This is a genomic window from Bradyrhizobium huanghuaihaiense (assembly GCF_007830635.1).
Lineage (GTDB): Bacteria > Pseudomonadota > Alphaproteobacteria > Rhizobiales > Xanthobacteraceae > Bradyrhizobium > Bradyrhizobium huanghuaihaiense.
Window position 1 is genome coordinate 52,900 of the sequence record NZ_VLLA01000022.1, and the last position, 56,082, is coordinate 108,981.

At 65.1% G+C, this 56,082-nt stretch carries 53 protein-coding genes and 1 pseudogene (1 of these 54 only partly in view); 19 read left to right on the top strand and 35 right to left on the bottom strand.

Annotated features, from left to right (window positions below):
- Nucleotides 1-92: 92 nt before the first annotated feature.
- From IQ16_RS33465 to recJ, 3 genes are all read right to left on the bottom strand, one after another.
- Nucleotides 93-890, bottom strand: a complete 798-nt coding sequence (locus IQ16_RS33465) for an aldolase (RefSeq protein ID WP_018641757.1) — start codon at nucleotides 888-890, stop codon at nucleotides 93-95.
- 96 nt (nucleotides 891-986) lie between these two features.
- The gene (locus tag IQ16_RS33470) at nucleotides 987-1,796 is read right to left on the bottom strand and encodes an SDR family NAD(P)-dependent oxidoreductase (protein WP_018641756.1); all 810 of its coding nucleotides are present in this window, start codon (nucleotides 1,794-1,796) and stop codon (nucleotides 987-989) included.
- A gap of 65 nt (nucleotides 1,797-1,861) precedes the next feature.
- On the bottom strand, nucleotides 1,862-3,703 hold the full coding sequence (gene recJ / locus IQ16_RS33475; protein WP_018641755.1) for a single-stranded-DNA-specific exonuclease RecJ: 1,842 nt from the start codon (nucleotides 3,701-3,703) through the stop codon (nucleotides 1,862-1,864).
- A 285-nt stretch (nucleotides 3,704-3,988) separates the two neighbouring features.
- On the opposite strand from recJ, the gene IQ16_RS33480 reads away from it, so the two are divergent.
- Nucleotides 3,989-5,065 carry a methyl-accepting chemotaxis protein gene (locus IQ16_RS33480; RefSeq protein WP_018641754.1) on the top strand — a complete coding sequence of 359 codons (1,077 nt, stop codon included), beginning with the start codon at nucleotides 3,989-3,991 and terminating at the stop codon, nucleotides 5,063-5,065.
- A gap of 214 nt (nucleotides 5,066-5,279) precedes the next feature.
- Nucleotides 5,280-6,647, top strand: coding sequence for a TAXI family TRAP transporter solute-binding subunit (locus tag IQ16_RS33485; RefSeq protein WP_018641753.1), 1,368 nt, complete (start codon nucleotides 5,280-5,282; stop codon nucleotides 6,645-6,647).
- A gap of 29 nt (nucleotides 6,648-6,676) precedes the next feature.
- On the opposite strand, the gene IQ16_RS33490 is transcribed toward IQ16_RS33485, so the two are convergent.
- The 8 genes from IQ16_RS33490 to IQ16_RS33530 form a co-directional block, all read right to left on the bottom strand.
- Nucleotides 6,677-7,675: a L,D-transpeptidase family protein gene (locus IQ16_RS33490; protein ID WP_018641752.1), complete on the bottom strand. Its 999-nt coding sequence runs from the start codon at nucleotides 7,673-7,675 to the stop codon at nucleotides 6,677-6,679.
- 12 nt (nucleotides 7,676-7,687) lie between these two features.
- Complete coding sequence (locus tag IQ16_RS33495; protein WP_018641751.1) at nucleotides 7,688-8,749, bottom strand: glycosyltransferase family 4 protein; 1,062 nt, start codon at nucleotides 8,747-8,749, stop codon at nucleotides 7,688-7,690.
- A 482-nt stretch (nucleotides 8,750-9,231) separates the two neighbouring features.
- The gene (locus IQ16_RS33505) at nucleotides 9,232-10,236 is read right to left on the bottom strand and encodes a 4-hydroxythreonine-4-phosphate dehydrogenase PdxA (RefSeq protein WP_018641749.1); all 1,005 of its coding nucleotides are present in this window, start codon (nucleotides 10,234-10,236) and stop codon (nucleotides 9,232-9,234) included.
- A complete protein-coding gene (locus tag IQ16_RS33510) occupies nucleotides 10,233-11,771 on the bottom strand; it encodes a tripartite tricarboxylate transporter permease (RefSeq protein WP_018641748.1) in 1,539 nt (512 codons plus the stop codon). Before IQ16_RS33510 ends, IQ16_RS33505 begins: the two co-directional genes overlap by 4 nt.
- 11 nt (nucleotides 11,772-11,782) lie before the next feature.
- Nucleotides 11,783-12,265, bottom strand: coding sequence for a tripartite tricarboxylate transporter TctB family protein (locus IQ16_RS33515; protein WP_018641747.1), 483 nt, complete (start codon nucleotides 12,263-12,265; stop codon nucleotides 11,783-11,785).
- 195 nt (nucleotides 12,266-12,460) lie between these two features.
- Nucleotides 12,461-13,453: a Bug family tripartite tricarboxylate transporter substrate binding protein gene (locus tag IQ16_RS33520; protein WP_018641746.1), complete on the bottom strand. Its 993-nt coding sequence runs from the start codon at nucleotides 13,451-13,453 to the stop codon at nucleotides 12,461-12,463.
- A gap of 51 nt (nucleotides 13,454-13,504) precedes the next feature.
- Nucleotides 13,505-14,758, bottom strand: a complete 1,254-nt coding sequence (locus tag IQ16_RS33525) for a CaiB/BaiF CoA transferase family protein (RefSeq protein ID WP_018641745.1) — start codon at nucleotides 14,756-14,758, stop codon at nucleotides 13,505-13,507.
- Between the two features lie 10 nt (nucleotides 14,759-14,768).
- A complete protein-coding gene (locus tag IQ16_RS33530) occupies nucleotides 14,769-15,563 on the bottom strand; it encodes an enoyl-CoA hydratase/isomerase family protein (RefSeq protein WP_018641744.1) in 795 nt (264 codons plus the stop codon).
- A gap of 119 nt (nucleotides 15,564-15,682) precedes the next feature.
- On the opposite strand from IQ16_RS33530, the gene IQ16_RS33535 reads away from it, so the two are divergent.
- The 5 genes from IQ16_RS33535 to IQ16_RS33555 all read left to right on the top strand — a co-directional run bounded on the left by IQ16_RS33535 (nucleotide 15,683) and on the right by IQ16_RS33555 (nucleotide 19,810).
- Nucleotides 15,683-16,348 (top strand): GntR family transcriptional regulator, encoded by a 666-nt coding sequence (locus IQ16_RS33535; protein WP_026311802.1) that lies wholly within the window; start codon nucleotides 15,683-15,685, stop codon nucleotides 16,346-16,348.
- Nucleotides 16,349-16,537: 189 nt separating this feature from the next.
- Complete coding sequence (locus IQ16_RS33540; protein ID WP_026311801.1) at nucleotides 16,538-17,509, top strand: MBL fold metallo-hydrolase; 972 nt, start codon at nucleotides 16,538-16,540, stop codon at nucleotides 17,507-17,509.
- A 249-nt stretch (nucleotides 17,510-17,758) separates the two neighbouring features.
- Nucleotides 17,759-18,502: an SDR family oxidoreductase gene (locus IQ16_RS33545; protein ID WP_018641742.1), complete on the top strand. Its 744-nt coding sequence runs from the start codon at nucleotides 17,759-17,761 to the stop codon at nucleotides 18,500-18,502.
- A 31-nt stretch (nucleotides 18,503-18,533) separates the two neighbouring features.
- Entirely contained in the window at nucleotides 18,534-18,956 is a 423-nt protein-coding gene (locus IQ16_RS33550; RefSeq protein ID WP_018641741.1) for a cupin domain-containing protein, read from the top strand.
- Between the two features lie 167 nt (nucleotides 18,957-19,123).
- On the top strand, nucleotides 19,124-19,810 hold the full coding sequence (locus IQ16_RS33555) for an alpha/beta fold hydrolase (protein WP_145831986.1): 687 nt from the start codon (nucleotides 19,124-19,126) through the stop codon (nucleotides 19,808-19,810).
- Between the two features lie 41 nt (nucleotides 19,811-19,851).
- On the opposite strand, the gene IQ16_RS33560 is transcribed toward IQ16_RS33555, so the two are convergent.
- On the bottom strand, nucleotides 19,852-22,995 hold the full coding sequence (locus tag IQ16_RS33560) for an efflux RND transporter permease subunit (protein ID WP_018641739.1): 3,144 nt from the start codon (nucleotides 22,993-22,995) through the stop codon (nucleotides 19,852-19,854).
- Between the two features lie 5 nt (nucleotides 22,996-23,000).
- The gene (locus IQ16_RS33565) at nucleotides 23,001-24,206 is read right to left on the bottom strand and encodes an efflux RND transporter periplasmic adaptor subunit (RefSeq protein WP_035666081.1); all 1,206 of its coding nucleotides are present in this window, start codon (nucleotides 24,204-24,206) and stop codon (nucleotides 23,001-23,003) included.
- 184 nt (nucleotides 24,207-24,390) lie between these two features.
- Here IQ16_RS33565 and IQ16_RS33570 point away from each other — a divergent pair, with 184 nt between their 5' ends.
- Nucleotides 24,391-25,053 (top strand): TetR/AcrR family transcriptional regulator, encoded by a 663-nt coding sequence (locus IQ16_RS33570; RefSeq protein ID WP_018641737.1) that lies wholly within the window; start codon nucleotides 24,391-24,393, stop codon nucleotides 25,051-25,053.
- On the opposite strand, the pseudogene IQ16_RS33575 reads toward IQ16_RS33570, so the two are convergent.
- The 9 genes and pseudogenes from IQ16_RS33575 to IQ16_RS33610 all read right to left on the bottom strand — a co-directional run.
- Nucleotides 25,041-25,195, bottom strand: a pseudogene (locus IQ16_RS33575) (sulfite exporter TauE/SafE family protein); the annotation flags it as partial. The gene IQ16_RS33570 and the pseudogene IQ16_RS33575 overlap by 13 nt on opposite strands.
- Nucleotides 25,196-25,567: 372 nt before the next feature.
- Nucleotides 25,568-25,750, bottom strand: a complete 183-nt coding sequence (locus IQ16_RS46755) for a hypothetical protein (RefSeq protein ID WP_244635976.1) — start codon at nucleotides 25,748-25,750, stop codon at nucleotides 25,568-25,570.
- A 28-nt stretch (nucleotides 25,751-25,778) separates the two neighbouring features.
- Nucleotides 25,779-26,117, bottom strand: a complete 339-nt coding sequence (locus tag IQ16_RS46760; RefSeq protein ID WP_244635978.1) for a hypothetical protein — start codon at nucleotides 26,115-26,117, stop codon at nucleotides 25,779-25,781.
- Between the two features lie 33 nt (nucleotides 26,118-26,150).
- Nucleotides 26,151-26,870, bottom strand: a complete 720-nt coding sequence (locus IQ16_RS33585) for a haloacid dehalogenase type II (protein WP_026311800.1) — start codon at nucleotides 26,868-26,870, stop codon at nucleotides 26,151-26,153.
- A 139-nt stretch (nucleotides 26,871-27,009) separates the two neighbouring features.
- Entirely contained in the window at nucleotides 27,010-28,011 is a 1,002-nt protein-coding gene (gene glpX, locus IQ16_RS33590) for a class II fructose-bisphosphatase (protein WP_018641734.1), read from the bottom strand.
- A gap of 81 nt (nucleotides 28,012-28,092) precedes the next feature.
- Nucleotides 28,093-29,409: a homoserine dehydrogenase gene (locus IQ16_RS33595; protein ID WP_018641733.1), complete on the bottom strand. Its 1,317-nt coding sequence runs from the start codon at nucleotides 29,407-29,409 to the stop codon at nucleotides 28,093-28,095.
- Between the two features lie 29 nt (nucleotides 29,410-29,438).
- On the bottom strand, nucleotides 29,439-30,659 hold the full coding sequence (locus IQ16_RS33600; protein ID WP_026311799.1) for an LL-diaminopimelate aminotransferase: 1,221 nt from the start codon (nucleotides 30,657-30,659) through the stop codon (nucleotides 29,439-29,441).
- Between the two features lie 214 nt (nucleotides 30,660-30,873).
- Entirely contained in the window at nucleotides 30,874-31,149 is a 276-nt protein-coding gene (locus IQ16_RS33605) for a hypothetical protein (protein WP_026311798.1), read from the bottom strand.
- Nucleotides 31,150-31,214: 65 nt separating this feature from the next.
- The gene (locus IQ16_RS33610) at nucleotides 31,215-31,403 is read right to left on the bottom strand and encodes a hypothetical protein (RefSeq protein ID WP_145831987.1); all 189 of its coding nucleotides are present in this window, start codon (nucleotides 31,401-31,403) and stop codon (nucleotides 31,215-31,217) included.
- Here IQ16_RS33610 and IQ16_RS33615 point away from each other — a divergent pair.
- A complete protein-coding gene (locus tag IQ16_RS33615) occupies nucleotides 31,402-33,225 on the top strand; it encodes a PHA/PHB synthase family protein (RefSeq protein ID WP_018641730.1) in 1,824 nt (607 codons plus the stop codon). The two genes, IQ16_RS33610 and IQ16_RS33615, sit on opposite strands and share 2 nt — an antisense overlap.
- Nucleotides 33,226-33,289: 64 nt before the next feature.
- Entirely contained in the window at nucleotides 33,290-33,688 is a 399-nt protein-coding gene (locus IQ16_RS33620; protein ID WP_018641729.1) for an MAPEG family protein, read from the top strand.
- Nucleotides 33,689-33,801: 113 nt separating this feature from the next.
- On the opposite strand, the gene argC is transcribed toward IQ16_RS33620, so the two are convergent.
- Nucleotides 33,802-34,785: an N-acetyl-gamma-glutamyl-phosphate reductase gene (gene argC / locus IQ16_RS33625; protein WP_018641728.1), complete on the bottom strand. Its 984-nt coding sequence runs from the start codon at nucleotides 34,783-34,785 to the stop codon at nucleotides 33,802-33,804.
- Nucleotides 34,782-35,450, bottom strand: coding sequence for an FMN-binding negative transcriptional regulator (locus tag IQ16_RS33630; protein WP_018641727.1), 669 nt, complete (start codon nucleotides 35,448-35,450; stop codon nucleotides 34,782-34,784). Before IQ16_RS33630 ends, argC begins: the two co-directional genes overlap by 4 nt.
- 378 nt (nucleotides 35,451-35,828) lie before the next feature.
- On the opposite strand from IQ16_RS33630, the gene IQ16_RS33635 reads away from it, so the two are divergent.
- Nucleotides 35,829-36,830 carry an MBL fold metallo-hydrolase gene (locus IQ16_RS33635; protein ID WP_018641726.1) on the top strand — a complete coding sequence of 334 codons (1,002 nt, stop codon included), beginning with the start codon at nucleotides 35,829-35,831 and terminating at the stop codon, nucleotides 36,828-36,830.
- A gap of 37 nt (nucleotides 36,831-36,867) precedes the next feature.
- On the opposite strand, the gene IQ16_RS33640 is transcribed toward IQ16_RS33635, so the two are convergent.
- Nucleotides 36,868-37,398, bottom strand: a complete 531-nt coding sequence (locus tag IQ16_RS33640) for a DedA family protein (protein WP_018641725.1) — start codon at nucleotides 37,396-37,398, stop codon at nucleotides 36,868-36,870.
- A 274-nt stretch (nucleotides 37,399-37,672) separates the two neighbouring features.
- Between IQ16_RS33640 and parE the strand changes: the two genes are divergently transcribed.
- The 4 genes from parE (at nucleotide 37,673) to IQ16_RS33660 (ending at nucleotide 42,096) form a co-directional block, all read left to right on the top strand.
- The gene (gene parE, locus IQ16_RS33645) at nucleotides 37,673-39,718 is read left to right on the top strand and encodes a DNA topoisomerase IV subunit B (protein ID WP_018641724.1); all 2,046 of its coding nucleotides are present in this window, start codon (nucleotides 37,673-37,675) and stop codon (nucleotides 39,716-39,718) included.
- Nucleotides 39,719-40,120: 402 nt separating this feature from the next.
- Complete coding sequence (locus IQ16_RS33650) at nucleotides 40,121-40,903, top strand: outer membrane protein (RefSeq protein WP_018641723.1); 783 nt, start codon at nucleotides 40,121-40,123, stop codon at nucleotides 40,901-40,903.
- Nucleotides 40,904-41,119: 216 nt separating this feature from the next.
- Complete coding sequence (locus IQ16_RS33655; RefSeq protein WP_018641722.1) at nucleotides 41,120-41,305, top strand: hypothetical protein; 186 nt, start codon at nucleotides 41,120-41,122, stop codon at nucleotides 41,303-41,305.
- A gap of 20 nt (nucleotides 41,306-41,325) precedes the next feature.
- Nucleotides 41,326-42,096, top strand: a complete 771-nt coding sequence (locus IQ16_RS33660; protein ID WP_018641721.1) for an SDR family NAD(P)-dependent oxidoreductase — start codon at nucleotides 41,326-41,328, stop codon at nucleotides 42,094-42,096.
- A gap of 102 nt (nucleotides 42,097-42,198) precedes the next feature.
- Here IQ16_RS33660 and IQ16_RS33665 read toward each other — a convergent pair whose 3' ends face one another.
- Both IQ16_RS33665 and IQ16_RS33670 read right to left on the bottom strand, forming a co-directional pair.
- Entirely contained in the window at nucleotides 42,199-42,969 is a 771-nt protein-coding gene (locus IQ16_RS33665) for an outer membrane protein (protein ID WP_018641720.1), read from the bottom strand.
- A 180-nt stretch (nucleotides 42,970-43,149) separates the two neighbouring features.
- Entirely contained in the window at nucleotides 43,150-44,397 is a 1,248-nt protein-coding gene (locus IQ16_RS33670) for an FAD-dependent oxidoreductase (RefSeq protein ID WP_026311797.1), read from the bottom strand.
- Between the two features lie 107 nt (nucleotides 44,398-44,504).
- On the opposite strand from IQ16_RS33670, the gene IQ16_RS33675 reads away from it, so the two are divergent.
- Nucleotides 44,505-44,789, top strand: a complete 285-nt coding sequence (locus IQ16_RS33675; protein ID WP_018641718.1) for a hypothetical protein — start codon at nucleotides 44,505-44,507, stop codon at nucleotides 44,787-44,789.
- A gap of 31 nt (nucleotides 44,790-44,820) precedes the next feature.
- On the opposite strand, the gene IQ16_RS33680 is transcribed toward IQ16_RS33675, so the two are convergent.
- Nucleotides 44,821-46,335: a caspase family protein gene (locus IQ16_RS33680; RefSeq protein WP_145831988.1), complete on the bottom strand. Its 1,515-nt coding sequence runs from the start codon at nucleotides 46,333-46,335 to the stop codon at nucleotides 44,821-44,823.
- A gap of 188 nt (nucleotides 46,336-46,523) precedes the next feature.
- Here IQ16_RS33680 and IQ16_RS33685 point away from each other — a divergent pair, with 188 nt between their 5' ends.
- The 3 genes from IQ16_RS33685 to IQ16_RS33695 all read left to right on the top strand — a co-directional run bounded on the left by IQ16_RS33685 (nucleotide 46,524) and on the right by IQ16_RS33695 (nucleotide 50,559).
- Complete coding sequence (locus IQ16_RS33685) at nucleotides 46,524-47,510, top strand: helix-turn-helix transcriptional regulator (protein WP_018641716.1); 987 nt, start codon at nucleotides 46,524-46,526, stop codon at nucleotides 47,508-47,510.
- A gap of 300 nt (nucleotides 47,511-47,810) precedes the next feature.
- On the top strand, nucleotides 47,811-49,328 hold the full coding sequence (locus IQ16_RS33690) for a DEAD/DEAH box helicase (RefSeq protein ID WP_018641715.1): 1,518 nt from the start codon (nucleotides 47,811-47,813) through the stop codon (nucleotides 49,326-49,328).
- 163 nt (nucleotides 49,329-49,491) lie between these two features.
- Nucleotides 49,492-50,559, top strand: a complete 1,068-nt coding sequence (locus IQ16_RS33695; protein WP_018641714.1) for a GGDEF domain-containing protein — start codon at nucleotides 49,492-49,494, stop codon at nucleotides 50,557-50,559.
- Between the two features lie 136 nt (nucleotides 50,560-50,695).
- On the opposite strand, the gene IQ16_RS33700 is transcribed toward IQ16_RS33695, so the two are convergent.
- From IQ16_RS33700 to sufB, 7 genes are all read right to left on the bottom strand, one after another.
- Complete coding sequence (locus IQ16_RS33700; protein WP_026311795.1) at nucleotides 50,696-51,130, bottom strand: TfoX/Sxy family protein; 435 nt, start codon at nucleotides 51,128-51,130, stop codon at nucleotides 50,696-50,698.
- Nucleotides 51,131-51,331: 201 nt separating this feature from the next.
- On the bottom strand, nucleotides 51,332-51,730 hold the full coding sequence (locus IQ16_RS33705) for a HesB/IscA family protein (protein ID WP_026311794.1): 399 nt from the start codon (nucleotides 51,728-51,730) through the stop codon (nucleotides 51,332-51,334).
- A 49-nt stretch (nucleotides 51,731-51,779) separates the two neighbouring features.
- The gene (locus IQ16_RS33710; RefSeq protein ID WP_018641712.1) at nucleotides 51,780-52,151 is read right to left on the bottom strand and encodes an SUF system Fe-S cluster assembly protein; all 372 of its coding nucleotides are present in this window, start codon (nucleotides 52,149-52,151) and stop codon (nucleotides 51,780-51,782) included.
- Nucleotides 52,148-53,395, bottom strand: coding sequence for a cysteine desulfurase (locus IQ16_RS33715; protein WP_018641711.1), 1,248 nt, complete (start codon nucleotides 53,393-53,395; stop codon nucleotides 52,148-52,150). Before IQ16_RS33715 ends, IQ16_RS33710 begins: the two co-directional genes overlap by 4 nt.
- On the bottom strand, nucleotides 53,392-54,714 hold the full coding sequence (sufD, locus tag IQ16_RS33720) for a Fe-S cluster assembly protein SufD (protein WP_018641710.1): 1,323 nt from the start codon (nucleotides 54,712-54,714) through the stop codon (nucleotides 53,392-53,394). The genes IQ16_RS33715 and sufD overlap by 4 nt, the downstream gene beginning before the upstream one ends.
- An 11-nt stretch (nucleotides 54,715-54,725) precedes the next feature.
- The gene (sufC, locus tag IQ16_RS33725; protein WP_018641709.1) at nucleotides 54,726-55,478 is read right to left on the bottom strand and encodes a Fe-S cluster assembly ATPase SufC; all 753 of its coding nucleotides are present in this window, start codon (nucleotides 55,476-55,478) and stop codon (nucleotides 54,726-54,728) included.
- A 61-nt stretch (nucleotides 55,479-55,539) separates the two neighbouring features.
- Nucleotides 55,540-56,082, bottom strand: partial view of a Fe-S cluster assembly protein SufB gene (sufB, locus tag IQ16_RS33730; RefSeq protein ID WP_018641708.1) — the final stretch only. 954 nt of this gene lie beyond the right edge of the window; 543 of the gene's 1,497 nt are visible here — the last part of the coding sequence; its start codon lies off the right edge, out of view; its stop codon occupies nucleotides 55,540-55,542.

Below are 56,082 nucleotides of genomic sequence, written 5' to 3' on the forward strand. Positions count from 1 at the left end.
GCCCGGATGGAGCGAAGCGTAATCCGGGACTTTGCTTCCGCGGTTGCCGCCCCCGGATTGCGCTTCGCTCCATCCGGGCTACGCCGCCATCACTAATGCCTGTATTGCGGCTCTTCCGCGTCGAGCTGGCGCCGGATCGCGGCGAGATGCAACCGCGCGGATTCGGAATCGCCTTCGCGCATCTGCCTGTAGGTCTCTGCCGCAATGGCGGGATCGACCGGCAGCACTTTCCGCCCCGTCGACATCGCGAGCACCTGCACCTCGGCGGCGCGCTCGAGATAATAGAGATCGTCCCAGGCTTCCGCGATGGTCGGCGCCAGCACCATCACGCCGTGATGCTTCATGAAGACGATGTCGGCATCGCCGACGGCGGAGGCAATGCGCGCGCCTTCCCGGTTGTCGAGCGCGAGGCCGTTATAGTCGCGGTCGACCGCCGTGCGGCCGTAGAATTTCAGCGCGGTCTGGCCGGCCCAGATCAGCGGATCACCCTCGGTCATCGACAGCGCCGTCGCATAGGGCATGTGGGTATGGAAGGCGACCTTGGCGCGCGGCAGCAGCCTGTGCATCTCGGCGTGAATGTAGAACGCGGTCGCCTCGGGCATGCCCTCGCCGTCGAGCACGTTGCCGTGGAAGTCGCAGATCAGGAGCTTCGACGCTGTCAGCTCACGGAAGGCATAGCCGTAGGGATTGACCAGGAAGAGGTCGTCATGGCCCGGCACGACGGCCGAGAAGTGGTTGCAGATGCCCTCCTCAAAACCGTTGCGCGCGGCCATGCGGAAGCAGGCGGCGAGGTCCTCGCGCGCGGCGCGGATCGCGTCGGTGGCAAGGTCCGGCCGGTTGGAGCGGAAGGGCGCAGGTACGGAAGAAGGCGAATGAAGGCTGTGCGCCATGGCGAAGGACACCTTTGTCGGTCGAAAGCTCCCCGCGTTGTACAGGGGCCGCGTCTGCGCGTCAGCCCCTGCGACCGCCGCCCTGCCCTGCGCCGCTCAGGCGCGCCGCGGCACGCCGCCGGCGTTCATGCCCCCGTCGATGACGAGCTCGCTGCCGGTGACGTAGCGCGAGGCATCGGAGGCCAGATACAGCACGCCGGAGGCAATCTCCGCGGCCTGCCCGGCGCGGCCCAATGGCGTGACGACCCGCGCGCGCTCCTCAGGATCGATCGGGGCGTTCTGGCCGGCACCGGTCGCCCCGGTCGGGATCTTGCCCCAGATCGGCGTGTCGATGATGCCGGGATGGACCGAGTTGACGCGGATGCCGTCGCCGGCGGCCGCGCATTCCATCGCGATCGACTTGGCGAACAGCCGCACGCCGCCCTTGGTCAGCGAATAGGCCGAGAGGCCCGGCGAGCCGCGGAGGCCCGCGAGCGAGGACATCATGACGATCGAGCCGCCGCCGGTTTTGCGCATCAAGGGCAGGCAGTGCTTGACCGAGAGAAACACGCCATCGAGGTTGATCGCGTTCTGCTTGCGCCAGTCAGACAACGTCATGTCGACGATGGAAGGCACGGCAATGCCGATGCCGGCATTGGAGACCATGATGTCGAGCCGGCCGTAGCGCGTTGCGATCTCGGCGACGACCTCGATCCAGCGCTCCTCACTGGTGACGTCCTGCTCCAGGAAGATCGCCTTGCCGCCGGCTTTTGTGACGCGCCTGGCGAGCTCGGGGCCGCGCAGCTCGTCGATATCGGTCGCAATGACAGTCGCGCCCTCGCGCGCGAACAGCTCGACGATGGCCTCGCCAATGCCCGAGGCGCCGCCCGTCACTAGCGCGATCTTGCCCTCAACCTGCCCTGCCATGTTCACTCCCTTTTTTGTTGTTTGAGCGATCTAATTCTGACGCATGTTCTTATCGGGATCTTGCGTCATCTAATCACGGATGGCCCCTGGTCCGGTAGCGCGACGTCGACGACACGAAACTGTACGCGCTCGGCGCCCTGGTAGCGATCAACCGAGAGCGAGCCCGCGACATGCATCTGCTGGCCGCGATTGGCGAGCAGCGCATTGCCGAGCTTCTGACCGACCGAGCGGAACGCGATGCCGTTGACGATGGCGCCGTCGCCCGACTTGAAGCGCAGGCGCAGATGCGCCTGGCCGACCTCGTCGGCAAACACGAGCTGGTGCGCCGGCAGTGCCAGCACCGGCTCAGGATTGCCGCTGCCGAAGGGACCTGCGCGATTGAGCGTCGTCGCCAGCTCCGGCGTCACCGCACGCGCGGAGACCGCGCCGTCGATGTAGAGCTCGTTGACGTGGCGCGCCTCGGCGACGTCCTGGGCCAGCGCGTTTTCGAGATAGGCGCGGAATTCGGCGAGCTTCTCTTTCCGCAGCGTCACGCCCGCGGCCATCGCGTGGCCTCCGCCCTTGAGCAAAATACCATCGGCGACCGCCTGCCGCACCGCCTTGCCGAGATCCACGCCGGCGATCGAGCGGCCCGAGCCGGTGCCGATGCCGCCGGGCTCCAGCGCAATGGCGAAAGCGGGCCGCGAAAACTTCTCCTTCAGGCGCGAGGCAACGAGACCGACCACGCCCGGATGCCAGCCTTCGGACGCCGTGACGATGACGCCGAGCTTGTCCTCGAGACCGATCGAAGCCAGCGCCTCGGCTTCTGCCTGCGCTTCCGCCGCCTGTTCGATGACGCGGCGCTCGCTGTTGAGACGGTCGAGCTCGGCCGCGATCCGCGCCGCCTCGACACTGTCGCCCTCGAGCAGCAGCCGCACGCCGAGATCGGCGCGGCCGATGCGGCCGCCGGCATTGACGCGCGGCCCCAGCATGAAGCCGAGATGCCAGGCCTCCGGCGGGCCGTTGAGCCGCGCCACGTCCATCAGCGCAGTATGGCCAATATGATCGCGGCGCCGCATCGCGATCAGACCCTTGGCGACGAAGGCGCGGTTGAGGCCGATCAGCGGCGCCACGTCAGCGACCGTGCCAAGCGCAACATGATGTAGCATGCCGAGCAGGTCGGGCTCGGGCATTTCCGCGCTCCAGAAACCGCGCTGGCGCAGCTCGCGATTGACCGCGACCAGTGTCACCAGCACGAGGCCGACGGCGGCGAGATGGCCGAGGCCCGAGAGATCATCGAGCCGGTTCGGATTGACCAGTGCGTCCACCTCCGGCAGCTCGGCGCCGGCCTGGTGGTGGTCGATCACGACCACGGACATGCCGAGCCGTTTTGCTTCCGCAAGCGGTTCGATGCTGGTGGTGCCGCAATCGACCGTGACGAGCAGCGTCGCGCCCTTTGCCGCCAGCCCACGCACCGCTTCGACATTGGGGCCATAGCCCTCAAAAATCCGGTCGGGAATATGGATCAGCGGGTCGAGCCCGCAGTGGCGCAGGTGCCAGGCCAGCAGCGCCGACGAGGTCGCGCCGTCGACGTCGTAGTCGCCGAAGATCGCGACCTTCTCGCCCTTCACCGCGGCATCCGCGATGCGCTTGGCGGCGGCCTCCATCTCCGTCACCGTGAAGGGGTCCGGCAGCAGCTTGCGGATGGTCGGATCGAGAAAGTCGGCGACGGCGTCGATATCGACGCCGCGTCCCGCCAGCACCCGCGCCAGCAGTTCCGGCAGCTGGTGCCGCTGCACGATGGCGAGCGCCTGCGCCGCCCCGCGGGCGTCGAGCCGGTCGCGCCAGAGCTTGTCGGTGAGCGAACGCGCGACGCCCAGGAACGCCTGGGGCGCTTCGACGGGCAAGGCTGTGGCAGGCGGCGTCATGACGAGGGCTATCGGTTGGGAACTTGGGTCCGGGCGATCACGCTGGCGGCCCGGTACTGGCTTTAGGGGATTGGCCGGGAAACCCCGGCGATTTGCAACGGCCGGGCCGCACAAAGCGGTGGATGGCCGGCAGGCAGGCCGGACTGACTATCATTTAGGCATTCCGCCGAACAGCAAATTAAGCAGGCGTTAGGCGGAATCCTCGAAAAAGAATCGTATTCGATCTGACGTGATTTTGTTCCGGGTTCATTGCAGATCTGGCCTCATTGCCAAGGGAAGTCCCCGATGTCTGCTGCGCTGGGTCTGAAAGCCAAGCCGATCGCTACCGAACTCACTGATGATGATTCCGACATCTCCGCGCTGATCAATCGCCTGACCGCGGAGGTCAACCAGATCGCGGTCGACAAGACCAAGGCGATCCAGCAGATCACCAACCAGATGAAGATGCTGGCGCTGAACGCGCTGATCGAAAGCTCGCGCGCCGGTGCGCAAGGCGCGGGCTTTGCGGTGGTGGCGCAGGAGGTGCGCGGCGTCGGCCAGCAGGTCGAGACCATCGCCCGCGAGCTCGAGACCCAGCTGACCAAACGCACCGGCGACCTCGTCGCCTCGATCGACCGCATGAGCCAGCGCTCGCGCGGCGAGCGCATGGTGGACCTGTCGCTCAACGCGGTCGAGCTGATCGACCGCAACCTCTATGAGCGCACCTGCGACGTGCGCTGGTGGGCGACCGACTCGGCCGTGGTCGATTGCGCGGCCTCGCCGGCGCCGGCCGCGGTCTCCTATGCCTCGCAGCGCCTCGGCGTGATCCTCGGCGCCTACACCGTCTATCTCGACCTCTGGCTCTGCGACCTCGACGGCAACGTCATCGCCAACGGCCGCGCGGATCGTTTTCGTGTGGTCGGCCAGAATGTCGCCCACACTAAATGGTTTCGCGAGGCGCGGACCTTGCGCTCCGGCGACGACTATGTCGCCGGCGACGTCGAGAACCAGGCGCTGCTCGGCAACGCGCAGGTCGCGACCTATTGCGCCAGCGTCCGCGCCGGCGGCCAGGCCAACGGCGCGCCGATCGGCGTGCTCGCCATCCATTTCGACTGGGAGCCGCAGGCTCGCGCCATCGTGCAGGGCGTCCGCGTCGGCGACATCGACAAAGCCCGCGTGCTGCTGGTCGACTCGAACCTCCGCGTCATCGCCGCCTCCGACGGCCAGGGCATCCTCAGCGAGCGCATCTCGCTGTCGCTGAACGGCCAGCGCTCCGGCTTCTATCAGGACCGCTCGGGCATGATGGTCGCCTTCCATGCGACGCCCGGCTACGAGACTTACCGGGGCCTCGGCTGGTACGGCGTGATCGTCTGCGGCGCGTAAGGCGCGCGCCGCGCCACAACAAAACGACGAAAACAACCCCATGCACAGTAGGCGGAGGGTTGTTTTTGCTTGTGTTTTTCGCTCGTCGAAACAGCTTTGACGAGGCCGCCCCCCGCGCCCCGGTCGGCCGGCGTCTTGATGCAAATCAACACGGGACTGCCGTCCGGCAAATGATGCTCGTGCGGACGCGCAATCTTCCCGGACGAGCGGCGCCATGGACGAGCTGTCGAAACTTGGCATTGATGCCGGCAGGCTGCCGATCTGGCTTCGCATCGTCGCGGTCGCGGCGCTCGTCGTGCTCACGACCGGCGCGGGCGTGCTGGCGTATCGCTGGTACGCCCAGCCGGTCACGCTGTCGATTGCGGTGGGCTCGCTGGATGGCGACGCCCCCAAGATCGTGTCTGCGCTTGCCAGCCGCCTTGTCGTGAACAAGGCGCCGGTGCGGCTCAAGGTGGTCGAGACCAGCGGCCCGCTCGAATCGGCGACCGCATTCTCGTCCGGCAAGACTGATCTCGCCGTGGTTCGCGGCGACGTCGGCGACCTGTCGCAGGCGCAGGCCATTGTCGTTCTCGCCGAGGCCGTGGCCATGCTCGTTGCGCCCCCCGGGTCGGCCATCACGGATGTCGCCGGCCTGAAGCGCACGACCGTGGGCGTTGTCGCCGGCGATACCAATCAGAGGATCGTCCATGTCCTCACCAAATCCTATGATCTTGACCGCGCCAACGTCGTGTTCAAAAACCTTGCACTGGACGAGGTCCGCCGCGCCTTCGACAGCAAGGAGGTGCGTGCGGTGCTGTTCGTCATGCCGCTGAGCGAGAAATATCTGTCGCTGGTGCGGGGGCTGTTCCCGCAGAACGCCAAGACCGCGCCGGTGCTGATCCCGATCGAGAACGCCGGAGCGATCGCGGAGAAAGAGCGCGCCTATGAAAGCTTCGACATTCCCAAGGGAACATTGCGCGGATCGCCTCCAATCCCCGGCGATGACGTGACCACCTTGCGCGTGAACTATTATGTGGTCGGCAAGAAAGATCTCGACAACGACACGATCGCCGACCTCACGCAGGCTCTCACGGCTGCGCGCAGGGACATTTTGCCGGACTGGCCGATTCTCGCGCAATTCAAGGCGCCCGATACCGACGCGGGCGCCTATCTCCCGGTTCATGCCGGCGCCGCGGAGTACTACAACGGCAGCCAGCAGTCCTTTCTCGACAAGTGGAGCAACGCGATCTTCCTGGCACCGATGGCCCTGGGCGCACTGGCGTCGGTCGTGGCTGCACTCTGGCACTTTCTCAGGGCCGGCGAAGCCAGGCCGCGTCAGCCGGCACTCGACGCGCTCTATGCGCTCGGCGTCAAAATACGGCGCTCGCAAAACGAGGCGGAACTTTCGGAGATCGAAAACCAGATCGACAACGTGCTCCGCGCGCAGCGCGCGAAGTCCGATGGGGATGAGAACACGCTGGATGCAGCCACGTTGAACGTGGCGGCGCACCGTCTCGAAAATCTCATCCATGACCGTAAGGCTGCGCTGAACGCCGGCCATTTGCAGTCAACGCCTCCCGCCGAGGGCCAATCGCAAGTTTAGGCCTGCGTCTCCCGATGACGGTCACAGCATCACATCGCGCTCGCAACGAACGCGACCGGCGTGCCTTTCGCGACGCTGCCAGCGACGCGTTCGGCGTCCCAATTGGTCAGACGCACGCAGCCGTGGGATTCCGCCTTGGAGATCTTGTCCGGCGAAGGTGTGCCGTGAATGCCGTAGCCTTCGGCAGACAAGTTGATCCACACCGTTCCGACCGGATTGTTCGGACCGGGCTTGATCGTAAAGGGCTTGCGCGAATGGACGCCCTTGAAGTGATAAGCGGGATTGTAGCGATAGAACGGGTTCTTGCTGATCTCGGTGACCTTGAGCGTGCCTGAGGGCGACGGCTTGTCCTCGCTGCCGACGGTCGCCGGATAGAATCCGATCAGCGCATTCGACTTGTCGAACAGCTTGACGGTCTGCCTGACCTTGTCGATCTCGACCCGGTCGGCCTTTGCGGACGCACCCTCGCCTGCGCTCGCGGTGTCGACGACGACGATGGTCTCGCCGGCACGATCGAAACGGCGCCCGGGGTTGAGCGCCGCCAGGAGCTGCTCGCTCATGTGGAATTTCTCGGCGAGAGCCTCCCGCGGACTGATGTAGCCGAGCTTCGGGATGTCCTTCATGTCCTCCATCTTCGAGGGCAGCTTGCTCAGGAAAGGACCCGCCACGTCCTGCTCGGTGATGGCATAGGTCAGCGTGATCGGCCGGTCATCCGCCCGCAGCGCCTTCCAGATCTCCTCTGTCGGGGTGTCCGAACCCGGCAATTGCCGGGCTTCCGCATAGGCGCGCAGCGCCTTCTTGGCGTTCTCGCCGAACCTGCCGTCGATCTCGCCGGGCGAGAAATGCGCTCTGTCCAGCAGCACCTGCAGCCGCACGCCCGCCGGGGTCGGCTTCTCGTTCGAGAGCGTCTTCTTCGATGGCTCGGCGGAATTGATGGCATCCGCGGTCATCTCGGCGGCGAACGCCGGCGACGTCGCCAGGGCGAAGACAAGAAAGATGCAGATCTGCCCCGTTTTCGTCAGCGACATCGCCGGCTCCTTTCAACTTTCCAACCGTTGCATGTCGAATCTTCCGGCTGCAGTGCCGATCAGCTCGCGGTACTGGTCTTCGTATTGTCGCGCCATTCGGCGTGCGGTGAAGCGCTCCTCGAAGCGGGCGCGCACCCTCCTTCGATCCAGCTTGCCCAATTCACCGACCGCCTTGACGGCCTGCTCCTCGTTCTCGACGATGAAGCCGGTCAGGCCGTGCTCGATGACCTCCGGGACCGATCCGGAGCGATAGGCGATCACCGGAGTTCCGCAGGCCATCGCCTCGATCATGACCAAGCCGAAAGGCTCCGGCCAATCGATCGGAAACAGCAGAGCGGCGGCTCCGGCGAGGAAGGGCTGCTTCTTCGCGTCGTCGACTTCGCCGACGAGCTCGATCGTCTCGCCGTCGATCTGAGGCTCGAGGTGTTTCTTGAAGTAGGCGGTCTCGGCGCGCGGAATCTTCGCGGCGATGCGGAGAGGCATGCGGGATGCGCGCGCAATACGAATGGCGTCCTCCGGACCCTTGTCTGCCGTGAGGCGGCCCAGAAACGCCAGATAGGATCCCTTCTCATCAAAGGGACGCAACAGCTCCGACGGCAATCCGTGCTGGATCGTCTCGCTCCATTTCGCATCCGGAAGCGGCAGACGCTGGTGATCGGAAATGGACACGAAGCTTGCATCCGGGAACTGCCGAACGACGTCAGGCAGTCCCGGCAAGTCGAGGCGGCCGTGCAGGGTCGTCAGGAACGGCACCCCGAGGCGACTGAGTAACGGCAGGTGCAGCCAATCGATGTGGGCGTGGATCACGTCAAAATCCCTCGCTCGCTTCGCAATCGCTTCCGTCAGCATCGCGCAGGCAGCACTGGGATCAGCGCCCTTCCGGCCAAGACGCAGCGCACGGGGCCACACCGGGTGAAGCTTGCCGGTCGTTCGGGAGTCGCCGCTCGCAAACAGCGTGACGTCGTGGCCGAGCTTGACAAGCTCATCGACCAGCCACGCGACCACCCGCTCGGTGCCGCCGTAGAACTTCGGAGGGACGCTTTCGGCGAGGGGAGCGAGCTGAGCGATGCGCATGAGAGCCTGCTACACCGCTGAACGGAGGATCAGCACGATGGCTGCGGACAGAAGGTTCGAAATCGCAAGCAATGTCCAATCCGGCCTTGCGCTTCCGCTCGCCAGCCGACACGCGAGGCTCTCAATGATCCCTAGCATTCGTCACCGGAAAGCCGCTCGAGATAGGCTAGCCCGAACCCCGCGAGGTCCTGGGCATCACCATTACTCTCGCGTGCTTCCCGCCTCCCTTGCAGATGACGCTCAAGGAGACAGCGACGGCCATCCGCAGCATCGACATCGCGATGCCGGGCGCGGTACACGCACCATGCGGTATCAACCGCTGTTCGTAGCGGGCCGTCGTCGACCATGTTCCCAGCTCCGAGGTGGAGATGTTCATGGAACGCCAACTCGTTGCGGCGGCGGAAGTTTCCAGTATTTCCCGAAAGTCTAATCCTTCGCGCAAGGCGAGCGCAGTCGGCACGCGCTCCCTTGGTGCGTGCAGATCAGACGGTGCGTCGCGCCGCCATCTCCGCAGCGAGCAGCAAGGCAGCGCGGCTGGCGCCGATCGATGCGATGCCTTGTCCCGCGATGTCGTAAGCGGTGCCGTGCGCGGGCGTGCAGATCGGGAATGGAAAGCCGCCGAGCAAGGTCACGCCGCGATCAAACCCCATCAGCTTCATCGCGATCTGGCCCTGGTCGTGATACATCGTCAGCACCGCATCGAAGGCGCCGCCCTTGGCGCGCAGGAATACGGTGTCGGCCGGGAACGGCCCCTCGGCGGCAATGCCGTCGCGCTGCCCGGCTGCGACCACGGGCGCAATCACATCGATCTCCTCGCGGCCGAAATTGCCGCCATCGCCGGCGTGCGGGTTGAGACCGGCGACCGCGATGCGCGGCCGCGCGAAACCGGCATTGCGCATGCAGGCATGGGTCAGCTTGAGCGCGCGATGAATGCGCTCGCTCGACAGATTCGCAGCGACGTCTTTGAGCGGAATGTGGGAGGTGACCCGTGCGTTCCAGAGCCGGTCGAGCACGTTGAATTCGCTCGCCGGCGTCTTGAGACCGACTACCTCGGCCGAGAATGCGATCTCGTCGTCATACTCGGCGCGGGCAAGTCGCATCGCCTGCTTGTTGAAGGGGGTGAAGCAGACGGCATCGACACGGCCGTCGCGGCCGAGTTCGAGCGCGTGCTTGTAGTTCGCCAGGGCGAATTTGCCGCCGGCAAGCGTCGCGGTCTTCGGCTCCACGTCGTTGGGATCGAGATGGCGGAGATCGACGAACAGCGCATCGCCATGTGCCGCACGAAATTCCGTGCCCTGTCCGACCGTGGTCAGCTCCGGCGTGACGCCCGCCACGCGCGCACCCTGGTCGAAGATGCGGCGGTCACCGATCACCACGAGGCGGCAGCGGGCGCGGATGTCGTCCTGCACGACCAGCTTCGCCGTCAGCTCCGGGCTGATGCCCGCGGGATCTCCCATCGCCAGTGCAACGAGCGGCTTTGCGGTCATATGATCACCTTCTCCTGAACTGTCGTCTCGTTGGCGGATGGCGCGGGCTTGCGCAGCAGGCGCGCGAGCTGCAACGCGAGCGGAAGCAGCAGCAAGGCGATCCCGCCCACGATCAGGCACGTCACCAGCTTGTTCGCGAAGAAGATGCCCAGGGAGCCCTTGGATAGCAGCATGGACTGACGGAACGCATCCTCGGCCTTGTCGCCGATCACGATCGCGAGCACGAGCGGCGCCAGCGGATAGAACAGCTTCTTGAAGAGATAGCCGACGATGCCGAAGCCGAGCATCATGACGACGTCGAGATAGGAGTTCGACACCGAATAGGCGCCGACGACGCAGATGATCACGATCAGCGGCGCGATGACCACGAAGGGAATCCGCATCAGGGCGGCGAAGACCGGGACGGTCAGCAGCACCAGCGCGACGGCGACGATGTTGCCGACATACATCGAGGCGATCAGGCCCCAGACGAAGTCCTTCTGGTCCACGAACAACATCGGCCCGGGATTGAGGCCCCAGATCATCAGCCCGCCCATCATGACGGCGGCGGTCGCGGAGCCGGGAATGCCGAGCGAGAGCATCGGCAAGAGCGCGCTGGTACCGGCGGCATGATCAGCCGTCTCCGGCGAGATGATGCCTTCGACCTCGCCGGTACCGAAATATCGGCCGCGGCGGGAGAAGCGGCGGGCGATGCCGTAGCTCATGAAGGAGGCCGCGGTCGGGCCGCCCGGCGTGATCCCCATCCAGCAGCCGATTGCGGCGCTGCGCAGCAGTGCAACGCTATGCCTGGGCAGGCGGCCGACGGCACGAAACACCTCGCGCCAATCGATCTTCGAGGACACGGCGCGGGCATGAAATTCCTCCTCGACCGCGACCAGGAGCTCGCCGATGCCGAACAGGCCCATGACCGCAACGACGAAGCTCACGCCCTTGACGAGTTCGTCGACCCCCATGGTGAGACGCACGCTGCCGGACACCGTGTCGATGCCGATGGCGGCGATGGCAAAGCCGATCGCAAGCGCCACAACGGTCTTGATCGGGGCCGCACCGCCCATGCCGACGAAGCTGGCGAAGGCCAGGAAATAGACAGCAAAATACTCCGGCGGTCCGAAGGCGAGCGCGACCTGCGCCACCCAGGATGCGAGGAAGGTGATCAGGATGACGCCGATCAGCGCGCCGAACGCCGCAGAGCCGAAGGCGGTGGCGAGTGCCGTGGTCGGCCGGCCGTCGCGCGCCATCGGATAGCCGTCGAAGGTGGTCGCGACCGAGGACGGCTCGCCCGGAATGTTGAAGAGGATCGAGGTGACGGAGCCGCCGAACAGCGCGCCCCAATACATGCTGGAGAGCAGGATGATCGCCGAGACCGGCTGCATGCCGAAGGTCAGCGGGAGAAGCAGAGACACGCCGTTCGGCGCGCCGAGCCCCGGCAGCACGCCGACGAGAATGCCGAGCAGCACACCGACCGCCATCAGCACCAGATGCGGCACCGTCACCGCGATGGTGAAACCGTGGAGGAGCTCCTGGAGATTGTCCATCGGCCTCCCCCTCAGAATCCGAGCGCGGCGGCGAGCGCGCCGTGCGGCAGGCTGACCTGGAACATGCGCTCGAACACGACGTAGAGCGCGAGCGCCGTGGCCGCCGACATGGCCAGCGCACGCGGCACGGACTGGTGCCTCGGGATCGCCAGCACCGCGAAGACATAGCCAGCCGAGGCGAGATACATGCCGAGCAGCGGGATGGCGGCGACGAAGATCGCGGCCGGCACGAACAGGCCCGCGAGCCGGCGCAGCTCGAGCGGCGTGATCGCGATGCGAACGTTGGCGAGCGAGGCAGCCGGCAGCACGCCGCGCACCAGATTATAGAGGCTCCCAAGCACGATGATGATGCCGGTCAGGAACGGAAAGGTGCCGGCGTCCACCCCCGCACTCGACCAGCCGATGCCGTTGTCGAGGCTGGAGACGACGACGGCCGCACCGAAGCTGCCGGTGAGGATGGCGGTCGCAAGCTCAAGCGCGCGGCGTGAGATCATCGAGGGCTCCAGGCGAGCGGCGGACCCAGCATTGGGTGTCGTCCCGGCGAACGCCGGGACCCATAACCCCAGGGAGAAGTTTGACGAGGACTGGAAGCCAAGTCGGTACGACGACCACCCCTCCTCGATAAATCACGCGGTATGGGTCCCGGCGTTCGCCGGGACGACGGTGGAGATTGTGGCGCGAGCCCCGCCTCACTTGACGAGCCAGCCCTGCTCGCCCGCGACCTGCTTGACGTGCTCGAGGTCCTCCTTGATGAACTTGTCGAACTCGGCGCCGGTCAGGAACGTGTCGACCTGGGAGGTCTTCTCGATGTAGTCCTTCCATTCCGGCGTTGCCTGCACCTTCTTCATCAGGTCGACGTAGAACGCGGCCTGGTCCGGCGTGACCTTGCCGGGCAACCACACGGTGCGCGGCTGCTCATATTGCTTGATGTCGAGGCCCTGCTCGACGCAGGTCGGAACATCGCTCCAGCCTTCGCTCGCGGTGACCTTGGGCCCTTGCGGCAACCGCTTGGGGCTGAACACGCACAGCGGCCGCTGCGTGCCGCCGCGCCATTGCCCGATGCTTTCGCTGGGATTGTTGACGTGGGAGTCGAGATGTCCGCCGGCGAGCTGCACGGCGGTCTCGGCGCCGCTCTTGAACGGGATGTAGGTCAGCTTGACCTTACCCGCCTTCTCGATCATGCGGGTCAGCACCTCGTCGGTGTCCTTGGACTGCGCACCGCCCATCCTGAACTCGCCCGCCGCGGCCGCCTTCAGATAGTCGCCCGCGTTCTTGTAGGGCGCGTCCTGCTTGACCCAGAGCAGGAACTCGTCCTGCGCCATCGCCGCGATCGGGGTGAGATCGGTGTAGTTGAAGGCGACCTTGGAGACGAGCGGCTGCTGCCAGGCATTCGACGTGCCGAAGATGACCTTGTAGGGATCGCCCGCCGAGGCCTTGCCGTAGACATAGCCTTCGGCGCCGCTACCACCGCCCTTGTTGACGACGACGATCGGCTGCTCCGTCAGCTTGTGCTTGGTGATGATGTTCTGCACCGCGCGTGCGAGATTGTCGGTGCCGCCGCCGGGGCCGGCGGTGGCGACGAACTCGATCGGCTTTTGCGGTTGCCAGGCGGCGAGCGCCGGCATGGTGCCGGCGAGCACGGTCGCGGCCGCGGAGAGCAGAAATGTTGACGTCCGACCCATGATTTCCTCCAGCTGATTTTTATCTTTTGTTCTTGTCGTATCGACGCCCGGTCAGGCGACGCGTTCCTCGCGTCTTTCCAGGGCCGAAACGATGGCGCCTTCTTTTTCGAGCGCTTCGATTTGTGCCTCGTCGAACCCGTATTCGGCCAGCACTTCGCGCGTATGCTCACCATAGACCGGCGCGCCGGACAGCACTTTGCCTGGGGTCTCCGAAAACTTGACGGGAAGCCCGATCGTCTTCACGGGGCCGAGCATGGAATGATCGACCTCGACCACCATCTCGCGCGCCAGCGTCTGCGGATCGCTGAGCGCCTCCAGCATGTCGTGGACGGGGCCGCACGGCACGCCTCTCTCGTCGAGTGCCGCCAGCCAATGCGCCCGCGATTGGTTGCGGAAGCGCTCGCTCAGGACCGCTTCGAGCTCCTTCAGGTTCGCCATGCGGTCGGAACCGTTGACGAAGCGCGGATCGGCGGCGAGCTCGCTCGCGCCGAGCGCTTCCAGCATCAAGAGCCAGTGCTTCTTGTTGGCGCCGCCGACCACGAGCCAGCCGTCCGAAGCTTCGAAGGCCTGATACGGCGCGTTGAGCGGATGGGCCGAGCCCATCGCGCGCGGCGCGGTACCCGCGGCGAGTGCGATGGTGGATTGCCAATAGGTCTGCACCAGCGCGGCCTCGTAAAGCGAGGTCTCGACCCACTGCCCCTCGCCGGTCTTGAGGCGATGGGTGTAGGCGGCCAAAATGCCCATGCTCGCGAGCAGACCGGCGGTGATGTCGGACAGCGGCGGGCCGCATTTGACGGGCGGGCCATCCGGGCGCTCGCCGGTAAAGCTCATGATGCCGCTCATCGCCTGCGCGACGAGGTCAAATCCCCTGCGGTGCTTGTAGGGGCCGGTGCGGCCGAAGCCCGACAGCGAGCAGTAGATCAGCTTTGGATACTGCTTGTGCAGATCCTCGTAGCCGAAGCCGAGGCGCTCCATGGCGCCGGGCGCGAAATTCTCGACCAGCACGTCCGCATCCGCGATCAGGCGCCGCAGCACCTGTTTGCCGCCGTCGGTCTTGAGGTCCAGCACGATGCCGCGCTTGTTGCGATTCATCATCAGGAAGGAGGCCGCCTCCTCGCCGATCTTCGGCGGCACCGAATGACGGGTGTCATCGCCGTTGGGCGATTTCTCGATCTTGATGACGTCGGCGCCCATGTCGGCGAGCATCAGGGTGCAGGTCGGCCCCGCCATCACATGGGTGAGATCGACGACCTTGAGGCCGGCCAGCGGTCCCGAACGGCGAGAGGTGGATTGCGAACTTTGCATCGGGGGCGTCCTATTGCCCGCGCCATTGCGGCGCGCGCTTGTTGAGGAAAGCATCGAGCCCTTCGCGAAAGTCCTGGCTCGTGTAGCACATCAGGATGAGGTCTTCGCCCTCGTCCGGGGTCAGCCGCCGTTGCAGGCGGGCGACCGCCTGCTTGGTCGCATTCAGCGTCAGCGGCGCATGACTGGCGAGTAGCCGGGCGACCTCCTCAGTGCGCCTGTCGAGCGCTGCGATGTCGTCGACGACCTCGCCGAGCAGTCCGACGCTCGCGGCCTCCGCGGCGTCGACCAGGCGCGCGGTGAAGATGAGATCCTTGACACGGGCGGCACCGACCAGCGCGGTGAGACGGCTGACATTGGACATCGACAGGCAATTGCCGAGCGTCCGGGCGATGGGGAATCCGATTTTTGCTGTTTTGGTGCCGATGCGGAGGTCGCAGGCCGCGGCGATGCCGGCGCCGCCGCCAGTGCAGAAGCCGTTGATCGCGGCGATGGTCGGCACCCGGCATTGCTCGAGCGTCGTGAGCACACGGTCGATCCGGTTCTCGTAGTCGATCGCGTCCTGCGGCGTCCTGAATTCGCGGAACTGGTTGATGTCGGTGCCGGAGGCGAAGGCTTTGTCGCCAGCCCCGCGCAGCACCAGCACCTTGATCGATTGATCGCCGTTGGCCTCCTCGCAGATCGCCGCGAGGCGCTCATACATGGCGAAAGTGAAGGCGTTGCGCGCCTGCGGGCGGTTGAAGGTGATCCGCCCGATGCCGTCGTTGCATTCAAAAACGAGGTCGTCCGCCTCCGCAGCCAGGTCCATTTCCTCATGTCCTCTTGTTTTTTACATTTTTGAATGCAAAATTTGCGATTAGCAAGCCGGAACTTCCAAATTTTCACGCTTTCCGGGATTTTTGAATTCAAACTGGAGCCACACGTCCCATGCTTCACGAGGAGGTCGTCGGCCGCATCCGCGCCATCCTGCTCGACGGTGAGATCCCACCGGGCGCGCGGATTCCCGAGCGCGAGCTGTGCGAGCGGCTCGAGATCTCGCGCACGCCGCTGCGCGAGGCGCTCAAGGTGCTCGCCGCCGAAGGTCTGGTGCAGCTCCTGCCCCATCGCGGCTCGCGCGCGGCAAAGCTGACCGACAAGGACATGCGCGACCTGTTCGAGGTCTGCCAGGGCCTCGAAGCGCTCGCCGGCGAGCTCGCCTGCGAGCGCATCAGCGACGCCGAGATCGGCGCGATCGCCGCCGCGCATGACGAGATGGTACGGCATTATCGCGAGGGCGATCTGATCCAGTACTATCGCGGCAACCGCGCCATTCACGAGGCCATCGTCGCCGCGGCCGACAATCCCGTTCTCGCGGGGCTCTATGCCTCCGTGACCGCGCGCATCCGCCGCGCGCGCTACGTCACGCCGATGACGCCGCAGCGCTGGGCGCTCGCCGTGAAGGAGCACGAGGCGATCCTGAACGCGCTGCAGCGCCGCGACGGCGCCGGCCTCTCCCACATCCTGCGTGCGCATCTGCGCCACAAGCGCGAGGAGGTCTTGCAGGCCGGCTTTGCCGAGACCGAAGCAAACGACCTCGGCTTGCGGATCGCGTAAGCTTTTTGCAGCGTCGATTCAGCGGACACAATCGCGACACAATCATTGATTGTTTCCTGCTCACCTGCGATCACCGCCAATCCGTTTCCTCTTGCGAGCGTGTCTGAACCAGCGCAGCATCGCACTGCTGGCCTAAGGCCGCATCACGCGCGAAAATCGCGCGGATCAAAACAGAAAATGGAGGAACGGATGACACTTGATGTCTCGCGTCGGTCCCTGCTCGCGCTCGGTGCCGGCCTTGGTGCCAGCGCGCTTCTTGGCAGCAGTGCGATCGCACGCGCGCCCAAGCTCGGCACCCAGACGCCCTACTGGCACCGCTTCGTTCTCGGCGATGCCGAAGTGACCGTCGTATCCGACGGACCGCTGCCGCTCGGCGATCCCTCCGGCACCTTCACCGGCGTTCCCAAGGAAGAGGTGAAGAAGATGCTGGCGGACAATTTCCTGTCGCCCGACAACGTCGTGCTCGAGCAGAACTCACCGATCGTGAACACCGGCGACAAGCTGATCCTGTTCGACACCGGCATGGGCTCATCCAAGATGTTCGGCGCCACCACTGGCCGGCAGCAGAAGAGCATGATGGAGGCCGGCATCAAGCCGGAGGACATCGATGCGGTAGTCTGCTCGCACGCGCATATCGACCATATCGGCGGCATCGTGGACGACGGCGGCAAGCCGCTGTTTCCGAACGCGCAGATCTACATCTCCCAGAGCGATTTCGACTTCTGGACCGACGAAGGCAAGATGGGGAGCGCGGCCAAGGACTTCGTCGTGCACGCGCGCAAGAACCTGCTGCCGGTGCGCGACCGCATCGTGTTCTTCAAGGACGGTCAGGAATTCCTGCCCGGCGTGCAGGCGATCGCGGCGCCCGGTCACACCGTCGGTCACACCATCTTCATGGTCTCCTCGGCCGGCAAGTCGTTCGCCTTCCTCGGCGACCTCTCGCACCATTCGGTGCTCTTGTTGGAGCGGCCGCGGATGGAATTCTCCTACGACACCGACCCGAAGCAGGCGGCGGAGTCGCGCGTGAAACTGCTGACCATGCTGGCGGCCAACAAGACGCCGGTGATGTCCTATCACTTCGCCTGGCCCGGCTACGGCCATGTCGCCAAGGCCGGTGAAGGATTCCACTATTATCCCGAACCGATGCAGATGACGCTGTAGCCAGTGACATCGCGCCCGGGTCGCCGTGCGCGGCCGGGGCGCCGTTATCTGATCCGCGCGCGCGACGGAGGGGAATGATCGCTGACCCATTCCCCTCCCCGAACACATCTGGAGCATTTTTCGGCAAGGCAGGCCCGTTCCAGGCAAGAGCCCGCCGTATTGCTCGGCTAAGACTCTGCTCGCATCATTCATCGCCGCGAGGGAACGCCCCTGGCGCACTCGCGGTCGAAAATGCCGAGGAGACATGCCATGAAGATCGTCGTGATCGGCGGTACCGGTTTGATCGGATCCAAGCTCGTAGCGAAGCTGAAGCAGCAGGGCCACGAGGCCGTGGCCGCCTCGCCGAAGTCGGGCGTGAATGCCGTCACCGGAGAAGGTCTCGCGGCCGCGCTGGCCGGCGCTGACGTCGTGGTCGACGTCGCCAACGCACCGTCCTGGGAGCCGGCCGCCGTGCTCGAATTCTTTCAGCAGTCGAGCAAGAACCTCGCGACGACGGAGGCCGCGGCGGGCGTCAAGCATCACGTCGCGCTGTCGATCGTCGGCACCGATCGCTCGCCCGACATCGCTTATTTCCGGGCCAAGCTCGCGCAGGAGAGCATCGTCAAGGCATCGTCAGTGCCCTACTCGATCGTGCGCGCCACGCAATTCTTCGAATTCCTCGGTGCCATCGCCGAGACCGGCGCGGCTGACGGGCGGGTCGTCGTTCCATCGGCGGCGTTTCAGCCGATCGCATCCGACGACGTGGCCGCTTGTCTCGCAGAGGTCGCGACGGGGCAACCGCTCAACGGCACGATCGATATCGCCGGACCTGAAAAGGCGCCCTTCAACGAGTTCGTTGCGCGCCGTTTGAAGGCGGCGGGCGACAGCCGCCCCGTCGTGGGCGACGCCAAGGCCGGATATTACGGCTCCCCCATCGAGGACACTTCGCTGGTCCCGCTCGGCGAGGCCAGGCTTGGGAAGACGCCACTCGCAGCATGGCTGGCGACGGTCTGAGGATTCAGGTCACGGCAACGAAGGACATCCCATGCGCAGACTGTTGATCGCGACGGCCGCGTGCGCCGTCGTCTTCCTGCCGGCACAGGCCGCCGAGACGCAGCCGGCAGCGAAATCGGCCAAGGTGAGCGTGGTGTTCGACCATGCTCTGCCGAATGTTCCGGGCAAGAGCATGAAGGGCGTGCTGGTCGAATATGGTCCCGGAGGCTTCTCACCGGCCCACATCCACGCGCGCTCCGCGTTCATCTATGCGACGGTGCTGGAGGGCGCGATCCGAAGCCAGGTCAATGACGAGCCCGCAAAAGTCTATCAAAAGGGCGAGAACTTTTTCGAGAAGCCCGGCGATCGCCACGCCGTCAGCTCCAACGCCAGCGACACCGAGCCTGCGAAGCTGCTGGCCGTGTTCGTGGTGGACACGGCAGACACCGAGCTCACGACGCCGATCTCGAAGTAGCGCCGGCTGCAGGGCCGCCAAACGGGCTCGATGTGCAATTTCGCATTCGCCCGATTATCCTTGCCGTCCTCTGTCGGCTGAATTGATGGCGCGTTAGACGTAAAGCTCTCCTGCTTCGCGTTCCACGAGCAGATGCGCTCGCCCTCAAGCAGCCAATGGAGACCATCATGACCAAACCCGGCATCGTTTTCGCACACGGCCTCTGGGCTGACGGATCGTGCTTCGGCAAGCTGATTCCGACGTTGCAGGCCGAACGCCATGAGGTCATGGCGAGCCAGCACGGCCTCGATTCACTCGCAACCGACGTTGCCGCCGTGACGGCATGTCTTGGCCGCGTTCCGGGGCCAGTGGTCCTCGTCGGCCACTCCTACGGCGGCACGCTGATCACGCACGCCGGAACCGATCCGCGGGTCGCCGCGCTGGTCTACATCGCCGCGCTCGCGCCCGATGCCGACGAAACCTCCCAGAGCCAGCTTGCCAAGTTTCCGACGACGGAGGTGTTCAGCCATCTCGATGCGCCGCAGGGGCGCATCTGGCTCAAGCCAAGCGGCCTCAAATATTTCGCGGGAGATCTGCCCGAGGCCGAGCAGAAGCTGGTCTATGCGACTCAAGGAGCGCCGGTGGCAGACCTCTTCAACCAGAAGGTCGGTGGCACGGCGTGGAAATCCAAGCCGAGCTGGTATGTCCTCGCGACCCAGGACCAGACCGTTCACCCGGACCTGCAGCGCTCCGTCTCGAAGCGCATGAACGCCACGGTGACCGAAGTCACCTCGTCCCACGTCCCCATGCTGTCGAAGCCGGATGTGGTCCTGGACGTGATCCGCAAGGCCGTGAGCGCGGTCTCCAAGAGCTGACATCGGCAGGCCCGGCGACGCGTGTCACCCGGGCCTGTGATCTATTCCGCTGGCTCCGCGACCGCAGCGGGCGTTGCGGCGGTACCGGTCTGCTTGCCCGGAAATATCCTGCGGACCAGCACGAACAGCGCGGGTACGAAGAAGATGCCGAGCACGGTTGCCGCGATCATGCCGCCGGCAACGCCGATGCCGACCGCGTTCTGGCTGGCGGAGCCGGCCCCCGTCGCCACCGCCAGCGGCAGCACGCCGAGGATGAAGGCGAGCGATGTCATCAGGATCGGGCGCAGGCGCTGGCGCGCGGCGTGCAGCGTCGCCTCGACCAGGCTACGGCCGGCCGCGATCTGCTCCAGCGCGAATTCGACGATCAGGATCGCGTTCTTGGAGGCGAGACCGATCGTGGTCAAAAGGCCGACCTGGAAATAGACGTCGTTGGCTTGGCTAAACAGCGTCGCCCCCACCAGCGCGCCGAGCACGCCGATCGGCACCGTCAGCATCACCGCGAACGGCACCGACCAGCTCTCGTAGAGCGCGGCGAGGCTGAGGAAGACGATCAGCAGCGAGATCGAATAGAGATACAGCGTCTGGCTGCCGGTCAGCCGCTCCTGGAACGACAAGCCGGTCCATTCGTGGCCGTAGCCCTTCGGCAGCCTGGCGATCTGCTCCTCCACCGCCTGCATCGCGACGCCGGAGCTGATGCCCTGCCCGGCCTGGCCCTGCAGCTCGACGGCGGCAACGCCGTTGTAGCGCTCGAGGCGCGGCGAGCCGAAGCTCCAGCGATCGGTGGCGAGCGCCGAGAACGGCACCATGGAGCCTGAGGCATTGCGGACGTACCAGCGGCCGATGTCGCTGGTGTCCATGCGGAACGGCGCATCGCTCTGCACATAGACCTGCTTGACGCGGCCGCGGTCGATGAAGTCGTTGACATAGGCGCCGCCCCACGCCGCCGACAGCGTGGTGTTGAGGTCGCTGAGGCTCACGCCGAGCGCGGTGGCCTTGGCCTGGTCGACGTCGAGGTTGAATTGCGGCGTGTCGTCCTGGCCGTTCGGCCGCGCCTGCGCCACGCGCGGGTCCGCCGCGAGCTGGCCGAGCAGCTGGTTGCGCGCCTTGATCAGCGCCTCGTGACCATTACCGCCGGTGTCCTGGAGGTAGAGGTCGAAGCCGCCGGCATTGCCGAAGCCGGGGATCGACGGCGGCAGCACCGCGAACACCATGGCGTCGCGGATCTTCATGAACGCGCCCATGGCGCGGCCCACCACGGCCTGCGCCGACGTCCCCGGATGCTCGCGCTCGTCGAACGGCTTCAGGCTGACGAAGGCGAGGCCGACATTCTGCCCCTGCCCGGCGAAGCTGAAACCGCTGACCGCGAACACGCCCTCCACCGCATCCTTCTCGTTGTCGAGGTACTGATGCTCGACCTGCTTGATCACGTCGAGCGTGCGCGCCGAAGTCGCGCCGACCGGAAGCTGGATCAGGGTCATGATCGTGCCCTGATCCTCCTCGGGCAGGAACGAGCTCGGCAGCCGCTGAAACAGGACGACCATGGCGGCGACGATCGCGACGAAGGCGATGATCACGCCGGCGATGCGCCTGATCGCGGCGCCTGCAGTGCGCTGATAGCCGTCCGCCATGCGGTCAAAGCCGCGGTTGAACAGGCCGAAGAAGCCGGCTTGCGTGCCGTGATGCTTCGGCGGCTTCAGGATGGTCGCGCACAAGGCCGGCGTCAGCACCAGCGCCACCAGCACCGAGAGCAGCATCGCCGTGACGATGGTCAACGCGAACTGCCGGTAGATGATGCCGACCGAGCCGTTGAAGAACGCCATCGGGATGAACACCGCCGAAAGCACGACGCCGATCCCGACCAGCGCGCCGGTGATCTCGCGCATGGATTTCTCGGTCGCCTCGCGCGGAGAGAGATGCTCCTCGACCATGACGCGCTCGACGTTCTCGACCACGACGATGGCGTCGTCGACCAGAAGGCCGATCGCCAGCACCATCGCGAACATCGTCAGCGTGTTGATGGAATAGCCCGCGAGCGAGAGCACGCCGAACGTGCCGAGCAGCACCACCGGCACCGCGATGGTCGGAATGATGGTGGCGCGCCAGCTTTGCAGGAATACGAACATCACGACGAAGACGAGCGCGATGGCCTCGAACAGCGTGTGGATCACTTTCTCGATCGACAGCTTGACGAACGGCGTGGTGTCGTAGGGATAGACGACGCGGAGCCCCTCCGGCATGGTGGCACCTAGCTGGGCCACGCGCGCCTTCACCGCTTCCGAGGTCGCGACCGCATTGGCGCCGGTCGCAAGGCTGATGCCCATGCCGGCGGCCGGCTTGCCGTTGTAGCGCGCGGCGGAATCGTAGGACTTCGAGCCGAGCTCGACACGCGCGACGTCGCCGATGCGGACCGTCTGGCCCGATGTCGCGGTGCGCAGGATGATGTCCTTGAACTGCTCGACCGTCTGCAGGCGGCTCTGCGAGGTGATGGTAGCATTGAGCTGCTGGCCGCCGACCGACGGCAGTCCGCCGAGCTGGCCGGCCGTGACCTGTGTGTTCTGGGTCTGGATCGCCGCGATCACGTCGCCCGGCATCAGATTGTACTTGGTCAGCTTGTCGGGATCGAGCCAGATGCGCATGGCGTATTCGGCACCGAACAGCGTGACCTGGCCGACGCCGGCGACGCGGCTGATGGGATCATTGACCGACGAGGCCACGTAATCGGCGATGTCGCTGGCGGCGAGCCTTCCGTCCTCGGAGACGAAGCCGAGCACCATCAAAAAGCTCGCCGACGACTTCACCACCTTGATGCCCTGCTGCTGCACGACCTGCGGCAGCAAGGGGGTTGCGAGCTGGAGCTTGTTCTGCACCTGCACCTGGGCGATGTCGGCGTCGGCCTCGTTGGTGAAGGTCAGCGAGATCTGCACGACGCCGGTCGAGGTGCTCGACGACGACATGTATTGGAGATAGTCGAGGCCCGTCATGTTCTGCTCGATGACCTTGGTCACCGAGTTCTCGGCCGTCTCCGCATTGGCGCCGGGATAGGTCGCCGTGATCGTGACCACGGTCGGCGCGATCTGCGGGTATTGCGCGATCGGCAGCCGCATGATCGCAAGAACGCCGCCCAGCATGATCAGGATGGCGATGACCCAGGCGAAGATCGGCCGTTTGATGAAGAAATGCGACATGACGATTACTGCTCGGTTGTGGCGGGTGCGGGCCGCGCACCGGCCTGCCGCGTCGGGTTCACCGTGAGACCGGTTGCCGGATCGACCGCGACCTCCACCGTCTTCACGGGTGCGCCGGGACGGGCCTTCTGCGTTCCGTCGACGACGAGGCGATCACCCGGCTTGGCGCCTGATCGCACCAACCAATTGCCGTCGACGTCCTCGCCGAGATCCAGCGTGCGCTGCTCGATCTTGCCGTCCTTGTCGACGAACATCGCCACCGCCTGCCCCAGCGGATTGCGCGAGACCGCCCGCTGCGGCACCAGGATCGCGTTCGGATCGACGCCGGCGACGACGCGCGCGCGTACATACATGCCCGGCAGCAGCGCCCGCTCCGGGTTGGCGAAGATCGCGCGCGAGGAGACCGAGCCGGTGCTCTCGTTGACGCTCGCATCGGTGAAGCCGTATTTGCCCTTGTGGCCGTAGGTCTTGCCGCTCTCCATCAGCAATTCGACCTGCACGCCGTCGGCCGGGCGCTTGAGCGTTCCGCTCGCGATCTGGTTGCGCAGCCGCTCCATCTCCGAGGTCGACTGGTCGAGGTCGACGTAGACGGGGTCGAGCTGCTGGATCGTCGTCATGGCGGTCGCCTGGCTTGCGGTGACCAGCGCGCCGGGCGTGATCGACGATTTGCCGATCCGGCCCGAGATCGAGGCGGTGACCTTGGTGCGGTCGAGCGAGATCGCGGCGGTCTCGCGGTTGGCTTCGGCCGCCTTCACGTCGGCATCGCCCTGCTTGTAGGCGGAAACGGCATCGTCGACGTCCTGCTGGCTCGCCGCATTGGTCTGCAGAAGCTGGGTCTTGCGCGCAGCCTTCAGCTTGACGCTGACCAGCGTCGCCTCGGCCCGCTGTACCGCGGCCTCGGAGCTCGCCAGCGCGGCCTTGTACTGAACGGGGTCGATCTCATAGAGCAGATCGCCTTCCTTCACCTCGGCGCCCTCCACGAAATCGCGCTTGAGCAGGATGCCGGTGACCTGCGGCCGGACCTCGGAGACCTGGTAGGCGACGACCCGCCCCGGCAGGACCGTCGAGATCTTCGCCTCCTGCGGCTTCAAGGTCAGCACGCCGACCTCCGGCACCATCTGTCGTGGTCCCGCTTGCTGGCTCTGCTCGCCGCAGGCTGCGAGCGACAGCAGAGCGAGTAACGGAACAGCGCGAACGATCGGGGGACGCATGATGACGATCCATGGGCTGAGGTTGCGGGCCTCCCGGGAGGCCATTTACATTGACACATCTGGAAACTATGTAGTTTCCATCAGGAAACTTGGGAGTTTCCTTCTCCGAAGTCAAGTGCTAGGCTGCCCCGATGCGTCCGCTCAAGCAGTCGTGAACCGCCCCCAACTGAACGACAGGTTTTGCATGGCGAGGAAATCCGTCAGCCGCCGACAAGCCGGCGGCAGTCCGCCCCCCGAACGGGACGTCGCCCTTCCCGCGCCCGATGCGCGCCTGGCGCATTTGCTGGCGGCGGCGAAGGACACCTTCACCAGCAAGGGCTTTGCCGCGACGACGATGGACGACATAGCCGGCGCCGCCGGAATGTCGAAGAAGACGCTCTACAAATTGTTCGCGAGCAAGACCGAGCTGTTCCGCGCCATGCTGCTCCGCAGCCTGCCCGAAGCCGATTACGCCGACACCCCTGCGGAAGGATCGCCGGTGACCCGGCTCCGAAACATGCTCCGGGAGGCAGCGGACGTGGCGCTATCGCCGGGCGAGATCGCGCTGCAGCGCCTGATCATCGGCGAACGTCAGGCCTCGCCGGAGCTGGGGCGCATGTTCGCCGAGGTCATCATGGAGAGCGGCACGGAGCATATCGTCGAGTTGCTCAAGACGATCCGCCTCGAGCCCCGTTTCGAGGGCGTGCCGCTGCGCCTCATTTCCGAAATGCTGTTCGGCATGGTGTTCGGTCACGACCATTTCAGGCTGCTGACCGACACCGAATTCCGGATCAACCGCCGCGTCCTGGACCGCCGGATCGACCTTGCCATTGCGACGTTCTGTGCGGCCGAGGATCAGGCGAGATAGCCGGACACACCGTCCCACAACAGCTTCAGCGCGGTAATGACCAGCAGGCCGTAGCAGGCCCGATAGATCTGCTGCTGCCGTGCAGCCGCCAGCCGAGCCAGACGCCTGAGGGAATGGCGAGCAGCCACGCGGCCATGACGATCTTCCAGTAGCGCAGTGCGAACAGGTCCATCGCGATGAACAATGGCGCCAGCAGGCCGCCGGCTGCTTACGACCTCGGGGGCCGACCGTCCGTGTTTCGGAAAAACAGACCGGGCAGCACAGAGGGCAGTCCAAAGGTCAATCCGAGGAATGCCAGAAACAGATCGAGATAACTCAGTGGCAACGTCGTCACTCCGCTGGCACCGGCGACCCGGTGCAATTTGCTCATTGCCCGGAATATGATCCGATCCTGATATCGGTACAATAATAACATTGCTCTCGGTGCAATTTCAGCCGGCAGCACGACGCGCCCTCGCCTCCGGCCGGAGGTGAGTGTTCGTCGCTCGTCGTTCTGAGAGGATTGGTCGCGCGGTCAGTTCCGGCTGCCGAGGAAGCGCGCGATCGGCTGCAACGCGTCGATATCCGGAACAGCCGCACTGGCCTGGACGCCCGCGCACCATGGATATGGTAACGCCGCCAGCCAGCGCATGACCGGCTCGGAGGTCTCGGCGGGAAGCAGGACCATGGCCTCGATCTCGATCACCAGCTTCGCCACGCGGCCATCGCCGGCCCCGAAATGCCAGTCATAATGTCCGCAACCAACGCGAACGGCACCGCCCTGCCTCGCCGACATTCCGACCAGCCAGTCGCAACGGACGTGCGGCAGATGGTCCGCCGGGACGTGACAGGCAAAATGTGCGCACGTTTTCGTACTGCTCGCCGAAGCCAGTAACCAGCACCTGGGTCACCTGCTCGAGTCCCTTCGCCGCGCTTGGAAACGAAATGGCGTCGGTCTTGACGATCATTTCGAGCTCGCAATCGTCAGCGAAAGCGCGCGTCATCATCTGCGGACGGTTACCATCCTTCGCCAGGATATAGGTGCTGATCGCATCGGCGGCGGTGATCGCGGCGGGTCGGCTCATTCGGTCACCTTCTTCAAGACGCCCGGACCGCGCCTAGCACCCCAGCCTGTCGGCGATCCCGCCAAAGTCCTTCGCGACGATGTCCCAGTTGCCGGTCGCCTCGAAATCGACCTTCTGCAGCGGCCCGTACTCCGTCGGACGCGCCACGAACGCTGTCTTCAGACCGTACTTCTGCGCAGCGGCGAGATCGCCGTTGTGGGCGGCGACCATCATCACTTCTTCGGGCTTGAGGCTGAGCAGCCGTGCGGCGCCGAGATAGGTTTCGGGATCGGGCTTGTAGTGCTCGAACAGCTCGGCCGACATGATGAGGTCCCAAGGGAGCCCAGCGAACTTCGCCATGTTGGTGAGGAGCGCGACGTTGCCGTTCGACAGCGGCGAGATCACGAATTTCGTCTTCAACCGGGTCAGACCGGCGACGCTGTCGGGCCACGGATTGAGGCGGTGCCAGCCCCTGGTGAGGTGATCGAGGTCGGCCTCGGTGAGGCCCCTGATCTCGAACTTCTCGACCAGCTTTTCCAGCGAGCGGCGGTGCAGATCGTCGAGCATGACATAGCCGCGCTCGGGATGTTTGCGCACGTCGTCCATCGACGCGACATACATGCCGCGCCAGCCGTCGACCAGAGCGGTCCAGTCGGCGCTGATGCCGCGGCCCTTCGCCCACCACATGAAGTCGGTGATCAGGCTGGTGCGCCAGTCCACGACCGTGCCGAAGACGTCGAAGACGAGGGCTTTGACGGCGGAAAGGTCGGACATGTGCGCTTCCTCCACGCTCGTCATTCCGGGATGCGCCGTGAGGCGCAGGCCCGGAATCCATAACCCCGGCTGGTGGTTATCGATTCCGGGCTCGACGCTACGCGTCGCCCCGGAATGACGGCTGCTGTTATTGCATTGCTTAGTCCAGGTGGAACTTCGCGAGCTCGCGGTGCTCGGCCTTGATGTAGCGCACGGTGCCGGTGACGGAGCGCATCACCACCGTCTCGGTCTCGATCACGCCGTCTTTGCGGAACTTGACGCCCGAGAGCAGCGAGCCCGTGGTGACGCCGGTGGCGGCGAACAGGCAGTCGCCGCGCGCCATGTCCTCGATGCCGTAGATCATCTTAGGATCGTTGACGCCCATCTTGGCGGCACGCTCGCGCTTCTCCTCGGAATCGAGGATCAGGCGGCACTGCATCTGGCCGCCGATGCAGCGCAGCGCCACGGCAGCGAGCACGCCTTCCGGCGCACCGCCGGTGCCGAGATACATGTCAACGCCGGTGTTGTCGGGGTCGGCGCAGTGGATCACGCCGGCGACGTCGCCGTCGGTGATGAGGCGCACGGCAGCGCCGGTCGAGCGCACGCTCTCGATGATGCCGGCATGGCGCGGACGGTCGAGCACGAGAACGGTGATGCCATCAGGCTTGACACCCTTGGCCTTGGCGAGGCGGCGGACGTTGTCGGCGGGCGAGGCATCAATCTCGACAACACCCTTGTCGTAACCGGGACCGATCGCGAGCTTCTCCATGTAGACGTCGGGCGCGTGCAGCAGCGTGCCGCCGTCGGCCATCGCCATGGTGGCGATCGAGCCCGGCATGTTCTTGGCGCACAGCGTGGTGCCTTCGAGCGGGTCGACCGCGATGTCGACTTGCGGGCCGGCCTTGAGGCCGACCTGCTCGCCGATATAGAGCATCGGCGCCTCGTCGCGCTCACCCTCGCCGATCACGATGGTGCCCTGGATCGGCAGCTTGTTCAGCTCGCGCCGCATGGCGTCGACCGCGGCCTGGTCGGCCGCTTTCTCGTTACCGTGCCCGCGCAGTCGCGCCGACGACACCGCCGCCCGCTCCGTCACCCGCACGATCTCCAGCGTGAGAATGCGCTCGAGCAAGGCGTGCGGGGGGACTTCAATATGGGTCGACATCGGCTAACTCCTTCGAAGACGTTTGGGACGGAAATCTCCGTCCGTATCAACTCGTAACACCAACAGTTCGTTCGAACCGTGTCAGTTCTTCTCGATCCTTATGACCTGCGGCCGTCCGCTGATGACCTTGTCCTTCTGCACGGCGGCGAGCGCGCGGCGCACGGCATCCTCATGCGTTGCATAGGTGATCAGGATGACGGGCACGGGGACCGCCTTGCCGTCAGCGGACGCAGCGCCGCCATTGGGATGGCGCTGCACGATCGACTCGATCGAAATCTTCTGTTCTGCAAGCCGGGTCGCGATCGCGGCCGCGGTGCCCGGGAAATCGCGCGCCAGCAGGCGGATGTAGTAGCCACCTTCATGCCGCTCCATCGGCGCCTTCTTGGTGTCGCGCAGATGCGCGATCGGTCGGCCGAACGGATTGGCGCGGATGCCGCGCGCAACATCGGCGATGTCGGCGACAACGGCCGATGCCGTCGCAGCACCACCGGCGCCAGGGCCGACCAGCGTGATCGGCGGAATGCCCTCGCCATCGATCGTGACCGCATTGGTGACACCCATCACCTGCGCGATCGAGGAGGATTTGGGAACCATGGTCGGATGCACGCGCTGCTCGATGCCCTTGGCGGTGCGAACGGCAACGCCGAGCAGCTTGAGCCGGTAACCGAGATCGTCGGCGGCGCGCAGGTCTTCCGGCGCGATGGAGGAGATACCTTCGACATACACCGCGCTTTGAGCAACTTTCGTGCCGAACGCGAGGCTGGCGAGGATCGAGAGTTTTTGCGCAGTATCGTGCCCGTCGACGTCGAAGGACGGATTGGCCTCGGCATAGCCGAGCCGCTGTGCATCCTTCAGACACTCGGCAAAGGAGAGGCCCTCCTGCTCCATCCGGGTCAGGATGTAATTGCAGGTGCCGTTGAGGATGCCGTAGACGCGGTTGATGCCGGTTCCGGCAAGACCCTCGCGTAACGTTTTGATGACGGGAATCGCGGCGCCGACGGCTGCCTCGAAATTCAGCGCGCCGCCGTGCTTTTCGGCGGACTTCGCCAGCTTGATGCCGTGCTTGGCGAGCAGCGCCTTGTTGGCGGTGACGACGGACTTGCCGGCATTGAGCGCAGCCTCGACCGCGGAGAGCGCAGGATCTCCGGCGCCGCCCATCAGCTCGACGAAGCAGTCGACCTCGGGATGGGTGGCGAGCGCAAGCGGATCCTTGGCCCATTCGACGCCGCGCAGGTCGATGGTGCGCTTCTTGGCCTTCGAGCGCGCCGTGACGGCGACGACGCGAATACCGCGGCCGCTGCGCCCCGCGAGCACGCGCGCTTGCGTTTCAATCAAACGGACGACTTCGGCACCCACGGTGCCGAGCCCCGCTATGCCCACTTTCAGGGGTGCGACCATGATGCTTTCAGAAAACCTGTCGAAGAGAATTAGCGCCGGTTGGCGAGCGGAACGACGTTGTGCAACGTTTCGATGCCGCTTTCAAGGAAGCGGCGCACGCCGCGCGCGGCCTGCCTGATCCGTTGCTCGTTTTCCACCATGGCGATGCGGACATATCCTTCGCCGTGCTCGCCGAAGCCGACGCCGGGCGACACCGCGACGCCGGATTTCTCCACCATCAGGGTCGCGAACTGCATGCTGCCGACGCTGCGGAAGGCTTCCGGCAGCGGCACCCAGGCAAACATCGAGGCCTCCGGCGGCGGAATCTCCCAGCCGGCGCGGCCGAACGATTCCACCAGCGCGTCGCGGCGCTTGCGATAGGTGTCGCGCATCTCCTTGATGCAATCGTCGGGGCCGTTCAATGCCGCGGTCGCAGCGACCTGCACCGGCGTGAAGGCGCCGTAGTCGAGATAGGATTTGACGCGGGCAAGCGCTGCGATCACGCGCTCATTGCCGACCGCAAAGCCCATGCGCCAGCCGGCCATCGAGTAGGTCTTCGACATCGAGGTGAACTCGACGGTGACGTCCATCGCGCCCGGCACCTGGAGCACCGAGGGCGGCGGGTTGTTCTCGTCGAAATAGACCTCGGCATAGGCGAGATCGGACAGGATCAGGATCTCGTGCTTCTTCGCGAAGGCGACGAGGTCCTTGTAGAAGTCGAGGCTCGCGACATAGGCGGTCGGGTTGGAGGGATAGCAGACCACCAGCGCCAGCGGCTTCGGGATCGAATGCACGATCGCCCGCTCCACCGCCTCGAAGAATTGCGGCGTCGGCTCCGAGGGCACGGAGCGGATCACTCCGCCCGCCATCAAGAAGCCGAAGGCGTGAATCGGGTAGCTCGGGTTCGGACAGAGGATGACGTCGCCGGGCGCGGTGATCGCCTGCGCCACGTTGGCAAAGCCCTCCTTGGAGCCGAGCGTCGCCACCACCTGGGTGTCGGGATTGAGCTTCACGCCGAAGCGGCGGGCGTAATAGGCGGCCTGGGCCCTGCGCAGGCCGGGGATGCCGCGGGAGGCCGAATAGCGGTCGGTGCGCGGCTTGCCGAGAGTCTCCTTGAGCTTCTCCAGCACATGCGGCGGCGCCGGCAGGTCCGGATTGCCCATGCCGAGGTCGATGATGTCGGCGCCGGCATTCCGCGCGGCCGCCTTGGCCCGGTTGACCTGCTCGAACACGTAAGGCGGAAGGCGGCGGATGCGGTAAAATTCTTCCATGGCTCTCTGGGCTCCGGGCAACCGGTCAGGACAGAATCGACTGGCCACGAGCGCCGATCGCAAAAGCGCCCGGCCCGGCCGTTAAATGGCTCAAAATCAGATACTTAGAGCAATTTTCGACGGCGGAAGCTGAAGTCGTTCGCCCTGACTCTCGGCTGAACTCAGGTCTTTTAGCACGGCAAGGCGGGGGCGCCAGCGATTACCTTGCACTGCCTCATTTGGCGTCTTTGGCGGCAACGGCCTGGCGGTCGCGCGCCGCGGCAAGCTCCGCCTCGATCTTGGCGCGCTGATCCGGCGGGATGATCGCCTGATCGCGATCGGGCGGCAGATCGTGCACCGGCAAATAGCTGCCGGGCTCCTTTGGATGTGCCTGCGCATCCGCAGGCGTGAGATCGGCGAGCTGGCTCGAGCAGCCGCCCAGGGCGAGCGCCACCATCAGCAGCGCGCCGCGGATCGGCAGCGTCTTTTGCAGGTCCCTTAACGCCAACACTTGGGAATCCCCTACTCGTCCCAAAGCACGGCCCCGGATAAGCCTACCCGACACCGCGCCCAAGCTCAAACCATTGCTGCCCAAATGGTGCGAGCGAGAAAACAGCCCGGCACTACCAAGCCGAGCGGTGCGGCCTGATTATGACGGAACCAGGAAAACTTGTCGCAGTGCAGCACATCTTCGCGCGTGTTTAACGCCAAACCTGCGAGCTTCGCGGTGACGAATACGGAATGAATCGTTACTGTTCTGGCCATGAGTACCGCCACGACCGACAAGCCCAGCTCCGGGGCAAACCAGTCCGAGACGAAGTTCGATGCGGAAGCCTTCGCGATGAACGTCGCGCAGGCGATGGAAAGCGGTGGCAAGGCGCTGGCCGCCTACCTCAAGCCGCGCGAGAGCGGCGAGGTGCAGGACCGCCCGCCGCCCGAGCTCACCGAGATGGTCAAGACCTTCACCGCGGTCGCCGAATACTGGCTGTCGGACTCTTCGCGCTCGTCCGATCTGCAGACCAAGCTCGCCAAGGACTATCTCGACCTCTGGGGCTCGGCAGCGCGCCGCATGGCCGGCCAGAACGCCGAGCCGGCGATCGCGCCCTCGCCGCGCGACAAGCGCTTCGCCGATCCGGAATGGAAGTCGAACCAGTTCTTCGATTTCGTGATGCAGCTCTACCTGCTCACGACGAAATGGGCGCAGGAGCTGGTGCGCGACGCCGACGGCCTCGACGCGCACACCCGCCGCAAGGCGGAGTTCTACGTCCAGCAGGTCGCCAACGCGATCTCGCCCTCGAACTTCGTGCTGACCAATCCGGAAGTGCTGCGCGAGACGATGGCGAGCAGCGGCGGCAACCTGGCGCGCGGCCTGAAGATGCTGGCCGAGGACATCTCGGCCGGCAAGGGCATGCTGAAGATCCGCCAGTCCAATCCGGACAATCTCGTCGTGGGCGTCAACATGGCGACGACGCCGGGCAAGGTGATCTACCAGAACGAGATGATGCAGCTGATCCAGTACTCGCCGACCACGGAGACGGTGCTGCGCACCCCGCTCCTGATCGTGCCGCCCTGGATCAACAAGTTCTACATCCTCGATCTCAAGCCGGAGAAATCCTACATCAAGTGGTGCGTCGACCAGGGCATCACCGTGTTCGTGATCTCATGGGTCAATCCCGACAAGCGGCTCGGCAAAAAGAGCTGGGAAGACTACATGAAGGAAGGCCCGCTCACGGCGATGGACGTGATCGAGAAGGTCACCGGCGAGATGAAGGTCCACACCGCCGGCTATTGCGTCGGCGGCACCATGCTCGCGACCACGCTGGCCTGGCTCGCCGAGAAGCGCCGCCAGCGCGTGAGCTCGGCGACGTTCTTCGCGGCGCAGGTCGACTTCACCCATGCGGGCGATCTCCTTGTCTTCGTCGACGAGGAGCAGATCGCCGCGCTCGAGCACGACATGAAGGCGGCCGGCGTGCTCGAAGGCTCGAAGATGGCGATGGCCTTCAACATGCTGCGCTCCAACGACCTGATCTGGTCCTATGTCGTCAGCAACTATCTGAAGGGCCAGCAGCCGAGCGCGTTCGACCTGTTGCATTGGAATTCCGATGCGACGCGGATGACGCAGGCGAACCATTCCTACTACCTGCGCAACTGCTATCTGGAGAACCGGCTCTCGACCGGCACGATGGTGCTCGACAACACCCTGCTCGATCTCTCCAAGGTCAAGGTGCCCGTCTACAACCTCGCCACCCGCGAGGATCATATCGCTCCGGCCGAGTCGGTGCTGTACGGCTCGCAATTCTTCGGCGGGCCTGTGAAGTATGTGCTGTCCGGCTCGGGCCACATCGCGGGCGTGGTCAATCCGCCCGCCTCGAACAAGTACCAGTACTGGACCAACGACAACATCAAGGACGTCACGGTCGCGGACTGGATGAAGGGCGCGGTCGAGCACAAGGGCTCGTGGTGGCCGGACTGGCGCGAATGGCTGGGCAGCCTCGATCCCGAGGAAGTCCCGGCGCGCGTGGTCGGCAGCGAGGCGCTGCCCCCGATCGAGGACGCGCCCGGCAGCTATGTCAGGGTTCGCGCATAGCGGACTCTGCCGCGCTCTTGTATAGACTCGCTCGCAGCATGGCGACGACAGAGGGGACCGGACTATGACGCGCGAATTGTTCTGGCTGACACTGACGGTGATCCTGACCGGGATCCTCTGGGTTCCCTACATCATCAATCGCTGCCAGGTTCGTGGCCTTTCCGGAGCCATGGCCAATCCGTCGCGCGGCGACAAGCCGCAAGCCGAATGGGCGAACCGGCTGATGTTCGCGCATGACAACGCGGTCGAGAACCTCGTGATCTTCGCGCCGCTGGTGCTGATCCTGAATGCGATCGACTATTCCACGACATGGACCGTGCTCGCCTGCGCCGTCTATTTCTGGGCCCGCGTCGCCCATCTGATCGTGTACGCGCTCGGCCTGCCGGTGTTCCGCACCCTCGCCTTCACCGTCGGCTTCCTCGCGCAGGCCGTGCTGGCGCTGGCGATCTTCAAGGTGGTTTGAAGCACTTTCCACGTCATTGCGAGCCCTTGCGACGAAACAATCCAGACTATCTCCACGGTGGAAGTTCTGGATTGCTTCGCTTCGCTCGCAATGACGGAGGATAGAGGCCTTCCCTACTCCTCCGGCAGTCCCAGCATCAGCCGCAAGTTCTGCACGGCCGCGCCCGAGGCGCCCTTGCCGAGATTGTCCAGCCGCGCGACCAGCAGGGCCTGGTGATATTTGTCGCTGGCAAAGACGTAGAGCTCGAGCATGTTGGTCTCGTTGAGCGCCTCCGGCTCGAGCCGGCCGCCCTTGGTCGCCTCGTTCTGCAGCGGCATCACCTTGACGTATTTCGAGCCGGCATACCGCTTGGCCAGCGCGGCCTGAAGGTCGGCACCGCCAGGCTTGCCCGGCAGCGTGTCGAGCTGGAGCGGCACCGAGACCAGCATGCCCTGCCGGTAGTTGCCGACCGAGGGAATGAAGATCGGCCGCCGCGTCAGGTTCGAATAGAGCTGAAGCTCCGGCAGGTGCTTGTGCTCGAAGCCGAGACCGTAGAGCTCGAAGGACGGCGCGCTGCCGTCTTCAAAACTCGCGATCATCGACTTGCCGCCGCCGGAATAGCCGCTCACCGCGTTGACGGTGACGGGATAATCCGGGGGCAACAGGCCGGCATCGACGATCGGCCGCAGCAGTGCAATGCCGCCGGTCGGATAGCAGCCAGGATTGGACACCTTCTTCGCGGCCTTGATCTTGCCGGCCTGGTCCGCCGTCAGCTCCGGAAAGCCATAGGCCCAGTCGGGTGCGACCCGGTAGGCGGTCGAGGCGTCCAGCACCTTCGGCCCCGAAGAACCCATGCTGTCGACCAGCGCCACCGTTTCCCTGGCGGCATCGTCGGGCAGGCAGAGGATGACGAGATCCACCTCCTCCATCAGCGCCTTCTTGGCGGCGGGATCCTTGCGCTTGTCGTCGGCGATGGTCTTCACCGCGACGTCGCTCTGGAGCTTCAGCCGCTCGTTGATACCGAGCCCGGTGGTGCCGGAGCCACCGTCGACAAAGACGGTGGCGGGCTTCTTGGCCGCGCCGGTGGTCGGGGTTTTCGTGGTTTCCGTGAGGCTCATGGAACGCTCCTTTCGAGCTTGTTGGTCTCGGCCGCAAAGGCTTCCGGCCTCACGTCCTGCATCAGTTGCGCGATTTTCCTGGCGTCGGCCGCGGGCTGCGCGCCGAGCGCATTGGCGATCGCCGTATAGTCGGCGTCGGACTTGTGCTGGTTGAGCTTGAAGCTGCCCTCGATCTCGTCGACCGTCATGACCAGACCCACGATTCCCTTCTTCATCGCTTCCAGCCGGCCCGCCGTCATCTTGCCCGAGGTCCAGGGCTTCTTCGGCAGCAGCCAATTCTCGAACTTGTCGCTGAGCGTGTCGACCTGCACCGCGAGCTCCTCATCCGACAACGGCCGTACTGGCCCGCTCAGGTGCACCGACTGGTAGAGCCAGGTCGGGACCTGATCCGGCGAGACGTACCAGTCCGGCGATACATAGGCATCGGGGCCGTTGACCGCGAGCATCCAGGCGGCCGCGCCGTCCGCCAGCTTTAGCAGCGGATTGTGACGGGCGACATGAAAGGCGGCCTGCGGCGTGCCGTCAGCCGCATAGGTCAAATAGAACGGCAACGGCGAGGCGATCGGCCTCTTGCCGTCGAAGGCGCACATGGTGCCGAAGCCGCGCTCCTCGGCGAATTTCAGGCTCGCGGCGCGGTCCTGCTTGAAAAAGGGTGGCGTGTACATCGTGGTCTCCTGCTGGGCCTCCTTGTGGGAGCCGCCGGATCAGATCGCGCTGACAGGAGAGAGAATGCCGCGGATCGGATCCAGCGGCAAAGACGATGATCTCAAACGCGATCGACCGCCCAAACCGCTAAAGTGCGGCGGCGGCGACGGGCGAACAGGATGGTCGCGGCGTTGATCATGGCGCGCGGCTATAAGGCCCGCGGGTTCCAGGGTCAAGCCCAAATCGGTCCGGGCTGACGGCAGGATGCCGCAGGTCGGGACGGCAGGATGTCATCCGGCTGCAGCGGAATTTCCTTTGGCGAAAGGGGTTCCGGAAGAAGGACGGCGGCAATCCCGCCGGTCCGCGCCGTCAGAGCAACCCAGCCTCAGGACATCGCCATGACCGAGATCACCCGTCGCGCAACGCTGGCCGGCGCCGCCGCCTCGGCGCTGCTGCCTTTCGTGAAGACCTCGCCCGCGAGCGCCGCCGCGCCCGCGGCGACCGCTCAGAATGCGAGCTTTTATCGCTACAATGTCGGTAGCCACCAGGTCACGGTGGTCTGCGACGGCGTTGCCACCGTCAATCTGACCGACAATTACGCGGCCGGCGCCAGCAAGGACGACATCAACAAGGTCTTCGCCGAACATCACCTGCCGACCGACAAGGTCACCCATACATTCAACCCCGTGGTCGTCAACACCGGACCGAAGCTCGTCGTCATCGACACCGGTCTCGGGCCCGACCAGTTCACGCAGACCAAGGGCAAGGTCGGCCAGTTCCACAACAACCTTGCAGCCGCCAGCATCGACCGCGCGGCGGTCGACACCGTCATCATCTCCCACTTCCATGGCGACCACATCAACGGACTGCTGGCAGCCGAGAACAAGCCCGCCTTCCCCAATGCTGAGATCATGGTGCCGGCGGTGGAATGGAAGTTCTGGATGGACGACGGCGAGATGAGCAAGGGGATGGGCAATCCGATCCTCGAGAACAACTTCAAGAACATCCGCCGCGTGTTCGACGCGCTCGGTCGCAAGGTCACGCAATACGAGGCTGGCAAGGAGGTCGCGCCCGGCATCACCTCGGTGGCGAGCCCCGGCCACACGCCGGGCCACAATTCCTTCATCGTCGCCTCCGGCGCCGAGAAGGTGCTGGTGCAGGTCGATATCACTGCAGGCGCAGCGTTCCTGTTCGTCAAGCATCCCGAATGGAACATCGCCTCTGATGTCGACAAGCCGCTCGCCCAGGAGACGCGGCGCAAGCTTTACGACATGGCGATCGCCGAGAAGATGCCGATCCAGGCCTTCCACGCCGCCTTCCCCGGCCTCGTCCGCGTTGAAAAGGAAAAGGACGGCTCCGGCTATCGCTGGATCCCCTCGATCTGGAACGCCTCGCTGTAGGCTCCGCCTGATGCCCTGACCGGGCGGTCCAGCCCGGTCAGATCAGGCGCCAGATCCATTCCATGATCTTGGCGATCACGTCGCCGAACAGCAGCAGTGCGGCCGACCAGATCAGGGCCGAGACGAAATTGGCGATCTGGAAGCTCCAATAGGGCATCTCGAAGATACCGGCTGCGAGCGGCACCGAGGCCCGCAGCGGGCCGAAGAAGCGGCCGATGAAGATGCTGGGTATGCCCCAGCTGCGCACGAAGGCCTCGCCCCTCGGCAGGAGTTCCGGATAGCGCGAGAGCGGCCACATCTCGGCGACGTGCTCCTTGTAGCGGTAGCCGAACCAGTAGGAGACCCAGTCGCCCAGCGCCGCCCCAAGGCCGCCGGCGATCCAGACCGGATAGAAGTTGATGCCGCTCACCCCGATCAGCGCACCGATCGCCACCAGCGCGCCCCAGGCCGGAACCAACAGCGAGATGAAGGCGAGCGACTCCCCGAAGGCCAGCAGGAAGACGATCGGAGCCGCCCAGGCCTGGTGAGCGCGCACGAAATCGGCCAGGGCGTGCGCAAACTGCTCCATTCCGAAAATAGCCTTCCCGCTCGCTCAAGGTGCTGCTCGATGAAAACGACTGGTAAGCCAAGGACTTGTGTGACATCAAGTCACAAAAGCCCGTCAAAACCGGCCCGGGACGTCAAATTGCCGGGAACTAATGGTAAGGCGGCGTAAAATCGCCGGGATTGGCTCCCAATCCACGCCGCTTGACCGGCCTGGCGGTAACCTTTCGAAGCCAGAAGTGGCATAGTCCGCTTAACCGATTCGCCGCCCACGCGGCCCCCTAAGCACATCAAGATATATGTCCAAGCAGTTGAAGCCAAAAGCAAAAGACGACTTTTTCGGCGGCGATGAGCCCAAGCCCCGCACCGCCGCGAAGGCGGCGCCGCGCGGAAGCGGCGGTGAAGCCGACTACACCGCGGCCGACATCGAGGTGCTCGAAGGCCTCGAACCGGTGCGGCGTCGGCCCGGCATGTATATCGGCGGAACCGACGAGAAGGCGCTGCATCACCTGTTCGCCGAAGTCATCGACAACTCGATGGACGAGGCGCTGGCGGGACACGCGACCTTCATCGGAGTCGAGCTGAGCGCAGACGGGTTCCTGACCGTCACCGACAACGGCCGCGGCATCCCGATCGATCCGCACCCGAAATTCCCGAAGAAGTCGGCGCTCGAAGTCATCATGTGCACGCTGCATTCGGGCGGCAAGTTCGACAGCAAGGTCTATGAGACCTCGGGCGGTCTGCACGGCGTCGGCATCTCCGTCGTCAACGCCCTCTCCTCGCGCCTCGAAGTCGAGGTCGCACGCAGCCAGAAGCTCTATCGCATGAGCTTTGAGCGCGGCCATCCCAAGGGCAAGCTCGAAGACCTCGGCAAGGTCAACAACCGCCGCGGCACGCGCGTGCGCTTCAAGCCCGACACCGACATCTTCGGCGCCAAGGCCGCGTTCAAGCCGCAGCGCCTGTTCAAGATGACCCGCTCGAAAGCCTATCTGTTCGGCGGCGTCGAGATCCGCTGGAACTGCGCGCCCGAGCTGCTCAAGGGCGTCGAGGACGTGCCGGCGGAGGCCACGTTCCACTTCCCCGGCGGCCTCAAGGATTATCTCGCCGCGGCGATCCACGCCGACACGCTGGTGCACCCGGACATCTTCTCGGGCAAGTCGGGCCGCAACGGCGCGCATGGCGCCTGCGAATGGGCCGTGGCGTGGACCGCGGATGCCGACGGCTTCCTGTCCTCCTACACCAACACCGTGCCGACGCCTGATGGCGGCACGCACGAATCCGGCCTGCGCAGCGCCCTTTTGCGCGGCCTGAAGGATCACGCCGAGCGCGTCGGCCAGGGCAAGCGCGCCGCCTCCGTCACCTCCGAAGACGTGATGGTCGGCGCGGCCGTGATGCTCTCGGTGTTCGTGCGCGAGCCCGAATTCCAGGGTCAGACCAAGGATCGCCTCGCCACCGCCGAAGCGCAGCGCATCGTCGAGCAGGCGATGAAGGATCCGTTCGACCATTGGCTGTCGGGCAATCCGAACATGGCCAACCGCCTGCTCGACTTCGTGATCGACCGCGCCGAGGATCGCCTGCGCCGCCGCCAGGAGAAAGAGACGGCGCGCAAGACCGCCGGAAAGAAGTTGCGCCTGCCCGGCAAGCTCGCCGACTGCACCGATGCCGGCACCGAAGGCTCCGAGCTCTTCATCGTCGAGGGCGACTCGGCAGGCGGCAGCGCCAAGCAGGCGCGCGACCGCAAGAACCAGGCGGTGCTGCCGCTGCGCGGCAAGATTCTCAACGTCGCCTCCGCCGGCAAGGACAAGCTGACCGCGAACGCGCAGCTATCCGACCTCGTGCAGGCGATCGGCTGCGGTCAGCTCGCGCATTACCGCGAAGAGGATCTGCGCTATCAGCGCATCATCATCATGACCGACGCCGACGTCGACGGCGCCCACATCGCTTCGCTGCTGATCACCTTCTTCTACCGGCAGATGCCGCGGCTGATCGACGAAGGCCACCTCTTCCTCGCGGTGCCGCCGCTCTACAAGCTGACCCACGGCTCCAAATCGGTCTACGCCCGCGACGACGCGCACAAGGAGGCGCTGCTCAAGAGCGCGTTCAACGCCAACGCCAAGGTCGAGGTGAACCGCTTCAAAGGCCTCGGCGAGATGATGCCGGCGCAGCTCAAGGAAACCACCATGGATCCGAGCAAGCGGACGCTGCTCAAGGTGGTCCTGCTCGCCGACGACCGCGACACGACGGCGGATTCGGTGGAGCGGCTGATGGGCACCAAGGCCGAAGCGCGCTTCGCCTTCATCTCGGACAAGGCCGAATTTGCCAGCGAGGAGCTGCTCGACGTCTGACGTCACGCGCTCCAGTCCAACAAAGCCCCCGGCTCCGTCAGGTCCGGGGGCTTTTTCATGTGGGGACGATATCGCTCGTCCCAGCGATTCCTGCCGAAGCGCGACTCGGCCAGCGACTCAGCGGCCCCAAGACTGAGGCAGGACTGCCTCCATTTCAGACAAAGCCGAATTTCCTAACGAAAACTTACCCGGATCCGCAACTCGGATATCTTCGTAACATGCTGATATTATGCGGATTTCTCGACACCCAGCATCATCACCTCAAAACCCTCCCGACCGGCGTTTTCCGGCGACTGTGCCTGCCACGCAACAGCTTTTCGGCGGGAAACGTCTATAGTCCGGACATCAGATGACACGGACTTCAGTGCGCTCGCGCCTGCTACCAAGGTTGGGGATTTTATCATGAAGAAGATTTTGCTGGCTCTGACCGCGGTTGCGGCGATGACCGGTTCGGCCTCGGCGGCCGACCTCGCGGCCCGTCCCTACGTCAAGGCTCCGGTGGCTGCTCCCGTCGCCAACTGGACCGGCTTCTACATCTTCGGCGGTGGCGGCGGCGGTCTTTCGAACGCCGACCAGAGCGTCCAGAGCACCGTCGGCGCGGTTCCGCTGACCATCACCCAGCGTCAGGGTGGCTCGGGCTGGTTCGGCACCGTCGGCCTCGGCTACGACTGGCAGTTCAGCGGCACCTGGGTCGCCGGCGTGTTTGCTGACGGTCAGTTCGGCAGCATCCGCGCCACGGTTCAGGATCCGATCAATGGCTGGACCGGCAACCAGAAGCTGGAAGACTCCTGGGCCGCTGGTGTTCGCCTCGGCTGGCTGGTCGCTCCGAACGTTCTCTCCTACGTCAACGGCGGTTACTCCGGCGCTCACTTCGGCCAGACCAACTTCCTGACCCTGGCTGGCGTGCCGGCCGGTGCTCACCTCGGCAGCTACAACCGCAACGGCTGGTTCATCGGCGGCGGCGTCGAGAACAGCCTGAACTTCTTCGGCATCACCTCGCCCGGCTGGTTCATGAAGACCGAGTATCGTTCGGCCTTCTACAACGCCAAGACCCAGACCGAGCTGTCCGACGTCGGCAACGTGCCGCTCGCCAACAGCATCCGTGCCAACAGCTGGAACCAGACGATCTCGACCTCGCTGGTCTACCGCTTCAACTGGACCGGTCCGGTCGTCGCCAAGTACTGATCTGATCTCACATTCAGACGTCAAAGCCCCGGCATCGTCCGGGGCTTTTTCGTTGTGGGGATCACCTTGCGCGCGGACATGCGTCCTCCTCGCAGCCTTGCAGCCGCGGCCCATTGTATCCGAACCGAAGCTACGGCTAGTCTGGCCTAAGTTTTCGTGACCGCGGCAATCGTTGACGCCGTGGATCGCGACAGAAGCAGACCGAGGGAGGAATGCATGCGCAGATTTCTGCTTGTAGCAGGCCTGTTTGCGACTGCCGTCGGCCTGCTCTGGATCGGACAGGGCACAGGCACCGTTCCCTGGCCGCGATCGAGCTTCATGGTCAACCAGCTGCAATGGGCCGGCTATGGCGCAGCCATGGCCGGCTTCGGACTGGTGCTGATCTGGCAGAGCAACCAATAGAAGAAACCAGGGAATACAACATGACATCCAACCGGTTCGATCTTCGCGGCAAGGTCGCGGTCGTCACAGGAGGCAATGGCGGCATCGGGCTTGGCCTGGCGCACGGACTTGCCGATGCCGGCGCCGATATCGCCGTGGTCGGACGCAACGAAGCCAAGTCGGCCGCGGCCGTTGCCGATCTCAGGCAGCGTGGCGTGAAGGCGATGGCCGTCGCCACCGACGTCACCGACAAGGCGGCAGTCGCCGCCATGATCGACCGCGTCCTCAAGGAATTCGGCCGCATCGACATCCTCATCAACAACGCCGGCATGAGCATCCGCAAGCCGCCGCACGAGCTCGAGCTCGACGAGTGGAACAAGGTGATCGACACCAACCTCACCAGCGCCTTCGTGTGCTCGAAGCTGGCCTATCCGGCGCTGAAGGCGTCCGGCAACGGCAAGGTGATCAACATCGGCTCGATGATGTCGATCTTCGGCGCGAGCTTTGCGACCGCCTATGCGGCGAGCAAGGGCGGCATCGTGCAGTACACGCGCGCCTGCGCCAATGCCTGGGCACCCGACAACATCCAGGTCAACGCCATCCTGCCTGGCTGGATCGACACCGACCTCACCCGCGGCGCGCGGCAGCAGGTGGCGGGATTGCACGAGCGGGTTTTGGCACGCACGCCTGCGGGGCGCTGGGGCGACATCGACGATTTCGCCGGCATCGCGGTGTTCCTCGCCTCGCCCGCGTCCAACTTCGTCACGGGCACCGCGATCCCCGTCGATGGCGGATTCTCGGTGATGGCCTGAGGCTTTCCGCACGAAAGCTGCACGCAAAAAAGAAGCCCCGGCAATGCCGGGGCTTTGAATTTGGCAGAGATCGTCTTCTTTTGCTGATTGGTCGTTCGTTGCTCAGTAGCGCCCGATGACCGGTGCGTCGAACTTGTAGCTCGCGCGAACGACGGCCCACTGGATATCGCGCGGCTTGGCGTCGAAGGTGTAGTTACCGGAGGTGCCGCCGAGCTGATAGGTCTGGCTGCCGAAGGCCGCGTAGTTGTATTCGAGGCCGACGATCCAGTTGCGGGTCACGCCGTATTCCCAGCCGGCGCCGATGGTCCAGCCATTGGCCCAGTGGGTCTGACCGCCCGAACCCGTGGACGGGTTCGGAACGGTGTCGCTGACGCTGAGGCGGTTGTTCACGCCGGCGTAGCCGCCCTTGATGTAGAAGAGATTGTTCTGCACGGCGAAGCCGGCGCGGCCGACCACGGTGGCGAGCACGTTGGCGCGCCAGGAGAACACGTCGTCACCCGCGCCGAACACCGTGTTCGTGAACGAGCCCTTGTTGTCGAGGCCGGAGATGGTGCCCTCCATGCCGAACACGTAGTTGTTGGCCTGCCAGTTGTAGCCGATCTGGACGCCGCCCATGATGCCCGCGCCACGCTGGCGAAAGCCCTGCCCCGGAACGAGATCGCCGAACGGCGCACCGATTCCGTTGTTGATGAACTGCTCGTTGGTCCATGCGCCACCGATGTGGCCGCCGACATAGAAACCGGTCCAGTTGAACAGCGGCTCGACATAGGCGGGCGCCTTCGTGTAGCGCGCACCGAGATCGGCGGCGGACGCAGCGCCGGTCGAAACCAGAGCGCTCGTGCAGGCGAAGGCGGCAATCAACTTGTTACGCATGGTATACCCCGTGTCCTTTGATGGGCGCACGCTCACACGCAACTCTTACTCAAATTTGAATCAAGAAAGTTAAGACGCCGGATTGGCAAATTGCGGCTCGTGAATCCGCGCGCGCTGTTGCACGCACGCAACGCATCACGCGCGATTTAACGCGACATTATCCCTACCGAATTGCAGCGCTTAGGATGCCGGCGCGGCCTTCGACTGCACGTGCTCGGGCCGCACGCCGAGCCCGATCAACCGCGCCGGAATGCCCTGCAGCCACGGCAGCGCGGTGATGAGGCGCACGATCAGCGGCACCTTCAGCGGACGCTCGCCGCCCTGCAAGGCGCCGCTGATGATGTTGTTCTGCACGACCATCTGCATGCGTTGCGTCATCCTCACCGGAAACTCGCGCCGGCGGCGCACGGCGTCGAGCTCATCCTCGGTCGGGCAGCCGCGCTGGAGCTTGTCCGCGAGCAGATTGGCGGTCGCGACCGCGTCCTGCACGGCGAGATTGACGCCGACGCCGCCGACCGGCGACATCGCATGCGCGGCATCGCCGATGAGAAGCAGGCCCGGCTGCGTCCAGCGCTTGAGGCGGTTGATCGCGACGGTGAGCAGCTTGACGTCGTCAAAGCTCTTCACCTCGGCAATGCCGGACCTGAGGATCGGCGCCATGCGCACGACGTCGTCGAGCAGCGCCTGCAATCCCCTCGCCTTCACCGCATCGTGCTGCCCCTTGGCGATGACATAGGCGCATTGCCAATAGTCGCCGCGATCGAAGGTGATCATCATCTTGCCGGGCTCGATGCGCGCAAACAGGTTCTCGGTCTCGTCGGCCTTGCGGCCGGCGCGGAACCACAGCACGTCCATCGGCGCGCCGATCTCCTCGACCGCGAGGCCGGCGCGCTCGCGCACCGTCGAATGCCGGCCGTCGCAGGCGACGGTGAGATCGGCCTCGATGTCGATGATGCCGTCCGGCGTCCTTGCCCGCACGCCGGCGATGGCGTCGCCGCGGCGGATCAGGTCGACGGCTTCGGTGTTCATCATCACCTTGAGCGAGGCGAAGCGCCGGCCCTCTTCGCGCAGGAAATTCAGGAAGTCCCATTGCGGCATGAAGGCGATGAACGGGTATTTGGTATGCAGCCGGCCGAGATCGGCGATCCGCACCGGCGTGCCCCCGAACAATCCATCCATCTTCTGCAAGCGTTGATGCGGCAGCTTCAGGAAGCCGTCGATCAGGCCGAGCTCGTCCATGACCTGAAGCGTCGAGGGATGCACGGTGTCGCCGCGAAAGTCGCGGAAGAAGTCCGCGTGCTTCTCCAGCACCACGACGTCGATACCGGCACGCCCGAGCAGATAGCCGAGCATCATGCCGGCCGGCCCGCCGCCGACGACACAACACCGGACTCTTACGGAGGAACTCGGGTTCAAGGCCGCCCTCATTTACGACTTAAGTTTTCTGTGCGGTGCAGCAAGCAAGTTTAATTTGCCGCGATTGCGAATGCCCGTTAGCGTTTCTGCAAAATTCGATTTGCCTTCAGGGAATTGCAGTGCAGACGATCCTCATACTGCTCGGCGTCTGGATCCTGATCAACGTACTTTTCGTCGTGATCATGATCCCACCACGCAAGCCGCGGACCCCCGACCCGGGCCCGACCGGCACGCTTGCGACGGTGCCCATCAACCAGAACGGCTATCCGTTCGAGGAGCCGGAGAAGCTCCTGCTGCGCCACGTCGTCATCTCGATCGCCATGGGCGCGTTCTTCTCGCTGACGCCTCCCTTGATGGAGGCCATTGAGTCGATCAAGCGCTTCCTGCGCAAGCGGCGCACGTAGCGGACGCGCCTCGCCACTCCCACCGGATCGCTCAATTGTTGCTGCGGTTCGCGGCCCGAAAACTCTTGATCTCCGAGACGCTGCCGTCGCGATAGGTCAGCTCCACCGAGACGAACTGCGTGGCCGGGGCGAGCTTCATGTAGAGCGGCATGCCGGCGCTGATCGCGCTGGGATCGCGCATGTCGCAATTCGGCATCTTCAGCACCTGGTTGGGCACGGCGGTGTCGATGCCGATGCGCACTTCGCGGATCGCGCAGCGATACGAGACGAGATGCGTGTAATAGACCAATAGCCCGTTGAACTCGCGGAATGACAGCCAGCTCGTCGCGGTCATGTCGAGGATCTTGCGCTGGTCGCGGATCAGCGCGGCCTCGGGATCGAACCTGATCGGGAACGGCCCCTGCATGTCGCCGGCCTGATCGACATAGCGGACCTCGATGGTGCCCGCCACAGCGTCCGGCGGCAGCTCGATCGACGGGTTCGGCATCCGCTTGCGCGTGCGCGGATCGAGCGTGTCGATGAAGCCGGTCTCGCGGAAATCGCCGTTGCCGGCCATGCGCCAGGAAATACCGAGCGTCGGATCGGCGAAGGAGAACACCACGCTCCAGCCGCCATTGTGGCGCGAGAAGCTCGCGATCGGCGCGTTGGTGGTTTCCTCCTTCACGCGCGGCACTGACACCGGCGGCAGCGCCGCCACTTTCTGCGGCGGCGGGTCGGCCGGGCGGGCGGCGGCCGCGTCCTTGGCGATGCCGCTCAGGAAAACGTCATCGACCATCTGGTCGAAATAGACCGGCACCTGCTTGTGCCTGACGGTGTCGGCCATCTCGCTGACGAGACGGCGGGTGCGCTGTGCCACCTGCACGAGGTTCTCGCCAGGTTCGAGCAGCTGCTTGGCGAAAGTGCGCGTGAACACCGAATTGGGATTGGCGTCGTCGTTGGACAGGCGATCGAGCGCGGTCTGCCGGGGCCCTGCCGAGAACACCGAGAACACGCCTTCGGGCAGCTGCGTCATCGGCGCGAGCCCGCCGCCGCCGGCAACCGCGCGCGTGCCTGATCGTTCGAACGGATTGTTGCGGCAGGCGTCGAACACCAGGATCGAGGTCCGTGCCTTCTTGTTCTGGAGACGCTCGACGATACGGTCGGCCAGGATCGAGGCGTCGCGCACCAGCTCTTCCTGTCCTTCCGTCGCCGCCGGCACGTCGGTCGGTAGCAGATAGTTCTGGCCCGCGATCTCGAAACCGTGGCCGGCGTAGAAGAAGAACGCGGTGTCGCCGGGCTCGACGGTCCGGTCGAAGGCCAGCAGCGTCTCGGAGAATTGCTGCCGGCTCTGGTTCTCGGCGACCATCACGGAGAAGCCGAGCTGCTTCAGCGTGTCGCCCATGGTGCGGGCGTCGTTGACCGCCTTGAGCAGCTTCGGCACGTTCTTGTAATCGTTGTTGCCGACGACGAGCGCGACGCGCTTCGCGGCGTGAGCTGGCAGCGCGATGCCGCAGAGGCTGGCCACGAGGCCGAGGGCCGCCAGAATTCTGAAAAGCCGACGCGTCATCGCAAACATCCCGTTAGTGAACGGCCTCGCTGGTCGGAACCCCTGCCGTTGATGTGATAGTCGGCCCAGCCGCAGCGAGGGTTCAACAGCCGGGTCTTCGGTTCCCCCGTCTGGCCTATGGCAGATTCCATCGGAATCTGCTCTTTCTTAATTTTCCTGGGCAATCGCACCGGACGCGAGGGACTGCCGTGTATCGCTGGTGTACCGACGAGGTCGAGCCGCATGACCGCTTCGACTATTGGCGCGAAGTCCGGTCCAAGGGCCTGTTCGGCGTCACCGCCGAACTGGAGCGCGAGCGACGTGCGGACTTCTACGGCGAATTCTCGCTGCGCCAGCTCGGCGGCGCCGGCCTCGTCGAGCTGAAGGCCTCGCACTACAAGGTGGAGCGCAGCACCACCGACATCGCCTACGCGCCCAGCGACAGCATCTGCGTCTACCAGCAGCTCGGCAGCGGCGGCTGGTTCGGCGGCATGCGCGGCAGCGATTTTTCGATCGCCAATGGCAGCTTCGCGACCAGCCATACCGACCTGCCCTATCGCACCGTCCCGCTCGGGGACGGCGGCTTCCATCTGCGGATCCTGAAGATCCCCGTGAGGAACATCCCGGCGCAGGACAAGCGGATGCGCGAGCTGTCGCCCCGCATGTTCAACGATCCCGGCTTGGCGCCCCTGCTGGGGGCCTGCTTTGCCGATCTCGATGAGGTTGCCGCAGCTGACGACGGGGCCAACGGCGCCCAGGCCTCCTCCTCAGCTCAGGCCTCCCTGGTGCAGGCTCTGGCGCATCTGGCACTGATCGAGCGCGGCATCGTGCGGCCGGGTAGCCGGCTCGGACAGGCTGCCCTGCGGACAGCCCGCCTGTCGCAGGCACGCCGGCTGATCGCGCGCCACCTGCAAGACCCGAACCTCGCTCCGGTCATGGTCGCCGATCTGCTCGGTGTGTCCGTCCGGCACCTGCATATGCTGTTCGAGGCCGCCGAGAGGAGCTTTTCGCAGACCGTGACCGACGAGCGCCTCCAGCAGAGCCGCCGCCTGATGCGCGAGGCGCCGGACCGGCTGATCGCCGACATCGCGACGTCCTGCGGCTTCGAGAGCCTTGCGACCTATTACCGGGTCTTCAACGCCGCCTACGGCATGGCCCCTGGCGACTTCCGGGCCCAGGGTTCCGAAGGGCATTAGCCGGTCTCTGCGGCAACCGCCCCAGGCCCATGGTTAAGGCGGAAAACCTCAGCCGCGCCCGCGATTTGGGCAAAAACCTCAGGGTTTTTAGGGCCTTCCCGCGCCTGCTCCATTGACTTTGGCCAATTCCCGCCTATGTTCCGGGGCGACGCGGCTCAGATCGAAGAGCGATTCCTGGGCCTTGCGCTTTGTTCGCGTGAGTCAGCACCCCCAGCTTCTTTGAGAGCGCGCCGTTTCGGGGTGGAACGCGACCAGCCTTATTACCCTCGATTCCGAACGGCGGTTTCGACCAGAGGCTCAATGTCCTTTTCAGATCTCGGACTGTCCGAAAAAGTCCTCGCCGCAGTGGCGGCCACCGGTTACACCAACCCCACCCCCATTCAGGAACAGGCGATCCCCCACGTCCTCGCGCGCAAGGACGTGCTCGGCATCGCCCAGACCGGCACCGGCAAGACCGCGGCCTTCGTGCTGCCGATGCTCACCATCCTCGAGAAGGGCCGCGCCCGGGCGCGGATGCCCCGCACGCTGATCCTGGAGCCGACCCGCGAGCTCGCGGCGCAGGTGAAGGAAAACTTCGACCGCTACGGCGCCGGCCAGAAGCTCAACGTCGCCCTCCTGATCGGCGGCGTCTCCTTCGGCGACCAGGATGCCAAGCTGATGCGCGGCGTCGACGTGCTGATCGCAACCCCGGGCCGCCTGCTCGACCACACCGAGCGCGGCGGTCTCCTGCTCACCGGCGTCGAGCTGCTCGTCATCGACGAAGCCGACCGCATGCTGGACATGGGCTTCATCCCCGACATCGAGCGCATCTGCAAGCTCGTCCCCTTCACCCGGCAGACCCTGTTCTTCACCGCGACCATGCCGCCGGAAATCCGGCGCATCACCGAAGCCTTCCTGCACAATCCGCAGAAGGTCGAAGTCTCCCGCCCCGCCACCACCGCCGTGACCGTGACCCAGGCCCAGGTGCCCGCCGGACGCGAAGCGCATGAGAAGCGCGAATTGCTTCGCCGCCTGCTGCGCGAGGCCAAGGATCTCAAGAACGCGATCATCTTCTGCAATCGCAAGCGCGAGGTCGCGATCGTTCACAAATCGCTCCAGAAGCATGGCTTCAGCGTCGGCGCGCTGCATGGCGACATGGACCAGCCGGCCCGCATGGCCGCGCTCGACCAGTTCCGCAAGGGCGAGCTGCCGCTCCTCGTCGCCTCCGACGTCGCCGCCCGCGGCCTCGACATTCCCGAGGTCAGCCACGTCTTCAATTTCGACGTCCCCCATCACGCCGACGACTATGTCCACCGCATCGGCCGTACCGGCCGCGCCGGCCGCACCGGCACCGCGATCTCGATCGTGACGCCGCTCGACCAGAAGTCGATGGTGGCGATCGAGAAGCTGATCGGCCAGAGCATTCCGCGCGCCGAAGGCGATTACGAAGTGCACGCAGAAGCCGGCGATGCGGCCGAGCGTCCGCGCGAACAGCGTGGCCGCGAGCGTTCGCGCGGCGGACGCGGCAAGCCGCAACGCGGCGGCCGCGATCGTGAGCGCAGCCACGAGCCGCGCGAGGCGCGTGGCGAGGCAAGGCACTCAGCCGAAGCACGGCCCGCCGCCGAGGCGAGGCCTGCACGCGAGGCAAGGCCTCCGCGCGAAGCCAGGCCATCATCCGAGCCGCGTCATGGTGCGCGGGCGCAGGCCAACAATTCGCATGTGCCGTCGATCGGCCGTCCCGAGCCGCGCCGCCAACGCGAGGTCGACACCGAGCCGGGCGATCATTCGCACCTGCCGGCGTTCCTGTTGCGGCCCGTTCGCTCCCCCGCCGGCGCCTGAAGCGCGACGCGCTTCCGGCTGGTTGAGACAGACTTCCGCACAATTTTTCAGACGCATTCGTGAACGTATATTTACGGGGCGTTCACAATCGTCCGTTAGCCTACGAACATAATTTAAGCATTGCTGCGGTCGATGGCGCACCGACCGCTGTGGGGTATGTTCCGTGGTCAAGGTTCTCGACGAACACGAACGCACGATGGCGTTCGCCGAAGTGGCACTCGGCCAGATCCGCTCGCTTCGCCAGACCGCAATCCCCCGCAACTATGAGATCTGGTACGTCTACGCCACCGGCTACAACGCGCCGCTCAACAAGATCGTCAACGAGACGCTGGCGCGTCACGGCAAGCTGACCGAAGCCGATCTCGAGCAGATCTACGAAACCTACCTCTCCCACATCAAGACCACCGATCGCATCGACAAGGTCGGCGCGCGCGTCATCGGCGAGATCGACGACGTGATGCGGGTGCTCAGCGATGCGCTCGGGATGACCGGCTCCTACGATGCCAGCCTGTCGGGCGCATCCGAGAAGCTGTCGTCGGCCAAGAGCCGCGAGCAGGTCAAGGCGATCGTCGAGACGCTGATACGTTCGACCAGCGAGATGCGCGAGACCAACAAGGCGCTCGAAGACCGGCTGACGCTGTCGAAGAACGAGATCAGCAATCTCCAGCAGAGCCTCGAGGCGATTCGCGCCGAAAGTCTGACCGACCCGCTCACAGGCCTCGGCAACCGCAAATATTTCGACCGCATGATCGGCACGGCGGTACAGAGTGCGCTCGCCTCGGGCGAACCGCTCTCGCTGCTGCTGTTCGACATCGATCACTTCAAGTCGTTCAACGATTCCTACGGCCATCTCACCGGCGACCAGGTGCTGCGGCTCGTCGGCCTGTCGCTGAAGCAGACCATCAAGGGCCAGGACATCACCGCCCGTTACGGCGGCGAGGAGTTCGCGGTGGTGCTGCCCAACACCGCGCTGCGCCAGGCCCTCACCGTCGCCGATCACATCCGCCGCGCGGTGATGGCGAAGGAATTGAAGAAGAAATCGACCGGCGAGATTCTCGGCCGCGTCACCATCTCCGTCGGGGTCTCCATGCTCAAGCAGGGCGACGACACCGACGCGCTGATCGAGCGTGCGGACGCCTGCCTCTACGCCGCCAAGCGCAACGGCCGCAACCGCGTGATCTGCGAAGCCGATCCGGAATTCGCGATCGAGAGCCACAGCCGGGTGGCGTGAGGCTATAAGCAACTGCCGTAGGGTGGGCAGCAAAGGCGCGCAGCGCCGTGCCCACCAGCAGGGCCGGCGCAAGGAATGGTGGGCACGCTTCCGCCTTCGCTCTGCGAGCTACGGCGGACGGGTCGCTTCGCCCACCCTACCGCACCGTTCTCTTGGCTGCTTTCTTGGGCGAACGCTTCTTGGCTGCAGCCTTCTTCGGCGCCGCCTTTTTCGCAGGCTTGCTCGCCGCCTTCTTCCCCTTCGGCCGCTTCTTCACCTTGGCGCGCTGGGCGGCGGCGAGCGCCGCCCTCGCCCATTGCGCCAGCTCTGCGGAATCGTCGAACAGGCGCGCGGGCAGCTCCCAGTAGGAGTTGACCACCACGGTCTTGGCACGGGTCGAATACTGGAACGGCTTCGAGCCTTCGGCTTCAAAGTCCGGAATGGTCACCTCGTCGGCGCGCAAGAACAGGCCGGCGCGCAGCGACAGGGCAAAGTTGGTGCCGTCGGCGGAGATGCCGTAGCCGGAGAACATCTTTCGGATGGTGACGGGGCCGAAATCGGCGAACAGGTCGATCAGGAATTCGCGGTCCATGGCCCAACTCTCTCCCCAGCGTCGTCCCCGCGAACGCGGGGACCCATAACCACAGGGAGGAGTTTAGCGAAGACTGGCGGCCAAGAAAGCGTGGTACTAACACCGCCCGTCATCGAGAGATCACGCGGTATGGGTCCTGGCTCCCGTGCGCAATTGCGCACTAGGCCAGGACGACGGCTGGGTAAAACGCGAGAGCCGGGCTTACCCGTCGATCTTGGCCGGCCGCAGCTCGACCGACTCGCCGCAGCCGCAGGCGGAGACCTGGTTGGGGTTGTTGAAGACGAACTGGGCCTGCATCTTGTCGGCCTTGTAGTCCATCTCGGTGCCGAGCAGGAACAGCACGGCCTTGGGATCGACCAGGATCTTGACGCCCTTGTCCTCGACGACCTCGTCGGTCGGGCGGATCTCGTGGGCGTATTCGACCGTGTAGGACTGGCCGGCGCAGCCGCCGTTCTTCACGCCGACGCGCAGGCCGACGATCTCGGAATCGGCGCGCTGGGTCAGCTCGGTGATGCGCTGGGCCGCGGCATCCGTCAGCCGCATCACCTGCGGGCGCGGCCGCCGGGGTTTTGGTGAGGATGCTGGTGTTGCCTGTGTCATGTTACTTATGTGGTCCGTTGCAGAACGAATTCAATGCGCGTTGAGACCGTCACCACATGTTGAGCACGAGGCGGGCCTCGTCGCTCATGCGCTCGGGCGACCACGGCGGCTCCCAGACGACCTTGACGTCGACCACGCCGACACCGGGGACGCTGGCGACTGCGTTCTCGACCATGGTCGGCAGCTCGCCGGCGGCCGGACAGTTCGGCGTCGTCAGCGTCATCTGCACGTCGACGGAGCGGTCGTCCTTGATCTCGACCTTGTAGATCAGGCCAAGCTCGTAGATGTCGGCGGGGATTTCCGGGTCGAACACGGTCTTGAGCCCGGCAATGATCTCGCGGGTCAGCCGCTCGGTCTCCTCCGGCGGCAGAGCCGAATGGGTCTCCATCGGATTGGCTTTGATTTCGGCCGTGTCACTCATGCGAACAAATCCCGCGCCTTCAGCAGCGCCTGTGCCAGATGATCGACTTCTTCCCGCGTATTATACATGCCGAACGAGGCCCGGCATGTGGCCGTGACGTTGAACCGCTCTAAAAGCGGCATGACGCAATGGGTGCCGGCGCGCACCGCGATGCCCTGGCGGTCGATCACGGTCGCGACGTCGTGGGCGTGGGCACCCTTGAGCTCGAACGAGATCACCGGGCCCTTGCCGCGCGCCGTGCCGATCAGACGCAGCGAGTTGATCTCGCGCAAGCGATCCTGGGCGTAGGTGACGAGGTCGTGCTCGTGCGCGGCGATGCGCTCCTTGCCGATCGAATTGACGTAGTCGATGGCCGCGCCGAGGCCGACGGCCTCGACGATCGCAGGCGTGCCGGCCTCGAACTTGTGCGGGGGATCGCCATAGGTGACGACCTCGCGCGACACTTCGCGGATCATCTCGCCGCCACCATTGAAGGGACGCATTGCGACGAGCTGATCGTACTTGGCCCAGAGCACACCGATGCCGGTCGGACCGTAGACCTTGTGGCCGGTGAAGACGTAGAAGTCGCAGCCGAGGTCCTGGACGTCGACCGGAATATGCACCGCGCCCTGGCTGCCGTCGACCAGCACGGGAATGCCGCGGGCATGGGCGATCTTCACGACGTCCTTGACCGGCACGATGGTGCCGAGCGCGTTCGACATCTGCGTGATCGCGACCAGCTTGGTCTTCGATGTCAGCAGCTTCTCGAACTCGTCGATGAGGAAATTGCCCTCGTCGTCGACCGGCGCCCATTTGATCACAGCGCCCTGGCGTTCCCTGAGGAAGTGCCACGGCACGATGTTGGAATGGTGCTCCATGATCGAGATGACGATCTCGTCGCCGTCACCGATGTTCGGACCGCCCCAGGACGAGGCGACCAGATTGATCGCCTCAGTCGCGTTGCGGGTAAAAATCACTTCCTCGGTGCGCGCAGCATTGATGAACTGCGCGACCTTGGCGCGGCCGCCCTCATAGGCTTCCGTTGCGGCATTGGCGAGGTAATGCAGGCCGCGATGCACGTTGGCGTATTCGCTCGTATAGGCCTGCGTCATGCGGTCGAGCACAGACTGCGGCTTCTGCGCAGAGGCGGCGTTGTCGAGATAGACCAGCTTCTTGCCGTAGACTTGCATCGCGAGCGCCGGAAAGTCCTGGCGCACGCGCGCGACGTCATAGGCGCCGTTCTTGACTGCCGGATGCGTGCTCATGACCGCCGCTCCAGCCAGCGCTCGGCAATGCCGATCACGTGCTCGCGCAAACCGTCATCGGCGATCTGCTCGATGGCTTCACCGACGAAGGCCTGGATCAGCAGCGCCTGGGCCTGCTTTTCCGGCAGGCCGCGCGCCTTCAGATAGAACAAGAGGCTGTCGTCCAGCGCGCCGGCGGTGGCACCGTGGCCGCAGGAGACGTCGTCGGCAAAGATTTCCAGCTCGGGCTTGTTGTCGGCCTCGGCCTCGTCCGAGAGCAGCAGCGCGCGGGTCATCATCTTGCCGTCGGTCTTCTGCGCGTCGGGACGGACGATGATGCGGCCCTGGAACACCGAATGGGCGCGATCGTCGATCACGGCGCGGAAGACCTCGCGGCTGACGCAGTTCGGCACGGCATGGTCGACCACCAGCGTGGTGTCGCCATGCTCGGTCTTCTGCAGCAGGTTCACGCCATTGGCCGAGAGCTCACTGCCCTCGCCCGAGAATGTAATGAAGCCCTGCAGGCGGCTGACCGCCGCGCCGGTCGTCATGTTGAAGAAATTGAGCTTTGTGTTCGCGCCGACAGTCACGAACTGAGAGGTGACGTTCACCGCATCGGGCGCATCGTCCATCAGGCGGATATGCGCGATGTCGGCGTCGTCGCCGACCCAGAGGATCACCGCATCGTTGACCTGATAGCCGCCGGCCTTTCCGGCTGCGACGAAGCTCTCTACGACAGTGGCGCGCACGCCTGTGCCAATCCGCAGATGCGAGCGGGTGAACGCGGACGCACCAGCCGCGGTCGCAACATGAATGACCTGGATCGGCGCGGACAAATGGGTGCCGTCAGCCACCGAGACCACGACGCCGTCCGTCGCCATGGCCGCATTGAGCGAGATGACCGCATCGGTCGATGCAGTCTGGAGGAGATCGCCGGCGGCGGGATTGGCCTCGTTCGTGAGAACCTCGCGCAGCGTCTTGACGCTGACCTCGGCGGCAAGCGCCTTCAGGTCCGACAGATCGGCCGCGAACACGCCGTCGACCAGCACCAGCTTGCGGGCGCCCGCGATCGCATGCGCCTTGACCGCCTCCGCGGCGCGCTTCAGCGCGACGGCATCGGGGTTGGCTGCCAGCGGCAGCACCTCGCCGACCAGCGCGCGCAGATCGGTGTATTTCCATTCCTCGATCCGGCGATGCGGCAGGCCGAGACGCTCATAGGTCTCGAACGCCTCGCGGCGCACCGCGATCACGGACGGCGAACCCGGCAGGCGGCCTTCGGCGCTGGCGAAGAGATCGCTCACCGCGCGGCCGTTCCCGGTCTTTGCCACAGCAACGTTCATCGCAAAATTCCTTACGCGGCATCCTCGAACTGGGCGTAGCCGGACGCTTCCAGCTCCAGCGCCAGATCCTTGCCGCCGCTCTTCACGACGCGGCCCTTCGACATCACGTGCACGAAATCGGGCACGATGTAGTTCAGCAGCCGCTGATAGTGGGTGATGACGACCATCGCACGCCCCGGCGAGCGCAACGCGTTGACGCCGTCGGCCGCAATGCGCAGCGCGTCGATGTCGAGGCCGGAATCCATCTCGTCGAGGATGCACAGGCTGGGCTCGAACAGCGCCATCTGCAGCACCTCGTTGCGCTTCTTCTCGCCGCCGGAGAAGCCGACATTGACGCCGCGCTTGAGCATGTCCTGCGGGATGTTCAGCGACTTCGAGACCTCGCGGACCTTCTTCAGGAAATCCGGCGTCGAATATTCGCTCTCGCCGCGCGCTTTGCGCTGCGCGTTCAGCGCGGTGCGCAGGAACGTCATGGTGGCGACGCCGGGAATCTCGACCGGATACTGGAACGCCAGGAACACGCCCTTGGCGGCGCGCTCGTCCGGATCCATCTCCAGGAGGTCCTCGCCCTTGAACAGGATCTGGCCGTCGGTGACCTCGTAGCCGGGCTTGCCGGCGATGACGTGCGAGAGCGTCGATTTGCCGGAGCCGTTCGGCCCCATGATCGCGTGCACCTCGCCCTCGTTCACGGTCAGCGTCAGCCCGTGGAGGATCTCACGCTCCTCGACACGAACCTTGAGGTCTTTCACTTCAAGCAAAGCCATCTTGGTATCCAGTCTATTCAATTGATGTTGGAGCGCCGGAGCGCGCCGCCGGGGTCAGCGATCAGCCGACCGACCCTTCGAGCGAGATCGAGATCAGCTTCTGCGCTTCGACCGCGAATTCCATCGGCAGCTGCTGCAGCACGTCCTTGACGAAGCCGTTGACGACAAGGCCGACAGCCTCTTCCTGCGAAAGGCCGCGCTGGATGCAGTAGAACAGCACGTCTTCGGAGATCTTCGAGGTTGTCGCTTCGTGCTCGAACGTCGCCGAGGAGTTCTTGGCCTCGATATACGGCACGGTGTGCGCGCCGCATTTGTCGCCGATCAGCAGCGAGTCGCAGGCGGTGAAGTTGCGCGCGCCGGTCGCTTTTCGGTGCGCGGTCACGAGGCCGCGATAGGTGTTCTGCGACTTTCCGGCGGCGATGCCCTTGGAGATGATGCGGCTCGACGTGTTCTTGCCGAGATGGATCATCTTGGTGCCGCTATCGACCTGCTGGAAGCCGTTCGAGATCGCGATCGAATAGAACTCGCCACGCGAGTTGTCGCCGCGCAGGATGCAGCTCGGATACTTCCAGGTGATCGCCGAACCGGTCTCGACCTGGGTCCA

Bases quoted from the DNA above. Each gene is read 5' to 3' on its own strand.
- IQ16_RS33465 (WP_018641757.1), bottom strand. From the start codon at position 890: ATGGCGCACAGCCTTCATTCGCCTTCTTCCGTACCTGCGCCCTTCCGC.
- IQ16_RS33470 (WP_018641756.1), bottom strand. From the start codon at position 1,796: ATGGCAGGGCAGGTTGAGGGCAAGATCGCGCTAGTGACGGGCGGCGCC.
- recJ (WP_018641755.1), bottom strand. From the start codon at position 3,703: ATGACGCCGCCTGCCACAGCCTTGCCCGTCGAAGCGCCCCAGGCGTTC.
- IQ16_RS33480 (WP_018641754.1), top strand. From the start codon at position 3,989: ATGTCTGCTGCGCTGGGTCTGAAAGCCAAGCCGATCGCTACCGAACTC.
- IQ16_RS33485 (WP_018641753.1), top strand. From the start codon at position 5,280: ATGGACGAGCTGTCGAAACTTGGCATTGATGCCGGCAGGCTGCCGATC.
- IQ16_RS33490 (WP_018641752.1), bottom strand. From the start codon at position 7,675: ATGTCGCTGACGAAAACGGGGCAGATCTGCATCTTTCTTGTCTTCGCC.
- IQ16_RS33495 (WP_018641751.1), bottom strand. From the start codon at position 8,749: ATGCGCATCGCTCAGCTCGCTCCCCTCGCCGAAAGCGTCCCTCCGAAG.
- IQ16_RS33505 (WP_018641749.1), bottom strand. From the start codon at position 10,236: ATGACCGCAAAGCCGCTCGTTGCACTGGCGATGGGAGATCCCGCGGGC.
- IQ16_RS33510 (WP_018641748.1), bottom strand. From the start codon at position 11,771: ATGGACAATCTCCAGGAGCTCCTCCACGGTTTCACCATCGCGGTGACG.
- IQ16_RS33515 (WP_018641747.1), bottom strand. From the start codon at position 12,265: ATGATCTCACGCCGCGCGCTTGAGCTTGCGACCGCCATCCTCACCGGC.
- IQ16_RS33520 (WP_018641746.1), bottom strand. From the start codon at position 13,453: ATGGGTCGGACGTCAACATTTCTGCTCTCCGCGGCCGCGACCGTGCTC.
- IQ16_RS33525 (WP_018641745.1), bottom strand. From the start codon at position 14,758: ATGCAAAGTTCGCAATCCACCTCTCGCCGTTCGGGACCGCTGGCCGGC.
- IQ16_RS33530 (WP_018641744.1), bottom strand. From the start codon at position 15,563: ATGGACCTGGCTGCGGAGGCGGACGACCTCGTTTTTGAATGCAACGAC.
- IQ16_RS33535 (WP_026311802.1), top strand. From the start codon at position 15,683: ATGCTTCACGAGGAGGTCGTCGGCCGCATCCGCGCCATCCTGCTCGAC.
- IQ16_RS33540 (WP_026311801.1), top strand. From the start codon at position 16,538: ATGACACTTGATGTCTCGCGTCGGTCCCTGCTCGCGCTCGGTGCCGGC.
- IQ16_RS33545 (WP_018641742.1), top strand. From the start codon at position 17,759: ATGAAGATCGTCGTGATCGGCGGTACCGGTTTGATCGGATCCAAGCTC.
- IQ16_RS33550 (WP_018641741.1), top strand. From the start codon at position 18,534: ATGCGCAGACTGTTGATCGCGACGGCCGCGTGCGCCGTCGTCTTCCTG.
- IQ16_RS33555 (WP_145831986.1), top strand. From the start codon at position 19,124: ATGACCAAACCCGGCATCGTTTTCGCACACGGCCTCTGGGCTGACGGA.
- IQ16_RS33560 (WP_018641739.1), bottom strand. From the start codon at position 22,995: ATGTCGCATTTCTTCATCAAACGGCCGATCTTCGCCTGGGTCATCGCC.
- IQ16_RS33565 (WP_035666081.1), bottom strand. From the start codon at position 24,206: ATGCGTCCCCCGATCGTTCGCGCTGTTCCGTTACTCGCTCTGCTGTCG.
- IQ16_RS33570 (WP_018641737.1), top strand. From the start codon at position 24,391: ATGGCGAGGAAATCCGTCAGCCGCCGACAAGCCGGCGGCAGTCCGCCC.
- IQ16_RS46760 (WP_244635978.1), bottom strand. From the start codon at position 26,117: ATGAGCCGACCCGCCGCGATCACCGCCGCCGATGCGATCAGCACCTAT.
- IQ16_RS33585 (WP_026311800.1), bottom strand. From the start codon at position 26,870: ATGTCCGACCTTTCCGCCGTCAAAGCCCTCGTCTTCGACGTCTTCGGC.
- glpX (WP_018641734.1), bottom strand. From the start codon at position 28,011: ATGTCGACCCATATTGAAGTCCCCCCGCACGCCTTGCTCGAGCGCATT.
- IQ16_RS33595 (WP_018641733.1), bottom strand. From the start codon at position 29,409: ATGGTCGCACCCCTGAAAGTGGGCATAGCGGGGCTCGGCACCGTGGGT.
- IQ16_RS33600 (WP_026311799.1), bottom strand. From the start codon at position 30,659: ATGGAAGAATTTTACCGCATCCGCCGCCTTCCGCCTTACGTGTTCGAG.
- IQ16_RS33615 (WP_018641730.1), top strand. From the start codon at position 31,402: ATGAGTACCGCCACGACCGACAAGCCCAGCTCCGGGGCAAACCAGTCC.
- IQ16_RS33610 (WP_145831987.1), bottom strand. From the start codon at position 31,403: ATGGCCAGAACAGTAACGATTCATTCCGTATTCGTCACCGCGAAGCTC.
- IQ16_RS33620 (WP_018641729.1), top strand. From the start codon at position 33,290: ATGACGCGCGAATTGTTCTGGCTGACACTGACGGTGATCCTGACCGGG.
- argC (WP_018641728.1), bottom strand. From the start codon at position 34,785: ATGAGCCTCACGGAAACCACGAAAACCCCGACCACCGGCGCGGCCAAG.
- IQ16_RS33630 (WP_018641727.1), bottom strand. From the start codon at position 35,450: ATGTACACGCCACCCTTTTTCAAGCAGGACCGCGCCGCGAGCCTGAAA.
- IQ16_RS33635 (WP_018641726.1), top strand. From the start codon at position 35,829: ATGACCGAGATCACCCGTCGCGCAACGCTGGCCGGCGCCGCCGCCTCG.
- IQ16_RS33640 (WP_018641725.1), bottom strand. From the start codon at position 37,398: ATGGAGCAGTTTGCGCACGCCCTGGCCGATTTCGTGCGCGCTCACCAG.
- parE (WP_018641724.1), top strand. From the start codon at position 37,673: ATGTCCAAGCAGTTGAAGCCAAAAGCAAAAGACGACTTTTTCGGCGGC.
- IQ16_RS33650 (WP_018641723.1), top strand. From the start codon at position 40,121: ATGAAGAAGATTTTGCTGGCTCTGACCGCGGTTGCGGCGATGACCGGT.
- IQ16_RS33655 (WP_018641722.1), top strand. From the start codon at position 41,120: ATGCGCAGATTTCTGCTTGTAGCAGGCCTGTTTGCGACTGCCGTCGGC.
- IQ16_RS33660 (WP_018641721.1), top strand. From the start codon at position 41,326: ATGACATCCAACCGGTTCGATCTTCGCGGCAAGGTCGCGGTCGTCACA.
- IQ16_RS33665 (WP_018641720.1), bottom strand. From the start codon at position 42,969: ATGCGTAACAAGTTGATTGCCGCCTTCGCCTGCACGAGCGCTCTGGTT.
- IQ16_RS33670 (WP_026311797.1), bottom strand. From the start codon at position 44,397: ATGAGGGCGGCCTTGAACCCGAGTTCCTCCGTAAGAGTCCGGTGTTGT.
- IQ16_RS33680 (WP_145831988.1), bottom strand. From the start codon at position 46,335: ATGACGCGTCGGCTTTTCAGAATTCTGGCGGCCCTCGGCCTCGTGGCC.
- IQ16_RS33690 (WP_018641715.1), top strand. From the start codon at position 47,811: ATGTCCTTTTCAGATCTCGGACTGTCCGAAAAAGTCCTCGCCGCAGTG.
- IQ16_RS33700 (WP_026311795.1), bottom strand. From the start codon at position 51,130: ATGGACCGCGAATTCCTGATCGACCTGTTCGCCGATTTCGGCCCCGTC.
- IQ16_RS33705 (WP_026311794.1), bottom strand. From the start codon at position 51,730: ATGACACAGGCAACACCAGCATCCTCACCAAAACCCCGGCGGCCGCGC.
- IQ16_RS33710 (WP_018641712.1), bottom strand. From the start codon at position 52,151: ATGAGTGACACGGCCGAAATCAAAGCCAATCCGATGGAGACCCATTCG.
- IQ16_RS33715 (WP_018641711.1), bottom strand. From the start codon at position 53,395: ATGAGCACGCATCCGGCAGTCAAGAACGGCGCCTATGACGTCGCGCGC.
- sufD (WP_018641710.1), bottom strand. From the start codon at position 54,714: ATGAACGTTGCTGTGGCAAAGACCGGGAACGGCCGCGCGGTGAGCGAT.
- sufC (WP_018641709.1), bottom strand. From the start codon at position 55,478: ATGGCTTTGCTTGAAGTGAAAGACCTCAAGGTTCGTGTCGAGGAGCGT.